The sequence below is a fragment of the Thiocapsa sp. genome (assembly GCF_011390875.1).
Taxonomy (GTDB): domain Bacteria; phylum Pseudomonadota; class Gammaproteobacteria; order Chromatiales; family Chromatiaceae; genus Thiocapsa.
On the sequence record NZ_JAABRP010000007.1, the window covers coordinates 1 to 57,671 of the forward strand.

44 protein-coding genes and 1 pseudogene (1 of these 45 running past the window's edge) are annotated in these 57,671 nt (G+C 62.8%); 23 read left to right on the forward strand and 22 right to left on the reverse strand.

Annotated features, from left to right (window positions below; genetic code table 11):
- The 3 genes from GPT33_RS00720 to GPT33_RS00730 form a co-directional block, all read right to left on the reverse strand.
- The coding region (locus GPT33_RS00720) for a substrate-binding domain-containing protein (protein ID WP_296804900.1) at positions 1-240 on the reverse strand (240 nt) is incomplete at its 3' end.
- 145 nt (positions 241-385) lie between these two features.
- The gene (locus GPT33_RS00725) at positions 386-1,546 is read right to left on the reverse strand and encodes a YibE/F family protein (RefSeq protein ID WP_296804902.1); all 1,161 of its coding nucleotides are present in this window, start codon (positions 1,544-1,546) and stop codon (positions 386-388) included.
- Positions 1,547-1,642: 96 nt separating this feature from the next.
- A complete protein-coding gene (locus GPT33_RS00730; protein ID WP_296804904.1) occupies positions 1,643-3,211 on the reverse strand; it encodes an alkaline phosphatase in 1,569 nt (522 codons plus the stop codon).
- A gap of 140 nt (positions 3,212-3,351) precedes the next feature.
- On the opposite strand from GPT33_RS00730, the gene GPT33_RS00735 reads away from it, so the two are divergent.
- Positions 3,352-7,494 carry a hypothetical protein gene (locus tag GPT33_RS00735; protein WP_296804906.1) on the forward strand — a complete coding sequence of 1,381 codons (4,143 nt, stop codon included), beginning with the start codon at positions 3,352-3,354 and terminating at the stop codon, positions 7,492-7,494.
- A 237-nt stretch (positions 7,495-7,731) separates the two neighbouring features.
- Here GPT33_RS00735 and GPT33_RS00740 read toward each other — a convergent pair whose 3' ends face one another.
- Positions 7,732-9,525, reverse strand: coding sequence for an AAA family ATPase (locus tag GPT33_RS00740; RefSeq protein WP_296804908.1), 1,794 nt, complete (start codon positions 9,523-9,525; stop codon positions 7,732-7,734).
- Between the two features lie 137 nt (positions 9,526-9,662).
- Between GPT33_RS00740 and GPT33_RS00745 the strand changes: the two genes are divergently transcribed.
- Positions 9,663-10,421: an aminodeoxychorismate lyase gene (locus GPT33_RS00745; RefSeq protein ID WP_296804910.1), complete on the forward strand. Its 759-nt coding sequence runs from the start codon at positions 9,663-9,665 to the stop codon at positions 10,419-10,421.
- Positions 10,422-10,599: 178 nt separating this feature from the next.
- On the opposite strand, the gene fabA is transcribed toward GPT33_RS00745, so the two are convergent.
- Both fabA and GPT33_RS00755 read right to left on the reverse strand, forming a co-directional pair.
- Positions 10,600-11,115 carry a 3-hydroxyacyl-[acyl-carrier-protein] dehydratase FabA gene (gene fabA, locus GPT33_RS00750; protein WP_296804913.1) on the reverse strand — a complete coding sequence of 172 codons (516 nt, stop codon included), beginning with the start codon at positions 11,113-11,115 and terminating at the stop codon, positions 10,600-10,602.
- A 202-nt stretch (positions 11,116-11,317) separates the two neighbouring features.
- Positions 11,318-13,039 (reverse strand): proline--tRNA ligase, encoded by a 1,722-nt coding sequence (locus GPT33_RS00755; RefSeq protein WP_296804995.1) that lies wholly within the window; start codon positions 13,037-13,039, stop codon positions 11,318-11,320.
- A gap of 233 nt (positions 13,040-13,272) precedes the next feature.
- Here GPT33_RS00755 and GPT33_RS00760 point away from each other — a divergent pair, with 233 nt between their 5' ends.
- From GPT33_RS00760 to ilvC, 4 genes are all read left to right on the forward strand, one after another.
- Positions 13,273-14,328, forward strand: a complete 1,056-nt coding sequence (locus GPT33_RS00760) for a PilZ domain-containing protein (protein ID WP_296804916.1) — start codon at positions 13,273-13,275, stop codon at positions 14,326-14,328.
- A gap of 146 nt (positions 14,329-14,474) precedes the next feature.
- On the forward strand, positions 14,475-16,256 hold the full coding sequence (locus GPT33_RS00765; protein WP_296804997.1) for an acetolactate synthase 3 large subunit: 1,782 nt from the start codon (positions 14,475-14,477) through the stop codon (positions 16,254-16,256).
- A gap of 31 nt (positions 16,257-16,287) precedes the next feature.
- Complete coding sequence (gene ilvN, locus GPT33_RS00770; RefSeq protein ID WP_232407831.1) at positions 16,288-16,779, forward strand: acetolactate synthase small subunit; 492 nt, start codon at positions 16,288-16,290, stop codon at positions 16,777-16,779.
- A 226-nt stretch (positions 16,780-17,005) separates the two neighbouring features.
- Entirely contained in the window at positions 17,006-18,022 is a 1,017-nt protein-coding gene (gene ilvC, locus GPT33_RS00775) for a ketol-acid reductoisomerase (protein ID WP_232410640.1), read from the forward strand.
- 611 nt (positions 18,023-18,633) lie between these two features.
- Here ilvC and GPT33_RS00780 read toward each other — a convergent pair.
- From GPT33_RS00780 to GPT33_RS00805, 6 genes are all read right to left on the reverse strand, one after another.
- Positions 18,634-18,837 (reverse strand): hypothetical protein, encoded by a 204-nt coding sequence (locus GPT33_RS00780; protein ID WP_296804921.1) that lies wholly within the window; start codon positions 18,835-18,837, stop codon positions 18,634-18,636.
- A gap of 358 nt (positions 18,838-19,195) precedes the next feature.
- Positions 19,196-19,525, reverse strand: coding sequence for a P-II family nitrogen regulator (locus GPT33_RS00785; protein ID WP_296804923.1), 330 nt, complete (start codon positions 19,523-19,525; stop codon positions 19,196-19,198).
- The gene (locus tag GPT33_RS00790; protein ID WP_296804925.1) at positions 19,522-22,326 is read right to left on the reverse strand and encodes a DUF2309 domain-containing protein; all 2,805 of its coding nucleotides are present in this window, start codon (positions 22,324-22,326) and stop codon (positions 19,522-19,524) included. Before GPT33_RS00790 ends, GPT33_RS00785 begins: the two co-directional genes overlap by 4 nt.
- Positions 22,323-22,841 (reverse strand): putative inorganic carbon transporter subunit DabA, encoded by a 519-nt coding sequence (locus GPT33_RS00795; protein ID WP_296804927.1) that lies wholly within the window; start codon positions 22,839-22,841, stop codon positions 22,323-22,325. The genes GPT33_RS00790 and GPT33_RS00795 overlap by 4 nt, the downstream gene beginning before the upstream one ends.
- Positions 22,838-23,647: a hypothetical protein gene (locus tag GPT33_RS00800; RefSeq protein WP_296804929.1), complete on the reverse strand. Its 810-nt coding sequence runs from the start codon at positions 23,645-23,647 to the stop codon at positions 22,838-22,840. Before GPT33_RS00800 ends, GPT33_RS00795 begins: the two co-directional genes overlap by 4 nt.
- A gap of 1 nt (position 23,648) precedes the next feature.
- Positions 23,649-25,331: a proton-conducting transporter membrane subunit gene (locus GPT33_RS00805; protein WP_296804931.1), complete on the reverse strand. Its 1,683-nt coding sequence runs from the start codon at positions 25,329-25,331 to the stop codon at positions 23,649-23,651.
- 583 nt (positions 25,332-25,914) lie between these two features.
- Between GPT33_RS00805 and moaA the strand changes: the two genes are divergently transcribed.
- Positions 25,915-26,952, forward strand: a complete 1,038-nt coding sequence (gene moaA / locus GPT33_RS00810; protein WP_296804933.1) for a GTP 3',8-cyclase MoaA — start codon at positions 25,915-25,917, stop codon at positions 26,950-26,952.
- A 118-nt stretch (positions 26,953-27,070) separates the two neighbouring features.
- Here moaA and moaD read toward each other — a convergent pair whose 3' ends face one another.
- The 9 genes and pseudogenes from moaD to GPT33_RS00855 all read right to left on the reverse strand — a co-directional run bounded on the left by moaD (position 27,071) and on the right by GPT33_RS00855 (position 37,609).
- The gene (gene moaD / locus GPT33_RS00815) at positions 27,071-27,325 is read right to left on the reverse strand and encodes a molybdopterin converting factor subunit 1 (protein WP_296804935.1); all 255 of its coding nucleotides are present in this window, start codon (positions 27,323-27,325) and stop codon (positions 27,071-27,073) included.
- A 200-nt stretch (positions 27,326-27,525) separates the two neighbouring features.
- Positions 27,526-28,776, reverse strand: a complete 1,251-nt coding sequence (gene glp / locus GPT33_RS00820; protein ID WP_296804937.1) for a gephyrin-like molybdotransferase Glp — start codon at positions 28,774-28,776, stop codon at positions 27,526-27,528.
- Between the two features lie 2 nt (positions 28,777-28,778).
- A complete protein-coding gene (gene moaB / locus GPT33_RS00825) occupies positions 28,779-29,309 on the reverse strand; it encodes a molybdenum cofactor biosynthesis protein B (protein ID WP_296805001.1) in 531 nt (176 codons plus the stop codon).
- Positions 29,310-29,474: 165 nt separating this feature from the next.
- A pseudogene (locus GPT33_RS00830) lies at positions 29,475-30,236 on the reverse strand (ATP-binding protein); the annotation flags it as partial.
- Positions 30,237-30,376: 140 nt separating this feature from the next.
- Complete coding sequence (locus GPT33_RS00835; RefSeq protein ID WP_296804939.1) at positions 30,377-31,798, reverse strand: sigma-54 dependent transcriptional regulator; 1,422 nt, start codon at positions 31,796-31,798, stop codon at positions 30,377-30,379.
- Between the two features lie 447 nt (positions 31,799-32,245).
- Positions 32,246-33,094, reverse strand: a complete 849-nt coding sequence (locus GPT33_RS00840) for an iron-sulfur cluster assembly protein (protein ID WP_296804941.1) — start codon at positions 33,092-33,094, stop codon at positions 32,246-32,248.
- 318 nt (positions 33,095-33,412) lie between these two features.
- Positions 33,413-34,132: a phosphoadenylyl-sulfate reductase gene (locus GPT33_RS00845; protein ID WP_296804943.1), complete on the reverse strand. Its 720-nt coding sequence runs from the start codon at positions 34,130-34,132 to the stop codon at positions 33,413-33,415.
- Positions 34,125-35,810, reverse strand: a complete 1,686-nt coding sequence (gene cysI / locus GPT33_RS00850; RefSeq protein WP_296804945.1) for an assimilatory sulfite reductase (NADPH) hemoprotein subunit — start codon at positions 35,808-35,810, stop codon at positions 34,125-34,127. Before cysI ends, GPT33_RS00845 begins: the two co-directional genes overlap by 8 nt.
- The gene (locus tag GPT33_RS00855; RefSeq protein WP_296804947.1) at positions 35,807-37,609 is read right to left on the reverse strand and encodes an assimilatory sulfite reductase (NADPH) flavoprotein subunit; all 1,803 of its coding nucleotides are present in this window, start codon (positions 37,607-37,609) and stop codon (positions 35,807-35,809) included. The genes cysI and GPT33_RS00855 overlap by 4 nt, the downstream gene beginning before the upstream one ends.
- Before the next feature lie 154 nt (positions 37,610-37,763).
- Here GPT33_RS00855 and GPT33_RS00860 point away from each other — a divergent pair, with 154 nt between their 5' ends.
- The 13 genes from GPT33_RS00860 (at position 37,764) to GPT33_RS00920 (ending at position 54,857) form a co-directional block, all read left to right on the forward strand.
- Complete coding sequence (locus tag GPT33_RS00860) at positions 37,764-38,735, forward strand: LysR family transcriptional regulator (protein ID WP_296804949.1); 972 nt, start codon at positions 37,764-37,766, stop codon at positions 38,733-38,735.
- A gap of 555 nt (positions 38,736-39,290) precedes the next feature.
- A complete protein-coding gene (locus GPT33_RS00865; protein WP_296804951.1) occupies positions 39,291-39,758 on the forward strand; it encodes a hypothetical protein in 468 nt (155 codons plus the stop codon).
- Between the two features lie 104 nt (positions 39,759-39,862).
- Positions 39,863-41,230: an MFS transporter gene (locus GPT33_RS00870; RefSeq protein ID WP_296804953.1), complete on the forward strand. Its 1,368-nt coding sequence runs from the start codon at positions 39,863-39,865 to the stop codon at positions 41,228-41,230.
- 12 nt (positions 41,231-41,242) lie between these two features.
- Positions 41,243-41,713, forward strand: coding sequence for a universal stress protein (locus GPT33_RS00875; protein ID WP_296804955.1), 471 nt, complete (start codon positions 41,243-41,245; stop codon positions 41,711-41,713).
- A gap of 88 nt (positions 41,714-41,801) precedes the next feature.
- A complete protein-coding gene (locus GPT33_RS00880) occupies positions 41,802-42,275 on the forward strand; it encodes a universal stress protein (protein ID WP_296804956.1) in 474 nt (157 codons plus the stop codon).
- Between the two features lie 387 nt (positions 42,276-42,662).
- Positions 42,663-42,857, forward strand: coding sequence for a hypothetical protein (locus GPT33_RS00885; protein WP_296804958.1), 195 nt, complete (start codon positions 42,663-42,665; stop codon positions 42,855-42,857).
- A 135-nt stretch (positions 42,858-42,992) separates the two neighbouring features.
- Complete coding sequence (locus tag GPT33_RS00890) at positions 42,993-43,853, forward strand: GNAT family N-acetyltransferase (protein WP_296804960.1); 861 nt, start codon at positions 42,993-42,995, stop codon at positions 43,851-43,853.
- 1,089 nt (positions 43,854-44,942) lie between these two features.
- Complete coding sequence (locus GPT33_RS00895; RefSeq protein WP_296804962.1) at positions 44,943-45,809, forward strand: hypothetical protein; 867 nt, start codon at positions 44,943-44,945, stop codon at positions 45,807-45,809.
- Positions 45,806-49,585 carry a nitrate reductase subunit alpha gene (locus tag GPT33_RS00900; RefSeq protein WP_296804964.1) on the forward strand — a complete coding sequence of 1,260 codons (3,780 nt, stop codon included), beginning with the start codon at positions 45,806-45,808 and terminating at the stop codon, positions 49,583-49,585. The genes GPT33_RS00895 and GPT33_RS00900 overlap by 4 nt, the downstream gene beginning before the upstream one ends.
- A 3-nt stretch (positions 49,586-49,588) precedes the next feature.
- Positions 49,589-51,136 carry a nitrate reductase subunit beta gene (gene narH, locus GPT33_RS00905; RefSeq protein WP_296804966.1) on the forward strand — a complete coding sequence of 516 codons (1,548 nt, stop codon included), beginning with the start codon at positions 49,589-49,591 and terminating at the stop codon, positions 51,134-51,136.
- 2 nt (positions 51,137-51,138) lie between these two features.
- Entirely contained in the window at positions 51,139-51,888 is a 750-nt protein-coding gene (locus GPT33_RS00910) for a molecular chaperone TorD family protein (RefSeq protein WP_296804968.1), read from the forward strand.
- Positions 51,885-53,420, forward strand: a complete 1,536-nt coding sequence (locus tag GPT33_RS00915) for a respiratory nitrate reductase subunit gamma (protein ID WP_296804970.1) — start codon at positions 51,885-51,887, stop codon at positions 53,418-53,420. The genes GPT33_RS00910 and GPT33_RS00915 overlap by 4 nt, the downstream gene beginning before the upstream one ends.
- Before the next feature lie 348 nt (positions 53,421-53,768).
- Positions 53,769-54,857, forward strand: coding sequence for a tellurite resistance/C4-dicarboxylate transporter family protein (locus tag GPT33_RS00920; RefSeq protein WP_296804972.1), 1,089 nt, complete (start codon positions 53,769-53,771; stop codon positions 54,855-54,857).
- A gap of 68 nt (positions 54,858-54,925) precedes the next feature.
- On the opposite strand, the gene GPT33_RS00925 is transcribed toward GPT33_RS00920, so the two are convergent.
- Positions 54,926-55,567, reverse strand: coding sequence for a CBS domain-containing protein (locus GPT33_RS00925; protein WP_296804974.1), 642 nt, complete (start codon positions 55,565-55,567; stop codon positions 54,926-54,928).
- A gap of 576 nt (positions 55,568-56,143) precedes the next feature.
- On the opposite strand from GPT33_RS00925, the gene GPT33_RS00930 reads away from it, so the two are divergent.
- The 3 genes in view from GPT33_RS00930 to GPT33_RS00940 are tightly spaced (at most 41 nt apart) and all read left to right on the forward strand, a layout consistent with a single transcriptional unit that may run on beyond the window.
- Positions 56,144-56,725: an HPP family protein gene (locus GPT33_RS00930; protein WP_296804976.1), complete on the forward strand. Its 582-nt coding sequence runs from the start codon at positions 56,144-56,146 to the stop codon at positions 56,723-56,725.
- On the forward strand, positions 56,722-57,432 hold the full coding sequence (locus GPT33_RS00935; protein ID WP_296804978.1) for a c-type cytochrome: 711 nt from the start codon (positions 56,722-56,724) through the stop codon (positions 57,430-57,432). Before GPT33_RS00930 ends, GPT33_RS00935 begins: the two co-directional genes overlap by 4 nt.
- A gap of 41 nt (positions 57,433-57,473) precedes the next feature.
- A protein-coding gene (locus GPT33_RS00940; RefSeq protein ID WP_296804981.1) for a nitrous oxide-stimulated promoter family protein crosses the window boundary here: on the forward strand, positions 57,474-57,671 show its 5' portion. Its footprint extends 183 nt past the window's final position; only the first 198 of its 381 coding nucleotides appear in the window; its start codon is at positions 57,474-57,476; the stop codon falls past the right edge of the window.

Sequence of the window (57,671 nt, forward strand, 5' to 3'; positions counted from 1 at the left end):
GAAGTCGACGACCTGGTTGACGAAATCCTGGATGCCCGCGCCGCTGCCCTTGGACTGATAGTCGACCCGCACGCCCTTGTTCGCGGCGCTGAAGTCCTTGAACCATTTGGCGTAGATGGGCGCGGGAAAGCTCGCGCCCGAGCCCATGAGCTTGACGTCCGCGAACGCAGCGGGCGAGAAGGCGACCGCCGAGAGGCCGCCTGCGATAGCGACTGTTTTCAAGAGCGATGAGATGCGCATGAGTCAAGAGCCTCCGGGACGGATCGTGTGGGATGTAATGGAGCAGCCGAGCGCGATTGTCCCGAAAGTGTCTGCCAAATCCGTGACGCCGACGTGATGATTGCGTGACGGTTTTGCGGCAATTCGAATTGCCCTGCGGGTTCGATCAGGCCGTTTCGTTTCGGGAGAGCAGCCGGATCCAGCTCGGCCGCCCGACGTTCGCCCGATACAGAAAGCCGGCGACCACGGCGGTGAAGGGTGCGACCGTGATGAGCCCGAAGCTCCCGACCAGGATGTTGAGGGTCTCGGCAGCAACGAAAGGCGCGTTGAGAATGTTCTCGGCCGGGAGGCCCTTGGCCATGAAGAGAAGGAACATGCAGATATGACTGCTCGAATAGGCGAGCAGCAGCGTGGTCGTCATGGTGCCGATGACCGCACGACCGACGCGGAGCCCCGAGGCGATATGCTCCAGGACGCCGATGTCCGGCTTACTCAGCTTGATCTCGTCCATGCTTGCGGCGATGTCCATCGCCAGATCCATGACCGCGCCCGAGGAGGCGATGAAGACACTGGCGATGAAGATGTCGGTCAGTCGCAGCTCGTAATAGCCCGAGTAGAGGAGCGCCTCTGCGAAGGGTCGGATGGCGCCGTGCAGATTGAAGGCTTGTGCGAACCAGACGGCGAGTCCGCAGGTCAGCAAGACGCCGAGCATGGATCCCGAGAAGGTCGCAATACCGCGTCTGGACAGTCCGCCGACCGAGAAGGTGACGACGCCGGTCAGGACGGCGACCACCGCGAGACCGGCCGGGATCGGCGGATAGCCGAGGAGCAGAAGCGGGAAATAGAGCTTCCAGAGCACCAGTGCGGCAAAGACGAAGGAGAGTGCGGCCTTCAGTCCGGTGACCCCGGCAACCCCGATCAGCAGGGCCACGAAGCAGCCGATGAGCAGCAATTGCATCTGTAGTCGATAGTAACCGCGGGCCATGCCGTGGGCCGGCTGCCCGTCGAGGAGGTCGTACTCGACCAGGATGACCGAGCCCGTTTCGTAGAATTCGTCGAGCTCCAGCTTGCCGGTGAGCATGTTGGTGACGGCGATCTCCTCGCCCTTGGCCGGGCCGTCGAGCAATCGGACGGACAAGACCTGGGCCTCGGTCTTGATGATGAGGTTGGTGCGGACGCGACTGTTGTCGACGTCGACGATCAACCCGCGCGCATGCAGTCCGCGCTCGGCCGGCGGGCCGGGCGGTGCTAAATCGAGGTTGAGCAGGAGGATGCAGACGACGGCGATGACCGCGGCAAAAAGCCATTCGCGACCTATTCTCGACACGGAGCGATACCTCGGATCTGGACATTCGGAAAAGGAAAAAGGCGCCGCGAAGGCGGCGCCGAGAGCAGGCGGGTTCGATCTGACCCGTCGTCGCGATTACGGACAGGCCTTCGTGACCGGTAGCTCGGGCAAGCGCATGATCTTGGCGAGGCGCTTGGCGATATCCGTGTTGTCGTAGAAGCCCGCCAACCGAGCGGAAGCCCATCCTTGTGCATACAGGGGCACAGGAACGCCGGTGTGGGAGTAAGAGGTCCAGCCAATGCTGGCGCGCTCGTTGAGCAGATGGGTGATGGTGACGATGACCGGCTCGTAGCCGCCGTAGAGGAGCTTGTTCTCGTCCGTGCTGTTGTCGTTGGCGTCGCACATGGACTCGTCGTAGGCGTCTTCGAGCTTCTCCTTCTGGTAGACGTTGAGGTCTGCCCAATCCATGCCGAAGACATCATTGATGAGTCCGAGCATGACCGTATCCCGCTCGAGATTGTCGGGAGCCTTCCAGGCGTCGCCTGCACAGAGTGTCTCGCTGTTGGCGGCCTTATGCTCGGCCCATTGGTTCGCTTGAAAGTGCTCGTAGCTGTTCTTCTGACCGAGCAAACGATCGTAGTAGGCCGTATAGGCGGTTGTCGCATGGCCGATGGTCATGCCGCCGGTCTCGTGATCGCCCGTGACGACGATGAGTGTTTCGTTCGGATGCCGGCTGGCGAACTCGATGGCGACCCCGACCGCGGCGTCGAAATCCAAGATGTCGCCGATATTGGCGACCGCGTCGTTCGCATGCCCGGCCCAGTCGATCTTGCCGCCTTCGACCATCAGGAAGAAGCCTTTGCGAGCCGAGCCCCGTTCCTTGTCCCAGCGCTTCTTCGGGCGATCTTCGAGATTGGCGATCGCGACCTCGACCATCTCCTTCAGCGAGAGATTGCCCTCCGGGCGGTCGATGGCGTAGGGCATGGCCGAGCTGCCATCGAGTGTGGGGTTGATCGCGACCACCTTCTCCATCGGTTGGGTCTTGAGAGACAAGATGGACGTGCGGTCGTTGAGAACCGTATAGCCGTTGGCGCTCAGCAGATCCCAAATGTTGTTGTCGGTATCGCCCGAGCGCGCTTGTCCCTCCGGTGCGACCAAACCGCCGCCGCCGAAGAACTCGTACCCGCTCTCGGTCAGCTGAGTCGCGATGTTGTTCATCAAGCCGCGATTTGTCACGCTGGCGTAATAGGTGGCCGGTGTTGCGTGATTCAGAGAGACGCTGCTGATCACCCCGACCTTCCTGCCGCTTTCGTGGGCGAGCTCGGCGATGCTCTTGTAACAGACCGATTGCGTCTCGGGGTCCATGTTGATCACGCCGCTCTTGGTCTTGAGCCCACTCGCGAAGGCCGTAGCCGAGGATGCCGAGTCCGTCATCAAGGCGTAGGCATCATAGGTCGTCTGCATGCCCGCAACGGGCATTTTGGTCATGTTGAGCCGGTTCTCGGGGCGCATGAGGTCTTCCGCGACCGTCGCTTTCCCGCCGTTGATGGTCGTCAAATAGGCCTCGGTGGCTTGGATTTGGGTGTTCGACATGCCGTCGCCGAGGAAGAAGAACACATATTTCGGCAGCGCTGCGCTTGCCGATGTCGCTGCTGCAAGCAACGCCGTGGCGGACAGACTGAGGATCAATTGTCGGTGTTTCACTTGCCTTCTCTCTACATCTCGTCATAGTTGGCCCTGGATGGACGGGGCCGGCGGACCGTTCGAGGGGCGACCGAGGTGTCGGGCGCTTCCCGATCGGCACGGCGCAATCTACAGAAAGACCCTTGCTTTCTTGTGACAATATGGCGAAGTTTCCACGACGTCTGCTGCTGCTTCTCCTAGTCCTGTCGGCGCCTTTGCACGCGCAGATCGATACCGTTCCGGACGGCGCCGGGGCACTCGGCTCCGAAACAGGTGCCGCACCGAACGTCCCCTCGGCCTTGCAGCCTTGGATCCCTTGGGTGCTGGAAGGCGGTCGCGAGGGGCAGGATCAACGTGCCTGTCCGATCGATCCGGCAGACGGCACACGACTCTGCGCCTGGCCCGGGCGTCTGGCGTTGGAGCTGAGCGGGGCGGGCGGAACATTTGCTCAGGCCTGGCAGGTCCTTGCAGAGTCCGCGGTGCCGCTGCCGGGCGACGCGGATGCCTGGCCGCTCGAGGTCGAGGCGGACGGGGTCGCACTGCCGGTGGTCCAGCGTGACGGCCGGCCGACGGTGACGCTTGCGGCCGGGGTCCACCGGGTGACCGGGCGCTTCGTCTGGGACCGTCCGCCGGACGCTCTTCTCATCCCGCCCATGATCGGGTTGGTCGCCTTAGTGCGCGATGGCCAAGCGGTGCCGACGCCGCGACTCGATCGGACCAACCGTCTTTGGCTTGGCGACCCCGCCGGGTCCGAGATCGAGCGCTCGGGGGATCGGCTCAGCCTCGAGGTCTACCGACGCATTCAAGACAGTCTGCCTCTCGAGGTCCTGACCCGGCTTCGAGTGGAAGTGTCCGGAGGCGCGCGCGAGGTGCGGCTTGGTCCCGTGCTCTTGTCCGGCGGGATCCCCTTGCGGATCGACAGCCCTTTGCCGGCGCGGCTCGAAGAGGACGGGATGCTGCGGGTGCAGGTGCGCCCCGGACGCTGGGCGCTGGATGTCGTGGCGCATCACCAGGGCGACGTGTCCGAGCTGTCGCGTCGCGAGACCGCCGCGCCCTGGCCGGAGCGCGAGATCTGGGCCTTTGCCGCTGAGCCGGTGTTGCGGCGGGTCGAGCCGTCCGGCCTCGATGCGGTGGATCCGCGCCAGACCGGGATCCCCGAGGAGTGGTCGCGTCTGCCGGTCTATCGGGCCGAGCCCGGCGCCGTCCTGCGTCTGACCGAGCAGGCACGGGGCGATCCGGATCCCGGGCCGGACCGTCTACGCCTGGATCGCGAGCTTTGGCTCGACTTCGACGGCAAGGGCTACAGCGTGCAGGATCGCATCCGAGGCCAGCTTTCGCGCGGGTGGCGTCTGGACGCCGGTCCGGCACTCGCGCTGGGTGCGGTGACCGTCGACGGCCGTCCGGTGCTCATCACGCGTCTGAACGACGCCGCGTCGCCGGGGGTCGAGGTCAGACGGGGCAGCCTGGATGTGGTCGCCGATGCACGGCTCGAGTCCGCACCCGGACGGGTTCCGGCCTCCGGCTGGGCGACCGAATTCGAGAACGTCGACGCGCGTCTCTATCTGCCGCCGGGTTGGGATCTCCTGACGGTCCAAGGCGTCGACAACCTGCCGAGCACCTGGGTCGGCCGCTGGAGCCTGTTGGATCTCTTTCTGGTGCTGATCACGACGCTCGGTATCGGCCGGATTTGGGGCTGGGGTTGGGCGTTGCTTGCCCTGGTCACGCTGGGTCTGACCTGGCAGGCGCCCGGTGCGCCGCGTCTGATCTGGCTGAATCTGCTCGCCGCCGCGGCCCTGCTGCGGTTGATCCCGGACGCGCCCATGCGCACCGGTTTGCGACGTCTGCGGAGCCTGGCGACAGTCTATTTTCGACTGGCCTTGTTCGGGCTCTTGGTGATCGGACTGCCGTTCCTGGTGACCGAGGTCCGCGACGGGCTCTTCCCTCATCTGGAGCGCCCCTGGATGGCGTTAGGGGAGGCGGGATCAGGCACTCAGACCGCGGCTCCCGCACCCGCATTCGAGCTGCGCAGCACCACGGACATGGAGGCAACGTCGAAACGCGAGCGTCTCTCCGATGCCTTGTCCGAACCCGCTGCTCCGATCCCCGAGCCCATCGATCTCATGGATCCCGATGCGCGCCTCCAGACCGGAGCCGGTATCCCGGACTGGCGGTGGAACAGCGTCGATCTGCGTTGGAGCGGATCCGTCGGCGAGGATGAATCGGCACGACTTTGGTTGCTGACACCGACCTTTACTCTGGCGCTTTCGCTCCTCGGCTCCGTTCTCTTGGTGCTGCTCGGTCTGCGGTTGGCCGGGCTCCTCGGCAGTCGCGGGACCCGGGGTGCGGGTCTCGCCCTGCTGGTCGCCTTGGGGCTGGGGACGGCGGTCGGTACCGAGCCGGCCTCTGCCGAGGACCTCCCGAGCCCCGAGCTGCTTCAGGAGCTTCGCAGCCGTCTGCTCGCCCCGCCGGACTGTTTGCCGCACTGTGTCGATCTGTCCCTGATGGTCCTCGCGGCGGATCCGGATCGGCTGGTGCTCGATCTGACCCTGGATGCCGCGGTCGCGGTCGCGGCACCCGTTCCGGGCGGGGCAGGGGGCTGGCTGCCGACCGAGATCCGCGTGGACGGCGAGCCCTCGGACGGACTGCGCCAAGACGCGGCCGGTCGGCTCCTGCTCCTGCTCCCTGCCGGCCGACATGAGGTCAGGCTCGTCGGCCCGCTGGCGAGCCGCGATCAGGTCGAGATCCCGCTCCCGATGCCGCCTCGGCTGATCCGGGCCACCGTCGAGGGCTGGAACCTCGAAGGGCTGGATGCGGACAGGCGTGCCGGTGCCCAGATTCGCTTGGTCCGCGTCTCCGAGACCGGCGCCCCGCAGGAGGTGTCGCTCGCTCAGGGTGCTTTACCGCCACTGCTGCGCGTCGAGCGGACCCTGCGGATGGGGATCGACTGGCGTGTGGAGACCCGTGTGCAGCGTTTGTCGCCGAGCGCGTTTCCGGTCTTGATTCCGGTGCCGCTGCTTCCGGGCGAGTCGGTGCAAACACCCGGGGTCCAGGTCGAGGGCGCAGCGGTTCTCGCGGACCTGCCCGCGGGGCGATCGGAGGTGACCTGGGCTTCGCGCCTGGAGCCGACCCGCGAGTTGAGCCTGGTCGCTCCCTTGGATCCGCGCCTGAGCGAAGACTGGCGTCTCGACGTGGGACCGCTCTGGCATCTGGAGTACGCTGGCATCGCTCCGATCCATCGGCTGGGTCCGGACGATCGCCGGCTGCCCAACTGGCGACCCCTCCCGGGCGAGGCATTGGTCCTGACCCTCACCCGACCGCCGGGCGTCCCGGGACCGACCTTGACCATCGATCGCGTCGACGCGCGCGTTGAGCCCGGCCAGCGCGGAACCCTTTCGACCCTGACCCTGGCGATCCGCAGCAGCCAAGGCGGCAGCCATGTCGTTCGGCTGCCGGACGCCGCCGAGCCGATCGCCTTCAGCCTGGACGGCCGCAGCCTTCCGCTGCCCGACACGGCGCCGGAGGTCGAGCTTCCGCTCACACCCGGCTCCACTCGGGTCGAGCTGACCTGGCGCGAGGCGCAGCCGCTGACCTTCGGCTACCGCCCGAGCGTGCCGGATCTACGCAGCCCGGCAGTCAGCCTGAATCTCGCGCTGAGCCTGCCGGATGATCGCTGGGTGCTCTGGACTTGGGGGCCGCGGATCGGACCTGCCGTGCTCTTCTGGGGGATCCTCCTGGTGTTGGTCGGGCTGGCCGCGGGGCTGGGTCGCAGCCGCTTGACACCCTTGCGCGTCCACGATTGGCTCCTGCTCGGCATCGGCCTCATCCTGGCTCAGGTCTGGGTGGTGTTGCTGGTCATCGGATGGCTCTTCGCGCTCGGTCTTCGGCATCGCCTGGACCCGCTTGCCCGTCCGGCCTGGCGTTTCAACCTGATTCAGGTCGGGCTCGTGGTCCTGACGCTCGTCGCCCTGGCGGGCCTCCTCGGCGCCGTTCAACAGGGTCTGCTCGGCACGCCCGAGATGCAGATCATGGGGAACGGCTCGACCGCGACCATGCTGAACTGGTATCAAGACCGCGGTGGACCGATGTTGCCGGAGGTGTGGGTGCTCTCCGTCCCCATGTGGGTCTACCGTGCACTCATGCTCGCTTGGGCACTCTGGCTTGCGATGCGGCTGCTGGACTGGTTGCGCTGGGGCTGGGAGGGACTTTCCAAGCCTCTGATCTGGCGCGAGCTACCCGCTGCCGAGCGGAAGCGGTCAAAGGCGAAACGCACGCCAGATGCGGAGGAGATGCGGCTGGATCTTTGAGCCTAAACCGCGTCCAGAGTGAAACGCGTCGTTTTCATGTTGTGTCGGGCTCAAGGATAATTCCGGCCTTGGCGGTGACGCGGTTTAGAATTTAATATTTTTTATTAGGTTAAACTGCGCAAGCTCCGACAGTTGTCGGAGCTTGCGCAGCCAAGCCAACAAACAACGCATGCGGTACCAGGCGCGGTTTAATTAAAGAACAGTTGAACCGCAAAGTTTGCGTTTCCGCATGCCAATTCAGGTCGACCCGGGCTCGTCAACCATCGTGGCGTCGACCGCCCGCCAAACGAGGCGTTCGTGCCCGATGCCGACGATGGCGAAGGCATGCAGATCCGTCAAGGCATAGCGTTCTCGCAATGCGGCACCATAGCGTCGGGCTTGCACCTCGGCCTCGTCGAGCTTGGCGGCGACCGCGGGCAGGGCGGCGAGCGTCTCGCGCGAGTGAGTGCGGACCTGCTCGCCGCTGAGCCCCAACGCTTTGAGTCCGAGGTATTTGAGCTCCAGCAGCAGATCCAGCGCCCGGACGCGGCGCATGTCGGGGCGCACGATCAGGGCGAGATCCACATATCCGCGCTCGGTCTCCAGCTCCGAAACCATCATGTACAGCCGGTCGTTGAACAGGAGCGTGAGGAAGGCGGTCTTCAGCAGCAGCTCGTTGCTCCAGCGGTAGTCGCGGTTGGAGAGGATCTTGAAATAGCGTTGTTCGATGAAGTCGCAGATCGGTGCAAGGTCGGCCTGCAGATAGACCGTTTCGGATCGCCGCTGGATGGTTTCGCGGTCGTCGTAGGTAGGGAGCCACAGCTCCTGGAGACGCTCGACATAGAGCGCGCGCGCGACCAGATTGGGGATCGCCAGGCGCAGTTTCCCCAGCACGCCCTCGCCGGCCAGGGTCATGATGCCGAAATAATAGAGCAGCGAGGCCATGAAGGGCTGATCCTTCACCGCATGGAGCATGTCGGCCACGCCGAAGCGCCGCGCCAGTTGCGGGATGGTCACGCCCTCGGCGTTGCTCAGGGCCTCGATCAATAGGGCCTCGCCATGCGGCAGTCGCGCGATATAGACGAGCTTCGCGCGGTCCATCGCCAGATTCTCGTCGAGCATCCGGCGCGGATAGCGTCCGCGTTTGTCGAGATGTTCGAGGAAGTAGAGGCTCAGAGTCGGATTGTAGATCCGAGCCTCGGCATCTTCGCTGAAGCGATAACCGTTGTAGAAGGTGCGCATGGTATCCAGCGCCTCGGCGTGCGACCAGTCGGCGCCGTCGCTTGCCAGAAGGGTCAGGACGGATGCGATCTCCGGCTCGGTGAAGCCGCACAGGTCGTTGAGCTCGGGCTCCAGATAGATATTCTTGGCGACGTTGTAGCCGCTGGTCATGTCGCTCAGGACGACCGGCGAGACGCCCGTGATGAAGACTCGATCGAGCCCTTGGCCACCGGCACCGGCCTTGACCGCCTTGAAGACGGTCTTCAACAGACCTTCGCCGTAGAGCAGCGCTTCGTATTGCTCGCGCCTCGCCATCAAGACCTCGTTGGCGAAGTTGTCGTATTCGTCGATCAGCAGATAGAGCTTGTGCGGGGTCTGCGAGACCACTGTCAAGGCCGACTCGAAGGTTGAGATGGCGTTATCGGCGTGCAAGACGATGGGCGTCGTCAGCTGGTCTGCATAGTCTTGCTGGAATCGGAGGATACGGTCGTTGATGTGTTGGTGCAGTGCCGCCTCGATGTCCCGAACCTCGCCCTGCGCCTTGACCAGTGAGAAATCCCACCGCATCACGAAATAGCGGCTGTGAGACGGCGTGGGGTCGCGACCGATGGCGAGCGATCCGAACAAGGCGTCGAACTGCTCGGCCCGGCCGAGATCGTAGTAGCATTCCAGCATCGACAGCAGCAGGCTTTTGCCGAAGCGTCGCGGGCGGATGAAGAGCAGTTGATCGCCCGAGGCTTCCAGCAACGGGATGCGGTCGGTGCGGTCCTGGTAGAAATAGCCTTCTCGGATCAGCTTGCCGAAGTCGCTCAATCCATAAGGGAATCTCATGGCGCACCTGCTCCGGGTGGGTGGATCGTGCGTCGAACATAGCACGCTTCGATGCGGTGTTGGAGGCGCTCGGGGCACCTGTCCGAAAGAGCGACTCGGGTGATCGGCGTGTCGTTTCAATCGCAATGAGGATGATCGTGAGTCGTTTGGTCGTGTTCAGCTTCTTCCGCTATTCGGGGTTGCGTGTCCCCGATGCCTTCCTGCGGATGGGCTTTCAGCGCTTTCTGATGGATCGCCGTCTGCTGGCCGGCCGGATCCGCCTGATGGGCTGCGGCGGCGGCGATGGATTTTCCGTGGTGCCGGATCTCGGTGCTTACTGCCTGATGCGGGTCTTCGCGGATCCCGGCGACGAGGCGCGTCTGCGGCGGTCCCGCTTCTACCGAGCCGTCGCCGACGCGAGCTCCGAGCAGCTTCACTTTACGCTGAACCCGGTGTCGGGGCGAGGAACCTGGGGCGGCGAGGCGCTCTTCGAGTATCGAGGCGGACAGCAGCCGGACCGGCCGCTCGTCGTCCTTACCCGTGCGCGGGTCGCCCCGACACGGGCGCGCGCCTTCTGGAACAGCGTCCCGGAGATCCGCCGCCAGCTCCGCGAGACGCCGGGTTGCCCCTACCACGTCGGATTCGGAGAGCACCCGCTCTTGACGCTCGCGACCTTCAGCGTCTGGGAAGATCTCTCCCGGATGCAGGCGTTCGCGTATCGGACCACCCCGCATCATCGGGCCGGCCGCGCGTCCAGCCAGGAGGATTGGCTCAGCGAGTCGATGTTCGTTCGCTTCGCGATCGAGCGGATCGAGGGCGATCTCGAGCGTTATCCTCGCCTCGCTGCGCTCATGGAATCGCTAGAGCGAAGCGCGAAACCCATCTTTTCGGCGGCGCCACCCCGATTGGGCGTCTGAGCGGGGTGGATGGGTTTCGCTGCGCTCTACCCATCCTACCGGTTTCGGTTTCCTTTAAGCGTTTCCCAGGAAAAATGTGTTTCAAATCCTAAACCGCGTCCACCTCCGACCTCGAGGGGTTCAGCCTTCCTCGATCTCCAACCGAAAGATCGAAAATCGCTCGGGACGCGGTTTAGTCTTAGAAACCCTCGGTCGAGGTAAAGAGCCCCACCCGAAGATCCTTGGCCGTATAAATGGTGCGTCCGTCCACCTGCACCACGCCGTCGCCGATACCAAGCGCCAGCTTGCGTGAGATGACACGCTTCATGTCGATGTGATAGGTGACCTTGCTCGCGGTCGGGAGCACCTGTCCGGTGAACTTGACCTCGCCCACCCCGAGTGCACGCCCGTGCCCCGGATTGCCGATCCAGGCCAGATAGAAGCCGACGAGCTGCCAAAGTGCATCGAGCCCGAGACAGCCGGGCATGACCGGGTCGCCGGGAAAATGGCACTGAAAGAACCAGAGCTCGGGCTTGATATCCAGTTCGGCCAGGATCTCGCCCTTGCCGTTGGCGCCGCCGAAATCGGCGATGCGCAGCACGCGATCCATCATCAACATGTTCGGCACGGGCAGTTGGGCATTGCCCGGACCGAACATCTCGCCGTATCCGCAGGCGAGGAGCGCGTCGCGGTCGAAGGAGGCTTCTTTAGTCATTTGGGGTGAGGTCCTGTGTGTCTTGCGGTTCCAGGGTTTCGAGAGCCTCCAGCCTCCAGCCGCCTGCCTCCGGCTTCGTTCGAGGCGGCGGGGCGGTATGGATTGCACGCGAGGCGTTCGGTGTTGCGTTGCCCGTGCGAGAGCGCGAGGATCGCTGGCGGCTGGCGGCTGGCGGCTGGCGGCTGGCGGCTGGCGGTTGAAATCAGCCCGCCCGAAGCCGCGCCGACACCCAGCCGACGATCTCCTCGATCGGGATGACCTGCGTCTCGCTATCGTTGCGGCCCTTGTACTCGACTTGACCGTCGTCCAGCGACTTGTCGCCGACCACGATGCGGTGCGGGATGCCGATCAGCTCCATGTCGGCGAACATCACGCCGGGGCGGGCGTCGCGATCGTCGAGCAGGACATCGACCCCGGCCTGCTTGAGATCCTCGTAAAGCTGATCCGTCGCCTCGCGGACGCGATAGGATTTGCCGAGCTTCATCGGCAGGAGTGCGACCTGGAAGGGCGCGATCGGCGCCGGCCAAGAGATGCCGCGCTCGTCGTGATGCTGTTCGATCGCCGCGGCGACCACGCGCGACACCCCGATGCCGTAACAGCCCATGGTCAGGGTCGTCGCACGGCCGTCCTCGCCGAGCACGTTAGCCTTCATGGCTTGGCTGTATTTGCGCCCGAGCTGGAAGATGTGTCCGACCTCGATGCCGCGCGCGATGCGCAGATGGCCCGAGCCATCCGGGCTCGGGTCGCCGTCGATCACGTTGCGCAGATCCGCGATCTCGGGAAGCGGCAGATCCCGGCCCCAGTTCAGCCCGAACCAATGCTTGCCGTCCTGATTCGCGCCGGCGCTGAAATCGCCGGTGACCGAGACGGTGCGATCCACGATGCAGGGGATCGGCAGATCCTTTGGGCCGAGTGATCCGGGACCGGCGCCGATGACCTCGCGGATCTCGGCCTCGGTTGCCATGCGCAGCGGCGCGGCGACCCCGGGCAGCTTCTCGGCCTTGATGGCGTTGAGCTCGTGATCGCCGCGCACCAGCAGGGCGACCAGAGCGGACGTGCTCTCGGCGGAGGCGGCGACGACAAGGGTTTTGACCGTGCGCTCGATCGGCTGAGCGAACTGCTCGACCAGATCCGCAATGGTGCGAGCGTTCGGGGTGTCGATCAGGCGCGCGGTCTCCTGCGGCGCCGGGGCGGCTTCAGCCAAGGCGAGAGCCTCGGCCAGCTCGACGTTGGCCGCGTAGTCGCTGCTGTCGGAGAAGGCGATGGCGTCTTCGCCGGAGTCCGCCAGCACATGGAACTCGTGCGAGGCGTTGCCGCCGATGCTGCCGGTGTCGGCCTGGACCGGGCGGAAATCGAGCCCGCACCGACTGAAGATGCGGCTGTAGGCCGCGTGCATCTGCCGGTAGGTGTCTTCGAGCGAGGCGTCGTCGAGATGGAAGGAGTAGGCATCCTTCATCAGGAACTCGCGCGCGCGCATCACGCCGAAGCGCGGCCGGATCTCGTCGCGGAACTTGGTCTGGATCTGATAGAAGTTGATCGGCAGCTGCTTGTAGCTCTTCAGCTCGTTGCGGGCGAGATCGGTGATGATCTCCTCGTGTGTCGGGCCGAAGCAGAAGTCGCGCTGATGGCGGTCGCGCAGACGCAGCAACTCCGGGCCGTACTGGTCCCAACGACCGGATTCCTTCCACAGCTCGGCGGGCTGCACCGCAGGCATGGAAACCTCCAAGGCGCCGGCGCGGTCCATTTCATCGCGGACAATGCCTTCGACTTTGCGCAGGACGCGCAGCCCCATCGGCAGCCAAGTGTAGAGCCCGGCCGCGAGCTTACGGATCATGCCGGCACGCAGCATCAAGCGGTGACTGGCGATCTCCGCGTCGGACGGGGTCTCTTTGAGGGTCTGGATCGGAAACTGGGAGGTGCGCATCGGCAGTGCTATCGGCGGCGTAAAGGCGGGAAGTGTATTGTTCAACCAGTGTCGAAACAACCGCGTCATGCCGAGCGCCGAAGGGACCTCGGAGCAAATCCAGTCGATAAGCAGGCTCGCGGGATGTCGGATGCCCGATATACTTGCCGAATGCGCTGTAGGCTCGACAAGCATCACCTCAATTCCGTCGCAAATCCGAATCGGGTTTGCGACGCGCGGGAGCCGATCGCGAGATGACAACGGGATTGGATGATTCGGGTCGCACGCAGACGACGCCTTTGGAAAACCGGCGCACCCAACGACGCATCGCCGTGCGCATTCCGATTCAGGTCTATCTGCCCGGCATGGATCGACCCATCACAGCCATGAACCAGGATATCTCCTGGGGAGGTGCACAGTTCGTCGCGGTCGCGCCGTTCGATGCGTTGTCCGGCACGCTGCGCCTGGTTTTTCCCTGGCGAGGGCGCGACAGGGTTGCCATCGAAGCCCGCGTTGTGCGGGCGCAGCGCCTGGAAGCCGGCCACTATCAGGTTGCGGTTCGTTTTGCGAGCCTCACGCCGAGAAGCCAGTCCAGGCTGGAGAAACTGCTGACGATGCTCGACGTGGCGGACGGGGCTGGCGAATCGCCCGCAGCCCCGCTGGTGCGCGAGCTCGAGGTTGCGGTCGACGATGCCGGTGCCATGCGCGAAATGCTTGAGCAGATCGCGTCCGGACAGCTGAGAATCACCGTTTTCGAGGCATACAAGGCCGGTCAAAGCATTCGCTTGGCGATCCGTGGCGCCGAGGACCTGCCGGGTGTTCGTCTGAGGGCACGCGTGCTCGAGGTCTCGCGGGTAAAGGTCGACGGATTCGCCCAATCGGAGCTCTTCAGCCTCGAGCTCGGATTCGAGCATCCGCAGTCTGCGATCACGGCGTTTGTGGAGCTTTTGATCGCACAGCTCCCGCCGGTCCGAAATGATCCGGAATCCAGTCTCGCAGGTGCACCGGATTGGCTGCGCGCGATGCATCTGGCCAGACCGACGGAGGATCTGTCGCACCGCGATCGAAGCGATATCTCGGTCTTGGAGTCGCGCTATCCAGACGCGTTGAGGAGCCTCGTGGTGGCTTGGGGAGACCCCGAGTTGTTCGACTTGGCGTTCCAAGACCTGACGCTGGGCAGTCGGGCCGAGCCGGGAGGTTGGCCTGCGGATGCGTGGGAAGAGCTGGGCCTTCTCCAGGATGTTCACGACAGCGCCTACGGACTGCCTACGAACCGACTGAGTCCGCTCCGTCCGACGCGTTGTCGTTGAGTCGGCGTATTGGCCGGGTGCCGCGGGTGCGGTCCAAGACGCAGGCCGCTTCGGCTCGGCGGCTTGCTTGACCGGTCGCGTCGATCGCGGTACCTTCGACCGCTTTTGAACCCTTTTGGGACTGATCGGAGGTCACCGAGGTGGCACTGTCTGAAGCGCAATCCGTAGGGGCTGACCCGGAGCGGCCGGAGCGGAGTGGTGTCGAGCTGAGCGGGGCCGAAATCGTCATTCAGGCGCTCGCCGACGAGGGCGTCGAGTTCGTCTTCGGCTATCCAGGCGGCGCTGTGCTGCACATCTACGACGCCCTGTTCCGGCAGGAGTCCGTCAAACACATCCTGGTGCGCCACGAGCAGGGGGCCTCGCACGCGGCGGATGGTTACGCGCGTGCGACCGGCAAGTGCGGCGTCTGTTTGGTGACGTCGGGTCCGGGTGCGACCAATGCGGTCACCGGTATCGCGACGGCTTACATGGACTCCATCCCGATGGTGATCCTGACGGGTCAGGTGCCGACACCGGTCATCGGCAGCGACGCCTTCCAAGAGGTCGACACGGTCGGTATCACGCGGCCCTGCGTGAAGCACAACTTCTTGGTCAAGGACGTGCGCGACCTCGCGGTGACCATCCGCAAGGCATTCTATATCGCGATGAGCGGTCGGCCGGGACCCGTGGTGGTCGATATCCCGAAGGACGTGACGGATCCGAACATCAAGATCCCGTACGATTATCCGCGCGATGTGAAGATGCGTTCCTACAACCCGGTGCTGAAAGGGCATCCGGGGCAGATCCGCAAGGCCGTCGATCTGATCCTCCAAGCCAAGCGGCCGGTCTTCTACACCGGCGGCGGCGTGGTGCTCGGCGAGGCATCGGCGCAGTTGACGGATTTCGTCCGCACGACCGGCTTCCCCGTCACCAGCACCCTGATGGGGCTCGGCGCCTATCCCATGACCGATCCGCAGTTCATCGGCATGCTCGGGATGCACGGGACCTACGAGGCGAACATGGCGATGCACGAGACCGACGTCTTGATCGCCATCGGCGCGCGCTTCGACGATCGGGTCACCGGCAAGATCGAGCACTTCTGCCCGCATGCGAAGATCATCCATGTCGACGTGGATCCGTCCTCGATCTCGAAGAACGTGAAGGTCCATGTCCCGATCGTGGGGCAGGTGGCCAACGTGCTCGCCGATATGCTCAAGCTCTATCGCGAGCTGGCCCCGCGCTCCGACGAGCAGCCGGTCGCCGCTTGGTGGACGAAGATCGCAGAGTGGCGCGGCGTGGATTGTCTGCAGTACGACCGCAACAGCGCCGCCATCAAGCCGCAGTTCGCGGTGGAGACACTCTACAAGGTGACCGACGGGGATCTCTATCTGACCTCGGACGTCGGCCAGCATCAGATGTTTGCCGCCCAGTTCTATCCGTTCGATAAGCCGCGGCGTTGGATCAACTCGGGCGGCCTCGGGACCATGGGCTTCGGCCTCCCGGCCGCGATGGGGGTGCAGTTGGCGTTTCCGGATGCGCAGGTCGCGTGCATCTCCGGGGAGGCGAGCATCCTCATGTGCATCCAGGAGCTGGCCACCTGCCTTCAGTACGGGCTGCCCGTGAAGGTGATCCTGCTCAACAACGGCTACATGGGCATGGTGCGTCAGTGGCAGGAGTTCTTCTACGAGAGCCGCTACTCGAACTCCTATGTCGATGCCCTGCCGGATTTCGTGAAGCTTGCCGAGAGCTTCGGGCATGTCGGCATGCGTGTCGACCGGCCGGCCGATTTGGAGGCCGCGATGACCGAGGCATTCGCGATGAAGAACCGCCTCGTGTTCATGGATGTCATCGTCGATCCGACCGAAAACGTCTATCCGATGATCGCCGCCGGCAAGGGCCACCACGAGATGCACCTGGCACCGAGTCTGTCGGATCGCGAGCTGGCCTAGACCGCGTCCCGAGCGAAAGAGATCTTAAGACATGAGACACATTATTGCCGTGCTGCTGGAGAACGAGGCGGGCGCGCTCTCGCGCGTCGCCGGACTCTTCTCGGCCCGTGGCTACAACATCGAATCCCTGACCGTCGCTCCGACCGACGATCCGACCCTCTCGCGGATGACCCTGGTCACCACGGGCAACGACGACGTGGTCGAGCAGATCAAGAAGCAGTTGAACAAACTGATCGACACCGTGAAGCTGCTCGACCTCTCCGAGGGTCCGCACATCGAGCGCGAGATGATGATGATCAAGGTGCGCGCCGAGCGGCAGGACCGCGAGGAGCTCAAGCGTCTGACCGAGATCTTCCGCGCGAAGATCATCGATGTGACCGATACGAGCTATGTCATCGAGTTGACGGGGGCGTCCAAGAAATTGGACGCCTTCATCGGTGCCGTGCCGGAAGGGCTGATCGTCGAGGTCGTCCGCTCGGGGCCCACCGGCATCTCGCGCGGCGACAAGGGCTTGACCATTTAAACCGCGTCCGTGTACGACATGAGCCGTTTTCCTGTGAGTTCGGATTGGCGCCTGTCTGTTGTCTCTGCGGCGGACGCGGTTTAAGTGCTCAACAAGGGTCTTGGATCGAGCGGCTTGTGCGGTTGCGGTTCACAGTTCCGGATCGGACCCGAGTGAGCGCCCGAGGGCTGTTCGCCTCCCGATCCGCCTCCCAACATTTCCAGCTGAAGGATTCACCTCAATGACCATCAACGTGTATTACGACAAAGACGCCGACCTCTCGCTCATCCAGGGCAAGCAGGTCGCGATCATCGGTTACGGCTCGCAGGGCCACGCCCATGCCAATAACCTGAAGGATTCCGGCGTGTCGGTCGTGGTCGGCTTGCGGCCCGGTTCAGCCTCCGCGGCCAAGGCGGCCAATGCCGGGCTCGAGGTTCGCTCCATTGAAGAAGCCGTGAAGGGTGCGGACGTGGTGATGATCCTGGCGCCCGACGAGCACCAGGCCGCCCTGTATCGCGAGCAGGTCGCGCCCAACATCAAGCAGGGTGCCGCGCTCGCCTTCGCCCATGGCTTCAACGTCCATTTCGGTCAGATCACGCCGCGCGAAGATCTCGACGTCATCATGATCGCGCCCAAGGGGCCGGGCCATCTGGTGCGCTCGACCTATACCCAGGGCGGCGGCGTGCCTAGCCTGATCGCGGTCCATCAGGATGCAACCGGGCAGGCCCGCGACATTGCGCTGGCCTATGCTTCGGCCAACGGCGGCGGGCGTGCCGGCATCATCGAGACCAACTTCCGCGAGGAATGCGAGACGGATCTGTTCGGCGAGCAGGTCGTGCTTTGCGGCGGGTTGACCTCGCTGATCAAGGCCGGTTTCGAGACACTGGTCGAGGCCGGGTACGCGCCGGAAATGGCCTACTTCGAGTGTCTGCACGAGGTCAAGCTGATCGTCGACCTCATCTACGAGGGCGGCATCGCCAACATGCGTTATTCAATCTCCAACACGGCCGAGTACGGTGACCTGACCCGCGGTCCGCGGATCATCACCGACGAGACCAAGGCCGAGATGAAACGCATCCTCGGCGAGATCCAAAACGGTCAGTTCGCCAAGGAGTTCATCCTCGAGAACCAGGCCGGCGCGGCGTCCATGAAAGCGATGCGTCGACTCGGCGAAGAGCATCAGATCGAAGAAGTCGGCGAGCGTCTGCGCGACATGATGCCCTGGATCCGGGAGAAGAAGCTGGTCGACAAGTCCCGCAACTGATCAACTGCAACCCGCTTTCTCTCGGGATCCGATCGTTCGGATCCCGAGAGGCACGAAAGGCCATGCACCCGAGATGCATGGCCTTTTTTATTCAGCTCGCTATTGTTGTACTGCGCATGTCGAGAGTCCGCCTATTGCGGTGCCCGTCGCAGGCACTGGCTTTGCTCGGCGAATGAAGCAACCCTATGTTTTCTCTGTAAGCATCGGTGCGCGGCTTCGACCACTCATCAGCAATGCATCATCGCTGCCGACGGAATCCATTCGTGTTTGTCTCGGGAGATAGGTCGCGGGCGACGCCATTCCGAGCATGCATCCATAGAGAAACGACCAACCCGTCATCGCACCGAACAACTGATACGTATACGTCATGACACTGCTCCTATCGAGCGACGCGATCGCAAGGACGCCCTTTCCGGCTCTTGCTCTCGGTCGCGATCGGCAGGTCGAGCGGTGGGAGGTGTCCCGGTTGACGGGGCGATCGACTCCGACTCCGCTGTTCCTGTCCCCTGTGACTAAAGCCTATGTCAGCAAGAGGAATGCAGACGCGACGTGGGTCTCGTTCCCGAGGGAGACTTGCGGAAATCCCGAGCGGGTTCTATCCGATCGGACCGTCAGCGTTGCTCGGGGGGCAGCGCCATCTTTCCTCTGGCCGAGAGGTCTGAGCGGCGGACCTTGGCGATCTTTCGAACCTGTCCGACCATCGGTTTCAACTCTTGCGCTGCGGCCCAGGCTTCTTCGACCGTGGCGGCCTTGCGTGCTTGATTCGGCGCGGATTTGAATTGAGGCTTATGAGGTTCATGCAGGATATCGGTCATTGGAAGGATCCCCGTTGTGATTGTGCACCAGAATACTCTGTTTTTGTAGCGGCGATCTATTCCGATCGCCGATGGTCGGTATCGGCTTCGGGAATGCTTGGCTCCCTTTCCCATCCAACGCAAAGCCGGGAAGAGGCCGACGCGATCATCTGCCGGAGCTCGGCGCCCCGATCACGTAAAAAAAGCCCGGCTGGCGCCGGGCTATAAAACGTCTCGCTTGAGTCGAGACAGGGAGGACACGCAGTAAAAAGGGGTCGTCGAGGCTGTTGAGGCAGGCGCTCGGAGATGTTGTCTCCGACGCGGTGCGGATCGAACCTCCGCTCTGCCTCGTGCCATCGCACGCCGCCCGTTGGGCAGTTCAATCGGTTGGCATCTTCACCATTCGGCTGACCTGGATATCGGAGGTGAAGACGACACCCATGTGTTTATTGAAAAAGGGCGTCAATCCTTCCAGGATCGGACCGACAAGCTCCTCGGGAACGGCGGTAACGATCATGACGAGCACCGAGTCGTCATTGAACATCAGATGTCCCTGGTGCACGCCGTGAGTGCCTTTTCCGGAGAGATTGTGAAGGATCGTATAACCGCCCGCGCCCGCGCGATCGAGTAGGTCGACCACGAAACCTCGTTGCTCGCCTTCGACGATGATCTCGAGCTTCTTCATCGCAGTGACCGAGAGTGCGTTCATGGCGATGCCTCCAGCGTTGCAGCGCGTTTTCGACGTCTCCGAGCTGCTTCGGCGCCGACGGGTCGGTCCGCCCCAGTTCTTCGGTCCGCCCGGGTTCTATGGTTCGGTCCGGGCGGCCAGGGCTGTGCGCTCCAGCGACCATGCTCGAAGACAGAGACGCGGTCGGTCACGGGATCGAGGACCAAGAGACGAACCCAGCCGTTCTGCACCAGCTCGCGCACTTTGAAGACCTTGGCCAAAGCTCCCTCTACGCAGGAAAGGGGCGCCTCGATCAGGGTGATCAATCGCATGGGTTGATGATAGGGGCGCTCGCCCTTCAGCACGGTTTGTGCCGGAAGACCCGTGCGCAGGTCGCCGACGTTGCCTGTCATCACACCGAAGCGGCCGACCACGTTGTGGTAGATCTTGCTGCCGCTTCCGTAGACATCGTTGTCGACCGCCGAGAAGTAGTGCTCCAGGTTGATCCATTGGGCGACGATCAGAGGGCCGGAGAGGATGCCGACCAGCAGCTCGCCTGAAGGGTCATGGAGGTGGTCATAGGAGTGCAGAAAGGCGCGACCCTCGAGATCGAGTGCACGCGTGAGGTTGCGGCTGCCGATGATGAAGGAGGCGTTCTTCGATAGACCCCATTCCGGGCGCACCTGTGTCCAATCCAGGGCGTGGCGCTTGACCCGGCTCGCGGCCGTTTCGGGAGAATCCACCCCGATCTCCTCCAGCTCGGCGCAACGTTCCTGAGCGCAGAGTCGGCCGGCGGCGGATAGGTCCTCCTGGATGCGGGTAAGCTGCGTCAACCTGCCGGGCGGCAGCTGCTCGATGTCGTAAAGAGACGTTTCGTCGGTGGTCGTGTCGTGCAGGGCAGGGATGAACCAGGTCTCCTCCGGAATCCGGATGCCCCGCTCGGCGAGCTGTTCGCGCACCTCGCGCCGATTGGCCATCGCCGCGAAGATGCGGGCATTCACCAACCCCCGGTCGCCGCCGCAGGCCCCGCAGTCCAATGCCGATTCGTAAGGGTTGTTCTGCGAGCTGCTGCCATGACCGACCACCAGAACGATCTTCGCGAAGCCCTCGACCAGGCCGATCGTCTTGAGGAGGTTGCCGACCAACAGGGCTTGGAGCTCGATCCGAAACCCGATCCGCGCCAGATGCTCCAGCTGAATCTTGGCCTGCTCCGGATTCAGACCGTATTCCAGACGCAGACTGGTCAGGAATAGGGTCTCGGCAGCGGCGTCGAGATCGAACCGTCGGGCGAAGTCGCTCCGTCCGCAGGTGTTCCCGAGCGCAATCTCGCGCAGCTCGCGGATCATGCCGGTCGTGACGGCCTCGCGCTTCACCCCGAAATGTCGATCGACCGCACGCACGACCATCTCCTCCTGAAGCGTCGCGATGAGATCGAGTGCGTCGTCTCTGGGGATCTTGTCGATCATCAGTCGGGTCGGCTGTTTGCCGTTGTCGAGCGTCTTGCGCCAGCTGTTGTAGGCGGCAGGCGCCAGGGTCTTGCCGACCATGTCGAAGCCGAACAGCAATCCGACCGCCTCGACCGTGATATAGGGCGCGAGCACGGTGCTCTTGAGATCGTGCACGACCTCGGTGGCGAGGTGAAACAGCGAATGCCCATCATGCTCGTGCCCGCCATGCCGGTGCGGCATCTCCAGCGCGACATTGTTCGGCGTGACGATGGCCGGACAGAGCGCGGCCTCGTGGCCCTTGCCGAGCTCAATGAAGTTCACGGGAACCCCGAAGAAGCCGGCCACACCGTAGGTCTCGTAATGACCGAGCTGCTCGAGCCGGCGCCGCAGCCGCTCGGAACGCACATCGATGCAGAAGAGTGCCTGGATCTCGGAGCCGTCGCGGCGCGGCTCGTTCGAGACCGGCTGCACCGATGGATCCGCCGTCCTCGCGCGATGTTCGGCCAGCTTGGCGAGCAGGGCGCGGGCGTAGGTGCGTTCCAGCGCCTGCATCCAGACAAAGCCTTCCTGCGACCTGAAGGCGTAGACCGCGTCGATCATCTGGCGCAGCGCAGCGGAGCGCTTCCCGGCCAGCTCAGCGCGCGGGATGCCCGCACGCCCGCAGAGCTCCTGCAGGCGCAGCGCACGCGTGGCCGCCTCGCGCGCGGTCTTCTCGCGCTCGTAGTCCTGAGAGAGTGTCTTGATTCGGGCGGCGTCGCCGCTGTCGAGCGCGACCTCGACCCGATGGGCATAGTCCGGGAGGATGGCGCCGGAATGCAGCTCATGGCGCAACAGGCATTCGTGCGGGCGCTCCTCGAGGCACCGGACCCAGGCCGGGTAGCGGAAGTCACGCTGGTGTTGTTTGGCCGCCTCTTCGATCAAGGGTAGCGAGAGGACGAGTCGAATGGCGATGAAGTCGACCAGGTCCGCCGGATTGCGGTCCTGCCAGTAGTAATCTCGTGCTTGAGCACGCCAACGCACAAAGCCGGCCCAGCCATGGAGCTTTGAGAGTTCGAGGGCGAAATAATCCATCCAGAGTCGCTCGGGAATCTGCAGGCCGGTCATGACCAGATGGATCGCCGCCTCGGGTTGATCCACCTGCGCGAGGATTCCGCCGACATCGAGCCCGTGCAGACGCAGACGACGGTTGCGTTTGGCGATATGGCTCCAGGCGCGGAACATCCCTTGCCGGCGGCCCGGCATGCGCCAGACGGATTGCCCTTCGTCCAGGAAATCCATGCAGCCCTTGATCTGCAACTCGTTCAGGGTCGCGTTGATCCGGGCGCCGTAGAGTCGGTCGACGAGATCGTAAAGCGTCCACCGAACCCCGATCAGAGCCGTGTCGAGCATCTTCATGGCTGGTCCGCCGACGGGCGAAGCCGGGCCAGGATCGCTTCCGTGCTCGGATAGGCGTTGCCGACACTCGGTTGATCCATCCGTGTCATCAGCGTCACCAGGATACGGCCGAGGTCGAGCCCTTCACCGTCGTCCTCCGAGGCATCATGACGGGGCACCCAATCCTTCAGAAACTCCGAGACTAGGTCTTCGATGATGTCCGGATCGATGCGGCCTTCGCGCATCAACGCTTGATAGTCGGTTCGGCGCAGATAGCCCCGTGCGTGGAAGAGTCGGGTCGCCAGCTCGACCGCCTCTTCGAACGGAAGGTGCTCGAACCCGTTCAGTGGATTGTGATGGATGAAGTTGCGCATCGGCCACATGAAGGGCAGGAATTCTCCGGCGACCGTGACCATAGAGCGGATCTTGAGCGTGCGCCCTAAATCGGGTCCTGTCGGGGTCACTGTCGTACGTTGTGTCGTATCGAGGGTCGTTGGATTGATTGAAGGCGCGGCCTCGCCGTTCGTTCTCGTCACAGTGAAACCTCCACCAGTAGGATTCCGAAGATCCCGAGTGCAACCATGCCGCTCCCGACCCCGATGCCCCATTGCGGATCCAGGTCGCGATAGACCAGATCGTCCCGCGGAACGCCCCAGACGATCCCCGTGAGCAGGTTGACACCGGCCCAGGTCCACAACAGCCAAGATAGACAGATGGGCAGCAAGACCACGACCTCGTCGGCGGCGACCCCGCCGAACGCAAGCGCCGCGATGGCGAAAAAAGACGGCGAGAAGGGAACCGCGATAGCCGTCAGCACGGCGAGCACGAAGAGGTGCGAGAACCAAGGCATGCGGCAGCAGAGTCCCGGATAGAGCCCGCTGCGCGCGATCCCGAAGCGCTGGGTCAACTGGTCCAGCATAAAGACAAGCGGCAAGAGCGAGACCGAGAGTCCGATTGCGGGGAGCAGGGGATCCACGCCGTAGGCGATGCCGATCCAGATGAGCGCGAGCGTCGAGGTGAAGAGGTGGGAGATCCAAATCTCCCCGTCCTTCGCGCTCAGGAGACGAAAGGCGTAGAGCAGGGAGGTCATGCCGCCCCAGACGCCGAAGAGGGTCAGAACGCGAGGATCCGGAGCACCGAGGCGCATCGCGAGCGTGGCCAATCCCACCCCGATCATCGGAAAGACCAACAGCAGCCCGGTCTTGAATCCGGGAACGCGACGCCATTGCGGGCCCTGGCCGACCTCGGCGTTCAACCGGCTCTGCAAGAGCGAATTGGGCAATACGCTCAGGGGGTAGAGCGGCAGGAAGAGCCCGGCGAGGAGGAGCAGCGCCAGCGTCATCTCACACCCAGCGCATCAGTGCATTGAGGCGGCGCGAGCGCGCCAGCATGGACCCGGCCAGGCGTCCGTAAAGGTCTGCGATATAGAACTCGCGTGACATCAAGGCGTAGATCGCCAGATAGAGGTCACGATAGCGACGCGTGAGCGGCTCCTGCCTAGCGGTCGACCAGAACACCAGCAACCAGCCCGCCGCAATCAGGGTGACCAGAACGAGCATCAGGACCGTGAACATCGGTGCCGGCAGCGATGCCGCCCGATAGAGCGCCTCGCGGAAGGCCGGATCCGGATAGAGCAAGGTGTCGATCGTATGCCCGACCAGGACATAGGTCAGGATGACCAGGGCAAACGACAGGATGACATAGCCCAACAACTTGAAGGGTTGCTCACCGCCGATCTTATAGACGAAGAATAGGGTTTGAGCGCCCGTGATCCAGCCGAAGAGCAGGAGGATGATGGCCCCTTGGTGCGCAAGGAAACCCTCGTCGACGACTTGATGTGCGGCGACCACGATAAGCAGCGGAGCCGCGATGGTGATCCCGGCGAAGACGACCCACGACAGGGGCGGTTTGGGTACCTTGCGCTCGACCATGAACTTGTAGATCTCACCTTCGGGCAGATTCGGATCCTTGCGGGCACGCGCGATCAGACTGCCCGAATCCAGGAACAAGGTCGCCTTGAAGACCCCATGGGCGATCAGATGAAAGATCGCCAGCGAGAAGGCGCCGAGACCGCATTCCATGACCATATAGCCCATCTGACCCATGGTGGAATAGCCGAGGGCCTTCTTGATGTCGCTCTGCATCAGCATCATCACCGAGCCCATGATGGCCGTCGTCAGCCCGACCAGCAGAGCGATCTGTAAGACCGAATCGGTCTGTACGAAGACCGGAGCGAAGCGATTGATCAAGAAACCGCCCGAGTTGACGATGCCGGCGTGCATCAACGCCGACACCGGTGTCGGGCCTTCCATCGTGTAGGGCAGCCAGGTGTGGAAGGGAAACTGGGCCGATTTGGCAAAGGCCGCGAGCAGGACCAGCACCCCGACGGTCTCGCTGATGGGGAGTCCGAAGACGCTGGTGCGTGCGGGATCGGCTGCGATCGCATCGAAGAGGACGGGAATACTCAGGGTGCCGTAGCTGTAATAGAGCAAAGCCGCTGCCGCCATCAAGGGAAGGTCGCCGATGCGGTGCGTGATGAGTGTCCAGAAGGCGTAGCGATTCGCGGCTTCGCGGCGGGTATCGTGGTTGAGCAGAAAATAGAGAATGATGCCGATGGAATGCCAGGCGAGCAGCAAGGTCAGCAGATCGCCGGCCAAAACCATGAGCATGATCATGGCGTTGATGGTGTCCAGCAGAACGAAAAAGCGTGTATAGGCGGGATCATCCCGCATATAGCGTCTGGAATAGAGATGGACGATCAGACTGATCGTGCTCACGGCCAGCGCCATCAATGCCGCGAGCGAGTCGAAATACAGCGAGAAGAGGCTGATACCGAGGGTCGCGAGCTGGCCATGGCCCAGTGCGATCTGCTCGATGAACAATCCGAGCGCAAGGACGAAGATCGCCAGGCTGAAGCCAACGCTAATCCCCGAGACGCGCTCGCTCAGTCGCTTGGCGGAAACCAAAACGATAAAGGCAGAGACCAATCCCAGGATCGGGAGCAGATAGGCGGCGTATGCGATCACGTCGTTTCAGCTCTCCAGGTCGTCCGATGGATCGCGTGAGGATCGGCTGGTGAGGTGTCGATCGTCATGCCGAGCGCCGCATGCGCCGGCGTGCGCGGGCGGCAATCCGTTTTTGCAGTGACCTTTTCATCTGCGGTATCGGCAGCACTTATCATGCCTAGGGCGGATTGCACGGCGGTGTGAAGCCGTGACGATCGCAAGGATGACGCGATCGGCCGACCGAGCGGCCGTGTGACTCCACCAATGGCGACAAGTGATTTCGGGCTCGATCGGTTCTACGGGTCCCCGTCGGAAAGACGGAGTGCATCGCCGAAACAGCACGTGGTCTAAACCTTTCGCGTTTCGGCCGAGTGAGGCTCGGCGGTATCACGCTCGGGACAGAACGGCCCATTGCGCAGTGTCGATCGCGACACATTGTCCCGGTCCGGAGGCGGGTAGTTGCGCGGGACGGCGCACATGAGGGCGGCATATTAAGTGCAGAGACGAGGCGACGTCGTTTGCGCATCGGCGCAACGACCTGCACGCCGCTCGGAGTCGACGAGCGTTCCCCAATCGGAAACCTCAATCGAAAAAAGGACAGCGCGTGAACCTAGAAACCGCCTTTCAATCCGAAGACCGGACGGTCGAGCAGGAACCGGGCTTAATCGATCGGTTCGGCCGCCGGATCACCTATGTGCGTCTCTCCGTGACGGATCGATGCGATCTGCGCTGCGTCTATTGCATGTCGGAGAAGATGACCTTTCTGCCGCGCAGCCAGCTTTTGACGTTGGAAGAGACGGCACGCCTCGGCCGATGTTTCAGCCAGCTGGGTGTGACCAAGTTGAGAATCACGGGCGGCGAGCCGCTGGTGCGCCCGAACGTGATCTGGTTGTTCGAGCAATTAGGTGCGCTCGGAACCCTTCGTGACCTGACGCTCACGACCAACGCGACTCAGCTCGGGCGTTATGCGCAGGCACTGAAGGATGCCGGTGTCACTCGCATCAATATCAGCCTGGATACCCTGGATCCGGAGCGCTTCGGAAAGATCACCCGAGTGGGGCAGATCGAGAAGACCCTGAGCGGACTCGAGGCCGCCTTGCGAGTCGGCTTTCGGAGGGTCAAGTTGAATACCGTAGTGCTCAAAAACCGCAATCACGACGAGGTCGCCGATCTGGTGCGCTTCGCCATCGATCGCGGGATCGATATCAGTTTCATCGAGGAGATGCCGTTGGGCGTGATCGGCGATCACGACCGGGCCGAGGCTTATTACTCCAGCGATGCCATTCGACAGGATCTCGAGGCGCATTTCCAGCTTCTGCCGACGATCGAGGCGACCGGCGGACCGTCCAAATACTATCGGGTCGCAGGCGAAGAGACGCGCGTCGGTTTCATCTCGCCGCACAGTCACAACTTCTGCGGCGACTGCAATCGCGTGCGGGTGACCGCAGAGGGGCGTCTGCTGCTCTGTTTGGGTCAGGAACACTCGGTGGATTTGCGCCGCGCGCTGCGCGGAAATCCCACCGAGGACGAGCGGGTCAAGAAAGCCATCATCGCGGCAATGGATATCAAGCCCCGTGGGCATGACTTCGATCTACAGGCGAAGCCGATCATCTTCCGTCATATGAATATGACGGGGGGGTGAAGTCCGTCACCCCGGCCATCGCGGCACGTGACGCAGAGCGCCACGGGGCATGCGTGACACGGCGGAGCGGGTGTCACGAGCGTCTTGAGTTTCGGGTGGCCGGCCTCAAGAGGGTGCCCTATCCGCCGGTGACCGGCGGGAAGAGTGCGATCTCGTCGCCGTTTTTGATCCTCGTGTCCAGCCGGGCAATCTCTTGATTTACGGCCGCCAGGACGGGTTCGCCTTCGCCCAACGTCGTTGACCAGGGCTCGCCGCGAATACGCAGGTGCGCGAGGAGATCCGCGATGGAGTCGATGTTTTGCGAGACATCCAATTGCTCCCGCGCCAGTCCAAGACTCTCTCTGAGCCGAGCGAAATACAGGATATCGATCATACATCTGTCCCCTACTCTATGCCGCCGCCTATCGGGCGATACTCTCTTTCGGCCCAAACAACTGCAAATACAAGTTCACACCGCCATCAGGAATGACCCGCCCAGCGCAACCCTATTCACCTAAACCGCGTCCCCCGAGTTTATTGATCCGGGGGAGAAGGATCCGACCTCCGTCCTATCCATGTCCCGCCGAACGCGGTTCAGCCGAAGAGGCCGTAGAATGGGATGAAGTCCACGAGGTCGCCTTTGCGGATGACCTGATTCTCGGGAATCTCCACTAGGCCATTCGCCCAGGCGACGGAGGAGAGAACGGCGGACGAGCGGCTCGGGAAAACGGCCAGCTCCGGCGCGCCGTCGTCGCCGGTTTGAACGCGCGCCCGGTGAAACTCCCGACGTTTGTCGGGTCGTGGCCAGTCGAAACCCGCACGGATCCGAAGCGTCAGGGGACGAAGATCCCCGCCGACACCCTGCTGGCGTCTGATCACCGGGATGCCGAACAGACAAAAGGTCACGAACAGCGAGACAGGGTTACCCGGATTGCCGATGAAGGGCGTCACGCCGATGCGGCCGAAGGCCAACGGCTTGCCGGGGCGGATCGCAACGCTCCACAACTCCAGTGCACCCACCCGTTCGAGCGCGGCCTTGATGTGATCCTCTTCACCGACCGAGACACCGCCGCTGCCGACGATCAGGTCGGCCTGAGCTGCGCCACGCATCAACGCCTGCTCGGTGGCTGCCGGGGTGTCCTCGACAATCCCCAGATCCACCACTTCGCAGCCGAGTCTCTCCAACAGCCCGAAGAGCATGAAGCGGTTGGAGTTGTAGATTTGTCCGGGGCCGAGCGGCTCCCCCGGCATCACCAGCTCGTCGCCGCTGGAGAAGACGGCGACGCGTAGCCGCCGATAGACACGGACCCGCGCGGCGCCGATCGATGCTGCGAGCCCTAGATGCTGCGGGGCGAGACGGGTGCCCGCGGCGATGACCTCGGCGCCGGCGCGGATGTCTTCGCCGATGCGGCGAATGTTCGCGCCGGTCTTGCAGTCGAGCGGGACTTGGACCCAGTCCTCGGCGGCCTCGCAGATCTCCTGGATGACCACCGTGTCGCAGCCTTCGGGGACTGGCGCACCGGTGAAGATGCGCGCCGCCGTGCCGGGGGCCAGGGCGCTTCCGGCTGAGCCGGCGGGGATCCGTTGAGCCACGCGCAGTCGCCCCCCGAAGGGCGCCAGATCCGTATGCCGGATCGCATAGCCGTCCATCGCGCTGTTGTCCCAGGCGGGAACGTCGATCGTGCTTAAGACCGGTTCGGACAGGACGCGTCCGAGTGCCCCGACGATCGAGACCGTTTCGGTCTCGCCGATGGGGTCGACGCGCTTGAGCAGGCGCTCCAGCGCTTGCTCCTTGGTCAGCGCCGCACGCCCGGAGGCGTCACAGCCGTAAGGATCGGTCGTCATTCTCAACGCTCCAGCAAGCGCGGAATGAGTTGCGCGAAGTTGCACGGCCGCGTGCGGCTGTCCAGTTGGGCCAGCAGGATGCGGTCCCAGGCGGTGCGGCAGGCCCCGCTGGAGCCCGGCAGACAAAAGATGAAGGTCCCATTGGCGAGACCCCCGAGCGCGCGCGACTGCAAGGTGGAGGTGCCGATTTCCTCGAGCGAGAAGCTCCGGAACAGCTCTCCGAAGCCTTCCAGCGGTTTGTCGAGCAACGGGGCAACGGCCTCCGGCGTGCTGTCCCGGCCGGTGACACCGGTGCCTCCGGTGCTCAGGACGACTTGGATCTCGGGGTCGGCGATCCAGGTCGAGAAGACGGCGCGCATTCGATAGATGTCGTCCGGCACGATCTGCTTGGCGACGACCTGGTGTCCGGCTGCCTCGGCGCGTTCTACCAGCAGTCGGCCCGAGGTATCTTGGTCTTCGCTGCGGCTGTCGGAGACCGTGAGGACGGCGATCTTCAAGGGCAGAAAACCGTGGTCGTTGAAGTGCTCGGGCATGGTGTTGTCCTGTTCTGCGGCGTGTCGCGGGTGTCGCTGTGTAGTCAGTGCCGTTCCATTGTATGCGTGTCCAGGTCGCGGTCGCGATTCCAGGCTCGAGACCAGTGTTTGCGCAAGCCAGGTGTCTTCATCGTCGAAGACCGGCTCGGCAAGCACCCGGACACGAAACTCCGTTCCCGCCTCGGAGGTCGTCTCCAGGCTCAGGGTGCCACCGTAGCGCCGGATCAGCCCGGTGCTCACCGCAAGGCCGAGCCCCGTCCCTTTGCCTGCCCCTTTGGTCGTGAAGAAGGGCCTGAAGATCTTCTCGGTCAGGTGTGCCGGAACGCCCGGCCCGGTATCTCTGACGCTGATGAGGATACCGCCCCCTTCCCGGTCCCGCGAACCGACCTCGATCAGACCGCCATTGGCCTCGACGGCATGGAATGCATTCACGAGGAGGTTGACGATGACCTGCTGAAGGTCTTGCCGGCCGATGCGCACGGGGCACGTGGCTTGAAGATCGAGACAGACCTTCGGGTTGTCGCGTGGTGCCTGGTCGAGCACGAGACCGAGGGCGTCCTGGATCAGGGTCGCCATCTCCTCCGGCGAGAGGAGCTCGACATCGTCCATCGGACGGGCGATATCGAGCAGGCTGTCGATGATCTTACGAACGCGCTCGATCTGTTGAACGATGAGATCGACCTCCATGCGCACGGACCAGGCGGTCGGACCCAACTCCTGCGTCACGAGGTTGACGTAGCCGAGCATCACCGCAAGCGGGTTGTTGATCTCATGGGCGACACCCGCGATCAACTCGCCGACTGCGGCAAGCTTTTCGTTTTGAACCAATTGCTTATGGCGCGCTTCCCGCAACAGGGCGAGCACGGCCTCAAGGTCGTGATCATGGTCGGTCGGTCGAATCTCGATCGGGCCGCGTGGTTCGTCCATCTCGTTCGTGTCGGCCTGCGCCTGGGGTGAATCGGAACCGATCCGCAGCCGACCCGAAAGACATCTCTCCCGATCGAGGTCGAAACGGAGCGGTGATCTCGTTCGGCTCGGATCCTATCGGCGAGAAGGCCCGGGCGCAATCAGTGCGCCGTCTCCGCAGAACCTTCATCCGACCATTCCTTCAACTTTCGTTCCACGGTCTTTCGCGAAACGCCCAAGGCGCGTGCCGCGACCGTCTTGTTTCCGCCCGCCACGGCGAGAGCGTTCATGATGTGCGAGCGCTGCATGGCCTCCAGCGAGGAGTCCGGCGATCCGGCTGTGGACTCCTCTGCGGGATGCAGGGTCGATTCGCAGAGAAACTGAGCCACGGGGTTTCCGAGCAGCAAGGATCGCTCGATCACGTTGCGCAACTCTCGGCAATTGCCGGGCCAATCATAGCGGGTGAGTTGCTGCAGATCCCATGACGTGAGCTCGGGTGTGGGAACACCCAACTCGGCGGACAGGACCTTGAGAAAATAACGGGCGAGGTGCTCGATGTCACCCTTGCGCTCGCGCAACGGCGGTAACTTCAGATCGACCACGTTGATGCGGTAGTAGAGATCCTTGCGGAAGCGGCCGGCGAGAACCTCCGCGGCCAGATCGCGATTGGTCGCCGTGATCACGCGTGCGTTGACCGGAATCTCTTGGCTACCGCCCACCGGACGATAACGCCGCTCCTCCAACACCCGCAGGAGCTTCGCCTGCAAGGCGAGTGGCATCTCGCCGATCTCGTCCAGGAAGAGGGTCCCGCCGTCGGCGTGACTGAAGAGACCGTTGCGCGCCTGATGCGCGCCTGTGAAGGCGCCTTTGAGATGTCCGAAGAGCTCGCCTTCGATCAGGTCGGCCGAGATGGCCCCGCAGTTGACCGGCACATAGCTCCCGCGCCGCCCGCTCAGATCGTGGAGCGCCCGTGCGACCAGTTCCTTGCCCGTGCCGGTCTCGCCCTTGATCAGCACCGTCGAGGGCATTGGGGCAATGCGGTGGATGGTGCGCCAAATGTCCTTCAACGACTCGCTTTCACCGACGATACGCTTCGCGGATGGACGTTGCTCGAATTCGCGGTTCCGCAGAAACTGCTCGCGAGCCGCTCGCCGCCGATCCTGCGCGCGCTTGATGACCGCGAGCAGTTGCTCGGCGTGAAAGGGCTTGCGCAGCACGTCCGCGGAGGTGTCGCGCAGCGCATCGACTTCGTCGTAGACGTCCGAATAGCCGGTGATGAAGATCACGTCCAGATCGACTTGGTAGCGATCGCGGATCTCGCGGGCTAGCTCCAGCCCGCTGGCCGCGCCCGGAAGACGAATATCCGCGATCATGAGATCGAAACGGGTCTTCCTGGCCAAGGCCCGAGCCTCGTCGGCGTCGGCGGCGGTCTCGACGTGGGCGAACTTGGATGCAAGCGTTCGCTCGATGAAGGTCCGCATTCCGGGCTCGTCGTCCAGAACCAGGATGGCCTCCACCGCATTCGGGGCGGATGGGACCTCTTCGACGCCTACATCACTGCGATCTGCAAAGGAAATCGACATAGTGGTGTCCTCCGGTTCGTCGGTCGCGTCCGATGGGCTCGGACCGTCCGCCGACGTCTTCTTTATTGATCAGCTTGTATTGACCATCGACCGCCGATCTTCGATTTAATCGCGCGATTCGGGATCATGCCGCCGAGCGTTCGGAAATCGTCTCGGTGGATATCACGCAATACAAAGCCAGACCCGTCAATATTGCGTAAAAGGATATCTGCTGAGCTTATGCCAATACAAACGAAATTTATCGGATTTTAATATCGGAAATGTCGATAACACTCCCGATGCAATCATTGTTTAAGCAGTTTATGAAACACGAATAGATGCGATATCGCTGAAGGCAGGCGACTTGTCGAGAGGGCAGGCGGGATTCAGGCGGAAATCGGCTCAACGATTCGGATGGAATGCAGGGGAGGCGGGTCTCTCCCGCCTCCTCAAGTGGGCGAGGCCGGGCTAGGCCGCGTCCAGCGCGAGCTCGCTTGTTTCACCGCTGTAGGCCCGCCGGAAGGCCTCGACGAAGGGGCGAAAATCCTTCACGGTTCCGTAGATCGCCACGACGCCTCCGCGTCTACGATCGTAGACGAGGTTGACGCCCTCCGTGCGTCCGGCGGGATTCGGTCGGGCCTTGCCGTCGTAATAGATCCAATGCCGCGCATGAACAGAAGCATAGACCAGATCTTCCTCGGCGTGAATCGACCAGAGAACGACATAGTTCCAACTGCCGATGCTGAGCTTGACCTTGCCTTGGCCCTCATGGGCATCGGGATCCTCCGGGTTGATTTGCCATTGAAAGACCGGCACAGGTCCATTGTAGGTGGGATCGGCGTTGCCTTGAGGGCCGTCGACGATGGGCGGGTCGAAGGCATCCGGGATCTCGGAGGTCGGCGGCGTCGTCGGTGGCGGCTTGCGCTCCTTGCCCTCGCCGCCGGCCAGGAGGTCTTTGAGATGCGGCGCCCCGCCGTGGCTCGGATCGGGGATGGGGTCCAGGCCGTATTCCTTCAGATCCACCTGGAGCGGATTCATCGAGGCACCGCCGAGCAGCATGGAGTCGTCGTCGTAGGGCGGCTCGGTATGGATCTCGATGGTCTCGAACCCGAGTCCCTGCAACAGTGCACGGGTCTCGTTCTCCATGGCCGTGACCTTCTCGGCGTTGATCGAGTCCGGCGTGAATTCCACCTCGATGTTCGTCCCCTGAAGCGCGATACTCTTGACGAACCCGAGCGACACGACATCGCGTGATCGACCGGGAAAGCGGATTTGCCGCAGCAGCTCCTTCACCTCTTCGGGTTTTATCGGCGCCATTTCATTCCTCCTCGGGGTTTTTGGGGCGAGGACGCCGTATTTACGCGCGACCGGTTTCCGGTCAGGCGTGAAGGCGTCGCCGCATCTCGTTTCAGGACTCGACGGAGACCTGGTCGCGTCCAATGCATCGGCTTTGGACTCCGAAAAACCCAGCAAAGTGCTTGCCAAACATCGCGAGGCTGGAACGGTGGCGTCTGGATTCCCCGATCGACGAGAGGAGACCTTTGCCACAGTTGTCGTTGTCGTCGGTCGTTCTCGATTACGACAACGACAACGATTAGCTTCGGTGCTCAACTGATTTCTGACACGTTCCCGGGGCTACCGATGCAGCCCGCACTCGCGTTTCAGACCGAAGAATCGCGTCTCTTCCTCCAACATCCCAGGCAGCAACGGTGCCGTGGTATGGACATCTCCGACGGAGACATAGCCTTGATCCTGCAGCGGGTGATCCGGTAGGTCATGGCGGCGCAGATAGCGGTGCACGTCGAGGTTGTGCCAGTCGACGATCGGGTGGACCTTGAGGCGTCCGTCCTGAAGCCGCAGCACCGGCAGCTCGGCGCGGGAGCTCGCCTGTTGACGGCGCAGCCCGGCGAACCAGGTGCCGGCGCCCAGCTCGCGGAGTGCGCGTTCCATCGGCTCGACCTTGTTGAGCCGGTTGTAGCGCTCGATGCCGTCGGCTCCCTGCTCCCACAGACGCCCGAGCCGCGCCTCCTGCCAGGCGGGGGAGAGTGACGGGCGATAGACCTGAAGGTTCAGCCCGAGCCGATCCGTAAGCTCGTCGACGAGGCGATAGGTCTCGGGGAAGAGATATCCGGTGTCGACCAGAATCACGGGGATCTCGGGCATCAGGCGGCTGACCAAATGCAGCATCACGGCCGATTGGGTCCCGAAGCTGGAGGAGAGGACAGGCTGCTGCGGCAGATGCTCCAAGGCCCAACGCACACGGTCCTCGGCCGGCATGGATTCCAAGCGGCGGTTGGCTGCGTGCAACGCGGCCTGATCGCCGTGGATGAGGGCGTCGAGATCGGGCTTACTCATGGAAGTCCTCCGCAGGATTCACGACGGGACGGACGATCCCGTCACGGATCAGATAGTCGCCGAAACGCTCGCCGGGTTGGCGACCCTCGGCGTAGCGTCCGAGTAGGATGTCGATCTCGCTCAGGATGGCGGCCTCGTCGAGGTTCTCCCGGTAGAGCCGATTGAGCCGCGTGCCGATCCCGTCGCCACCGAGCATCAGGTTGTAGCGACCCGGCCCCTTGCCGACGAGTGCCAGCTCGGCGAGATAGGGCCGCGCGCAGCCGTTGGGGCAGCCGGTGATCCGGGTCACGATCTCCTGATCCGCGACGCCGTGCTCGATCGTCAGGCGCTCGACTTGCGCGAGGAAATCCGGGAAGTAGCGCTCCGCCTCGGCCATCGCCAAGGGACAGGTCGGCAGCGCGACGCAGGAGATGCCGTTCAGACGGAGCAGCGAGTGTCTCTCGGCAAGTAGGCCATGTTCGCGCGCCAAGGCGTCGATCTGTGCCTTACGGGCCTCGGGCACGCGCGCGACGATCAGGTTCTGGTTCGGCGTGATTCGGAAATCACCTTGATGGATTCGGGCAATCTCGCGCAGACCCGTCATTGGGCTGTGGCCCGGACCGTCGATCAGGCGTCCGCTCTCGATATAGAGCGTCAGGTGCCATAGGTCGTCCTGGCCTTTGACCCAACCGTAGCGGTCTCCTTGATCGGTGAAACGGACGAGCCGTGCGGGTGCGAAGCGGATCCCCGCACGTCGCTCGACCTCGGCCCGAAAGGTCTCGAGCCCCATGCGCTCGATGGTGTACTTGAGCCGGGCCTGACTGCGGTTGAACCGATCCCCGAAATCGCGTTGGGTGGTGACCACGGCCTCGGTGACCGCGAGTGTCCGGTCCGGCTCCACGAACCCGAGGACGTCGGCGAGTCTCGGGAAGGTCGCGGTGTCCCCGTGGGTCGCGCCCATCCCGCCGCCGGCCGAGACGTTGAAACCGATCAGGTCTCCGCCGTCGGCGATGGCCACGAAGCCCAGGTCGTTGGCATAGACGTCGACATCGTTGTGCGGCGGCACCGCTACGGCAGTCTTGAACTTGCGCGGCAGATAGGTCGGGCCGTAGATGGGCTCGACATCCTCGCCGCCGCCCACCTGCTCGCCGTCGAGCCAGATCTCGTGATAGGCGCGGGTGTGCGGCAGCAGGTGCTCGCTGATCCGCTTGGCCCAGTCGTAGACCTCTCGATGCAGCGCAGACTCGACCGGATTTGGGTTGCAGAGGACGTTGCGGTTCACATCGCCGCAGCCGCCGATCGAGTCGATCATGACCTTGTTGATCCCGCGGATCACCGACTTGATGTCGCGTTTGAGGATCCCGTGGTACTGGAAGCTCTGCCGCGTGGTCAGGCGCAGACTGCCGCCGGCGAGCTCGCGGCCGATGCCGTCGATTGCCAGCCATTGCGCCGGGGTGCAGACGCCGCCCGGCAGGCGTGCACGCAGCATGAAACCGAAATAGGGCTCGAGATACTGCTCGCGTCGTTCTTGGCGGCGGTCGCGATGGTCCTGTTGATAGAAGCCGTGAAACTTGCTGATCTGGGTGTCGTCCGGGCTGATGGCGCCCGTCAGCGCGTCGGCCAGGCTCTCCGCAAGCGTGCCGCGGAGATAGTTGCTGCGGGCCTTGATCCGCTCGTTCTCGTGGAGGGGTGCGCTCATGCGTAGAGGTCTCTGTGGTAGCGCGCCTCGCGGCGCAGGGTGTCGACGCAGGCTTGCGCGGCGTCGGGGTCGAGTCCGGCCTCGGTGGTGAAGATGTCCACGAGGGCGCGATCCACAGCCTGTCCCATGACGGTCGCGCCGCAGACATAGAGGTGCGCACCGGCGTCGATCCAGCGCAGGATCTCCATGCCCTCTTCGCGCAGCCGCTGCTGCACGTAGAGCTTTTGCGCACCGTCGCGCGAGAACGCCAGGCTGACCCGATCGAGTCGGCCGGCCTTGCGGTGTGCTTGCCAGTCGAGCTGATAAAGAAAATCGCGGTGGAAGTGCCGGTTGCCGAAGATCAGCCAGTTGCGGCCACCGTCGCCGTTGGCCGCACGCTGTTGAAGGAAGGCTCGATAGGGCGCAACGCCCGTGCCGGAGCCGATCATGATCAACGGTGTGTTCCCGTCGTCCGGCAGACGAAAGGCGTCGTTCTCGGCCAGGTAGACGCGGACCGCTTCGTTGCGCCCGAGCCGCTCGCTCAGGAACCCGGATGCCGCGCCTAGATGATCCCGGCCATGCGCCTGATAGCGGACCACGGAGACCGTGAGATGGACCTCGTCCTCGTACTCGGCCTGGCTCGAGGCGATCGAGTAGAGCCGCGGCTGGAGCGGGCGCAGCAGCGCGACCAGTGCGGGCGCATCGATGGGGGCCGGATGGTCCGAGACCAGATCGATGAGCTGGCGCTCGCCCGAGTAGGCCCGCAGCGTCGCGGCGTCGGTTGCCAGTGCCTTCAGCTCCGGCGTGCACGACCGCTCGGACCAGGCGCGTACTGTCGTCGGATGCAGCTGCGTCAGCTCGAGCCGCTCGATTAAGGCGCGGCGCAGATCGATCTCCTCGTCGCCCAGACGGATGCGGGTCTCACCCTCGAGTCCGACACCGGCCAGGATCGCGTCGGCGAGCGCCGGATCGTTCTTGACCCAGACGCCCAGGGCATCGCCCGGCCGGTAGTGCAGGGCGCCGGGGTCGATCGCAAGGGCCAGATGACGGACGTCCGCGACTGCGTCCGGCGTCGTAATCCGGCGGTTCTCGAGCAGGGTTGCGGGGTAGGGGTTGTCCTTGTCGTAGGGGCGGGCCTGGTTTTGGCTCTGCTCTTGATGGGAGCGCAGACCCGGCATCGCCACGACATTGCCGGCGCGGCGCGGTGCAATTGCGTTCAGCCGGTTCAAGGCATCCGTCGACCAGCGCTCGGTGTCCGGTCGGTAGTCCAGATCGCAGCATTGCAGCGGCAGGATGCGCTGTGCGCCCAGCTCCGCAAGTCGGCGATCGAAGTCCACGGCGGTCCGGCAGAAGTGCTCGTAGCTCGAGTCGCCCAGGCCCAGGACAGCGTATCGCAGTTGCTCCAGCCGCACTGCGCCCTGATCCTGGACGAAGGCGTGCAGTGCAAAGGCGCTTTCCGGCGGCTCGCCCTCGCCGTGGGTGCTGACAACAAGCAGGACCCACCGCTCTTTGGTCAGCTTGCGCGGACTGAAGTCGCCCATGGAGATAACCCGGACGTCCATCCCCTGACCGAGCGCCTGCGATCCGAGCTGTTCGGCCACCGCTTTGGCGTTGCCGGTCTGGGAGCCGTAGAGGATGGTGATGGTCTCCACCGCCTTCGGCTCGGCGGGCGCTGTTGGACCTCTGCCGCCGATCCCCGCGAGGTAGCCGCTGACCCAGGCGATCTGCGTGGGCGACATATCCTTCAACGCCACCTGCAGGGCGCGAAGCTGATGATCGTCGACCGGACTGGTCAAAGCGTTTAACTGTGAAAGGGCCATCGGTCGAAATCCCCTGGCATATGTCGTGCTTTCTGTCAGTCCGGTTCGGGATCTGACTCGCTTGGACCTGCAGGTCCGGTTCGGCACGGAGTTTAGGCAGGCGGCAAAGGCGATTTGAAATGATCATTCATGCGTCGTTATCACGAGGAATGATATGGAGCTACGCCAACTACGTTCTCTCGTGACCCTGGTCGAGGTTCGGTTCAACGTGAGCCGAACCGCGGAGCGCCTGCACCTGGTGCAGTCGGCCGTGACCCAGCATCTCAAGCAGCTCGAGGCGGAGCTCGGCACGCGGCTGTTCGTGCGCCACGGCAAACGTCTTGTCGGGTTGACCGAGGTCGGCGAGCAGGTCTTTCGGCACGCCTGCGAGGCGTTGCGCCAGACCGGGAACATCCTCGCGGTGGGTCGCGATCATCTGGAGGAAGATCGGGGCGTGCTGCGCTTGGGCGCCACCCACACGCAGGCCCGCTATGTGCTGCCGCCGGTGATCCGGCGCTTCGCCGCCGCCTACCCGGCCGTGGAGCTTCAGATCCATCAAGGCACGCCCGGCCAACTGGTCGACATGGCCCTGCGCGACCTGGTGGATCTGGCGATCTGCACCGAGGCCCTGGGCGACGAGATCGCGCTGCAGACCATCCCCTGCTATCGGTGGAACCGCTGCTTGATCGCGCCGCGGTCGCATCCCTCGCTCGATCTGGCTCCCATGACCCTGGCTGCGCTCTGCGAGCACCCGATTATCACTTACGTTTTCGGGTTCACCGGGCGCGGCGGCTTCAGTGACACCTTTGCGAAAGCCGGATTGCATCCCAAGGTGGTCCTGAGCGCAGCGGACACCGACGTGATCAAGACCTACGTCCGCGAGGGACTCGGTGTCGGGATCATCGCCGCTCTGGCCTATCAGCCCGACGAAGATGCGGACCTCGGGATCCGCGATCTCGCCGACCTCTTCCCTTGGGAGGTCACCAAGATCGCCTACGCCCGGGACAAATATCTGCGCCGCTACCATCAGCACTTCGTCGACATCTTCAAGCGTTGTACCGGCGACATATCGTGCGAGCACGTCGGGTCAAGCATCCGTGCGCAATCGGCAACGCGCGCGCTGCATGATCCGGCGATCGCGGATTGACCTCGTTGTCGCACCCGTGGGCCTACGTTTGGGCGGATGCTCGGAAGGCTTGCGTCGTTCGACTTAAATTAAACCGCAGCGCCGTCTCGGGAATCGAAATGGGACAAAGTGTCTCGTCGCCCGGGTGCTTGAAGGCCATTTTGTCCGTGCCGCGACCGGTTTCACGGCAACGATTCCGTCGTTGTCGGTACGCCGTGGTCCGTTCGATGGGGTCCGGGCGCAGCCACGAACACCGCGACGTGCCCGATTCATTACACGCGCGATCGCGGCACGATTCTCCTTCAACCGCTGAGCCGGCGCGGTTTTTGCCGGTTTATACGAAAGCGCCCTCTATCCATCCCTCGTCGTCGTTGCCCATGGTCCGGCATGCGATCCGACGATCCGAGAAACGAAGAGCCGGTCGATGGCCTAATTCGTGCACTTCTCGCTATCGACGCGTCGTGAATTGTGAAGCGACTTGCATCCGTGTCGGCTGCGCACGGGAGGTTTGAATCGTTTCGTTTAATACAAAATATTCGATGCGTGCTTGTCTCTCATTCCATTCTGGAGGCGGTTATGCCCGATTCTGCAGTCAGTCTTCACTCCGGCCGTGAGCCATGGCGTCCGAACCTCGTTCCGCTTGTGACCTTGATGGTCTGCACATGCGTACTCACAACCTATTTCTTGGTTGATACCTATCTCATTCGGCAGCCATCGGTGAAATATGCCGAGAACGGCACGGCGTTCGTTCTCAGGCTTCGAGAACCGCTCGATACGTCTTCCCAGATCAAGGCCGACGGCGCACGGCTCATTCAAGCGATTGCAGAGGTCAAGCAGCAATCGGACGACCTCAAGTCCGAGATCGCCGAGCGCTTGACCAAAGACCAGGCATACCAGGTGGAGCTCGCGGCCTTTATGACGCAGTTGGAGGATGCCGAGAAGGTGATCGCCACCCTGAAGGAGGAGGTCATCGGGCTGCAGCAAGACTATGCCCGGGCGAGCGGCACAGATGCGAAGACCGCCCAACGGGTCAAAGAGGACTGATCGGGCACCCTCCCGAGATCGCCGAGCAGACACCCAAGCGCACGTCGACGGGGGCAGACAGTCCCTCGCTTCCACCAGACTCTTGACCTCACGAGGAGACGTCCATGGCAACCTCTAGCGCGGATGCACTTGCGAGCGGCGGGTCGGCCGCCGATTCTTATCTGGAAACCAAGCCCAGCCGCTGGATCACCAACTGGAACCCCGAGAACGAAGGGCAGTGGAATACGGTCGGAAAAAAGATCGCGCGTCGCAATCTGACCTGGTCCATGTTCGCCGAGTTTCTCGGCTTTGCGATGATGGGACTCTGGGGCATCGTCGTCCCGCAACTGCCCGCCGCGGGCTTCAACTTTACCGCGGACGAGCGCTTCTGGCTGATCGCCGCGCCGGGTCTCACCGGTGCCTTGATGCGGTTCCTCTACACCTTCACGGTCCCGATGGTCGGAGGGCGGAACTGGACCATCGCCTCAGCGTTGTTGCTGATGATCCCCGCGGCAGGACTTGCCTACGCAGTCAGCGATCCGACAACCCCTTTTTGGCTTCTGATCATCATCGCGAGCTTGGCGGGCCTAGGGGCCGGTAATTTCACCTCGTCGATGGTCAACATCTCCTTCTTCTATCCGGAGAAGGTGAAGGGTGCCGCACTCGGACTGAACGCATCCGGCGGCAATCTGGGTGTCGCTTGGGTTCAGTTCACGGTTCCGATCGTGATCATCACGGCCGGCGGCTTGGCGCTCGACCGTGCCGGTTTGATCTTCATCCCGCTCTGCATCATCGCGGCGATGGGCGCCTACTTCTACATGAACAACCTGACCTGCGCTCGGGCCGATATCAAGAGCTTCGGGCTGGCGCTCGCGGACAGAAACACCTTTATCATCTCGTGGCTCTATATCGGGACCTTCGGCTCCTATATCGGGTATGCGAATACCTTCGCGACGCTATTGCGCTCCGAGTTTCCCGAAGTTTCGATGAAAATCGTCTTCGTCGGCGCCTTGACGGGTGCATTGGTGCGACCGATCGGTGGATGGCTCGCCGACCGTTATGGCGGGGCACGGATGACGATGATCGTCTTCAGTTTGATGTGCGCGGGAAGTCTCGGGCTGGTGATGACCTTGGAGCAATTGAACTTCCCGCTGTTCTTCGGGCTCTTCATGCTGCTGTTTATTGCGGCAGGAATGGGCAACGGAACCGTTTATCGCATGATTCCGGCAGCGTTTCGAGCCACGGCTCTCGATCCGCAGACGGGCAGCCTCGATCCGACCAAGCTGGCCTCGGCACGCCGTCTGGCGGGTGGCTGTATCGGTGTCGCCGGGGCTATCGGCTCGCTCGGCGCCTTCTTTATTCCACGCAGCTTTGCGATGTTCGGCATCGTCGGTGGTTTCACGCTTTTCCTCGGCTGCTATATCACGATGCTCTTCATGACGTGGTACTTCTATCTGCGCCGCAGCTCGCCCTTGTCGATCGCCAATGTCTAAGGGGGAATGATCATGTTCAAGCATATCCTGGTTCCGACCGACGGTACGCCGCTTTCTCAAGACACCTCGCACGCCGCGGTCGCCTTGGCGAAGGCCCTCGGCGCTCGAATCACCGCCTACCATGCAAAGTCGCAGATCGCGTCGACCACCTTCTCGGCGGCGATCTTCGACGGCGATCTTGTGGACGAGGCGACGCGCGCGCAGTTCGAGAAGGCGGCCGAAGCCTCCGCCCGCAGCAGCTTGGACTTCGTCGAACGTTCCTGTGGCGAGGCCGGCGTGCCGTGCGAGACGATGACGACGCCGACGGATACGCCCGCGGAGGCGATCCTCGAGGCCGCATCGCAATGCGGTGCCGACCTCATCTTCATGGCGTCACACGGGCGCAAGGGATTCAAGTCCCAATTGATCGGAAGCGAGACGCAGAAGGTCCTGACCCACTCGAAGATCCCGGTACTCGTCTATCGCTGGGGCGACGTGGCTTGATCTTGGGGCCGGCTCGGGGAGGGCGGATGCGTCCACCGTGTCCTGCCGGCCGGGCGCCGTCGTGCCGAGTCCACCTGCTGGAATACACATGTACAAGCATATCTTTGTCCCGACCGACGGCTCCGATCTCTCGGAGGCAACCGCCCGCCAAGCGGTCGCCTTCGCCAAGCAGATCGGTGCCCGTATCACCGCATTCCATGCCAAACCGAACCTCTCCGCGACGCATTTCTTCGGCGAAGACAAGACAGCGGCACCGAGCTCGTTGGATCAGATCGACGAGCAGATCGAGAAAGACGTTCAAAAGAGCCTCGGGTTCGTCGAAAAACTCTGCAGCCAGGCCGACGTGCAATGTGATGTGATCTCCTCGCCGAGCAATACCCCTTACGAGGCCATCGTCGATGCCGCGACCCGATCCGGCGCCGATCTCATCTTCATGGCCTCGCATGGCCGCAAAGGAATCAAGGCAAAGATCCTCGGGAGCGAAACCCTGCGCACCCTGACGCATTCCCCCATTCCCGTGCTCGTCCACAGCTACGGCGAGCGCGAACCCCCGAGTGCTTAAGGAACGATTCAAAAACAACCGAAACCCGTAGGATGGGTAGAGCGAAGCGAAACCCATCCAGCCCGCGCCAAGCGCCTCGGACCGAAACCCGGTAACGCAACGGTTTGGAGGATGGGTTTCGCTGACGATCTACCCATCCTTCGCGTTCATCAAGGTGTTCACCTTGTTTCTGAATCGTCACTAGGCGATTTCCGGGAATGAATATGCCGCCTTGCAGACGATTCGGCCGGAAGTGACGTCAGGTCGTCGCGAAGCGGCGACATCTCCCGCTCGTTCCAGCGGGTGGACTCGTGACACCCGCTCCGCGGTGTCACGCACGCCCCGTGGCGCTCTGCGCCACGTCTCAAGATGGCCAGAGCCACGAACAAAACCTCGGATGACACCGCCATGATCAGCACCGGAACCCTGATGCTCTGCAAGGCGCTCCTGACCGCGGGCGCCATCATGGGGTTCCTGCTCCGCGAGCTGTGGTTGCTGCGTCGGATGAAACGGGAAGACGAGGCGCGCAAGGCCGAGGCGGCGGGCGCGGTCGACCCGCAGAAGTCCCGCAACGAGGACGCGACCGGCACAACCGCCAGTTGAGCGGAGAGCGATCACCATGGCGTCATCTTCCGACCCCGAAAACACGTCGGACGATCTCCGCGAAATCCTTCGAGTCTCCCTGGCCAATTGGCCTTTCCTACGGCCTGTCAAGACCCTTGCCCCGAAGATCGCCGATTGTGGCGCGCCTGCGAGCTTGCGAGCTTCGCCGAACATCGTCTCGGCGGCATCCCGGACCCACGGTCGCTGACGGACGCGGCGATCGAGAACTGGAGCCGCTTGAGCCTGACGACGGGCGAAGCGATCGGGGATCCAGCCGAACTAGGCGATTATCTCCCCTACTGGATCATGCTCGATGGCCACTGCCTGGGTACCCTTGCCGTCGCGCTTCGCGACCCGGGGTGGGGCGAGCACTTCATGTGGATCGCCAGCCTCTATCTGTTCAGGGAGGAGCGGCGCCAAGGCCACGCCGACCGGGTCATGGACGCGTTGGACGGCACCGCACGGCGTTTGGGTCTGGGCGGCATCCGGCTCAAGACCGATTGGACCTGGCAGGGCGCGCTGCGCTTCCATCTGCACCGGGGCTTCTGGGTCGCCAACTGGAAGCGCTCGCTGAGCCTGGTGCGCTATCTTGCAGACCCCGTCTACGAGATCCGCGAGCGCGCGCAAGGACTAGATTTCCTGCTGCATCGCGACGACTCGATCAGGGCCGCGCCTGCGTGTTTGATATCCGCCGGGCGCGACGGTGACCGTCTGATCTGGGAGGACCGACGCGAATCCGCATCTGCCGACGACGCGTTCGTCGAACCCCGTGGCAGCGTCGCATCGACCTTCGCCCTCGGCCTTGCAGTCCGGGGATGGCCGCTGATCCGCGGTCCGAACGAATGGGAGCAGCGCCATCGCTGGTGCGATGTCGGCATGCCCGAGGGGTTGGCCGACAAGATCACCATCTTCGAAGCCTATACCCGCCACTGCTGCTTCCGCGTCGAAACACCGCGGATTCCCGGGTTGATCTATCCGGGATGGGACGTGCTGTGAACCCCCGTCACCGCGTCGAGGCGTGATCCAACGAGACCGAAAGCTGTCCGTAGACCGTGGGTCCGTCCGTCGTCGTGTCCGTGTCCGCAACGGGACCAGGGCGGTTGGTCGAGCAGGCGCAAAGCGCGAGCGCGAAAACGAGCAGGATAAGTGGAGGAAGGGTCTTCATGGGTGAGTCGTCTCAAGCGCGTTCGAATGGTAAGGCGCCGATCCTCGTCGATCAGTGGGGCGACCACAAGGTAAGGATCATCAGCGACACGGACAGCCCTCCCAACCCCGGAGAATCGCCGCTTTCACATTGGTGATCGGAGTCGGTGGGAATCTTCATTCCTGATCTTGTTGCCGCGTTGCCTTCGGTCCGATTCGATACCTCGTCCGCAGAAGGCCCCGGCGGCTCCCTCCCGCGCGACCTCTCGGCCGCCTACCGCCGTCGACAACGCCGCCCGTACATCGGGCTACCAGGATCACGTGCCCCTTCGTTACATTTGGTGTGTCATCGACAAGGGAGTTCCATATGACCAACCTGATCTCTGTCCATCGGGAATCCTCTTGGCCAAAGTCAAACCCCTGCTGCCTCGGCTGCAAGGCGGGCGCTGCATCCTACTCTGCAAGCCTGGCTGCGATCGCCTTCAGCACGCACTTGCGGCCAGCCAGATCGTCGATAATCGCGTCCAAACCATGCTCGTCTTGTTCGTGCCGTCGAGACACATTGGCCCGAACCCAATTGCCCGCCGGGACAATCTGTCTCGCCGCCCCGTGCTTCCTCTGAATCGAGGCCGACCGATCGGGATGCCTTGGGTCTCCTGACGTTCTTCCAAAACGCCTTCCGCTGGTCTCGACCGCCATCCGTTCATGCCTGCTTTCACGAGCGCAATCAGTAAGATCTGCTCCACTCAAACCCCTCTCTAGGAACGCCGCTCCGATCCCGCACGCAGCCCCCACGCGCCCCGATTTCCCTCTGGCATACCCGTTGCTGAATGGCTCTGCGTACGAGCCCCTCAACCCGAGCAAAATGCTCGGAGACAACAGCAGAGACCGCAGCATCAAGACGCGCGGCCCTGACAACGGAGGATGAGGAGTGAAAAGAACATGATCAACGAGGAGTCGCAGCACGTGCGGGAGTTGCTCCGGGAGGTCAAGTATCCCGGCTTCTCGCGGGACATCGTTGCCTCGGGGTTTGTCGGGGACATCCTCGCCATCGGGCCGATGGTGGAAGTCGAGTTCAAGCCCGACACCCGCGACGAGACCAAGGTGGCGACCATGGAGCGGCAGATTCGGGATGTGCTGCAACGCGCGGATTTTGCGGACGTGCAGATTCGTCGGATCGCGCCCTTCGTCCCGGATGTTCCGTTGCGCAGTGCCGAGGACCTCGCCAAGGAGCTTCGGAAGAAGCCCGAAGGCCCGAGCGCCGTGATGAGCCGGCTCATGACGCCGCTCCAGGCCGAGTACCTCGAGGAGGGAGAGCTGCCGGAGCCGGATCTGCTCGCCATTGCGCTCGGTCGCCATGATGTCGCGCCCGCGGCCGGCTATCGGCCGGGCGGTCCGAACCCGCTCAGCGGGCCGCGCGAATCCATCGACTACGACATCGGTATCCCCGTTCTGCAATGGGATATCGATCCGCACGACCCGCAAGCCAGGACCAGTCAACACGAGATCAAGGTGGGCGATTGGGATTACCGCGTCTGGTGGCAGGCCCATCGCGACGGCGGGCTTCTCTATGTCTCCATGCAGGCGATGAAGGAGGACTGGGTCGACCACGACAACAATGCGGTCCCCCATCCGATCGGTCGATCCGAGGCGGTGAATCTCGTCTATGACGAGCGGCGCAACGCGGTGGTGGCCATCTACGGCACGGTCCGTGACTTCCGCCCGTTTGTTAAGGCTTTCGGGCTGGCACATGCCAGCGAAACCGGTGCGCAAAGCGGATCGGAAACCCAAGAGGCAGAACAGCAATGAGCAAGACCAAAGACGACGGCAACGGCAACGGTGGCTCCCGCTGGTTCCGCGAGCTCGACGAGCCGCGCAAATGGGAAGACTTCTATCGCCGCCGCTGGCAATACGACAAGTCGGTGCGCACGAGCCATAGCGTCAACTGCTCCGGCTCCTGCTCGTGGGAGGTCTTCGTCAAGAACGGCATGATCACCTGGGAGCTGCAGAAGACCGACTGGCCCCAGATCAACGACGAGACGCCGAACTACGAGCCGCGCGGCTGCCAGCGCGGGATCTCGGCGTCCTGGTATCCCTACAGCCCGGTCCGTCCGAAATATCCCTACGTCCGTGGTGTCCTGCTCGACTTTTGGAGGGCGGAGCGCGAAGCAGGCAAAGACCCGGTCGCCGCCTGGGCCGCCATCGTCGAAAATCCCGAGCGCTCCAAAGCCTATCGCAACGCCCGCGGCAAGGCCGGCTGGCGTCGCACGAGCTGGGACGAGGCGACCGAGATCATCGCCGCGGCCAAGGTCTACACCATCAAGGAGCACGGTGCCGACCACCTGGCCTCCTTCTCGCCGATCCCGGCCATGAGCATGGTGAGCTTCCTGTCCGGTCACCGCCTGTCGAACCTCCTCGGCGGGACCATGCTCAGCTTCTACGAGTGGTATCACGACCTGCCGCACATCATGCCGATGATCTGGGGCGACCAGACCGACGTGCATGAATCGGCCGACTGGTATCAGAGTGCCTATTGGATTGTGATGGGCTCGAACCTGCCGATGACCCGCACGGCGGATGCCCATTTTGCCTCCGAGCACAAATACAACGGCGGCAAACTGGTTAATCTCTCGCCGGATTACTCCGATGTGACCAAGTTCGCAGACCTCTGGGTGCCTGTGCGCCCTGGAACGGACGCGGCTTTCATCCTCTCCTGTATTCACGTCATCCTGCAGGAGTTCCACGTCAATCGTCGCGCCGAGTACTTCCACGAGTATGTGGCGCAATACACCAATCTGCCCTTCCTGGTGATTCTGGACCAGGAGGGTGACCATTATGCGAGCGGCAGATTCCTGCGGGCGAGCGATCTCGCGGCCTATGCGAACGAAGAGCTGGCCGATTGGAAGCTGCCTTGCTTCGACAAGCAGGGCGAGCTGCGTCTGCCGGGCGGGACGCTGGGCTTCCGCTGGGAGGAGAAGAACACCGGACGCTGGAATCTCAAAAACGAGGATGCGGTGACGGCCCAGCCGTTCGATCCGCTGCTCACACTCATGGACGGCGAGTTCGAGGAGGTCATTGTCGAGTACGCCGACTTCACGCATACCTTCAACGTGGAGTTCGGCACCACGGCATTGCGGGGGGAGAAGGCCCAACTGAGCCTCAGAGGCGTCCCGAGCCGTGTGCTGACCAAGGCCGACGGCACCAAGGTGCGTGTCGCGACGGCTTACGACCTCTTGTTGGCGCATTTCGGTGTCAATCGCGGTCTCTCGGGTCCCGGATACCCGAAAGACTATGACGACGCCACGCAGGCCTACACCCCGGCCTGGCAGGAGCAGGAGACCGGCGTGGATCGCAATCTCGCCATCCGTGTCGCTCGGGAATGGGCCGACACCGCGGAGAAGACGAAAGGCAAGTGCCTCTTCATCACCGGCTCGGGCATCCTGCACTGGTACCACGGCGGCTCGTTGACCTATCGCTCCGAGGCCGTCATGGGCATCCTGACAGGTTGCCAAGGTCGCAACGGCGGCGGCTTTGCGCACTATGTCGGCACCGAGAAGATCCGCAATGTCGCCGCCATCGGGACGATCGGCAATGCGGTGGATTGGGGCAATGTCGGGCGGCAGCAAAACTCCACATCCTACTTCTATTTCCATACGGATCAATGGCGCTACGACGGCATGAGCCTCGACCCCTTGTGGGCCCCGCGCGCCAAGGAGATGCCGGCGAAGGCCAACCATGCGGCCGATATGAACGCCGTTGCGGTCCGCAACGGTTGGCTGCCCTTCTTCCCGCAGTTCGACGAGCGCAACCCGCTGGATGTCATGAAGGATGCGCGCAAGGCCGGCTGCGAGAGCCTCGAGGAGGTGAAGACCTGGGTCGCGCAGCAGTTCAAGGAGCGCAAGCTCAAGTTCGCGCTGCCGAATGTCGACGCCCCGAAGAACCATCCCAAGGTGCTCTGGATCTATCGCGGAAACCTCATCGGCACCAGCATGCGCGGCCATGAGCTCAACCTCAAGCACATGCTGGGGACGCACCACAATGTGCTCGGCGGCGAGGGTCGCGCCAAGGACATGGTGAAGGAGATCGATTGGAGCGGCGATGCCCCGCTCGGGAAGCTGGATCTCATCTACAACGTCAACCTGCGAATGGACTCCTCCGCCAACTATTCGGACATCGTGCTGCCGACGGCGCACTGGTACGAGAAGTTCGACCTCACCTGCACGGATCTGCATTCCTTTTTGCATCCATTCACGCCGGCACACGATCCGGCCTACGAGTCCAAGCACGACTGGGAGGCCTTCAGGCTGGTCGCCGAGAAGATCAGCGAGTTGGCCAAGACCCACCTGCCGGATCCGGTCGAAGACCTGGTCATGACGGCGCTCAACACGGACACCCGCGACGAGCTGGCGCAGCCCATGGGCGAGCTGCGCGACTGGTGGACGGGGGAGAGCGAGCCGATCCCCGGCAAGACCTTCCCGAACGTCAGTGTCGTGAAGCGCGACTACACCAAGATCCACGACATGTACACCACCCTGGGGCCGGCGGTCACCAAACCGAACGGATACGGTGCCAAGGGGATCCGCGGCGATCTCGCCGAGGCCTACGAGCAAATGAAGGAGAGTTATCTGGTCGGGGAGAAGGACGGTCGGCCGAACATGGAGACGGCGGCGAAGGTCTGCGAGGTGATCTTGCGCATCTCGCCCGAAAGCGACGGCGAGCTGTCCTATCAGATGTTCAAGAAACTCGAGGAGCGTTGCGGCGTGCCGCTCGCGCATATCGTCGAGCACGAGCGGGAGACCGCCTACCACTATCCCGACCTCATCTCTCAGCCGAGGCGGGCTTTGACCTCGCCGCATTGGTCCGCGATCGAGACGAAGGGTCGAACCTATTCGCCCTGGACATTGAACATCGAGGCACTCAAACCCTTCCACACGCTGACCGGACGACAGGAGATCTATTACGACCATCGCATGTTCCGCGATCTGGGCGAGGACTTCCCGGTCTATAAGCCGCCGGTAGACATGGTGTCGATCGGAGACGTGGCCCAGAAGGACATCGAGATGAAGGGGGCAAAGCTGTTCCGCTTCATCACGCCGCACCAGAAATGGGGCATTCACAGCATGTTCGGCGATTCATGGCAGATGCAGAACATGTTCCGCGGCGGGCCGACGGTCTGGATCAACGACGACGACGCGCGCGATATCGGGGTCAAGGACAACGACTGGGTGGAGATCTTCAACGAGAACGGGATCCAGGTGGCCCGCGCTGTGGTGAGTCATACGGTGCCCCGCGATATGTCGATCGTCTATCACCAGACCGAGCGTCATGTGAACGTGCCCTTCTCGTCGTTGGCCAGGGAGCGTGGTTCCAGCGATCTGCGCGGCGGCAACAACAACGCCACCACCCGCATCATGATGAACCCCGCGACGATGGTGGGCGGTTATGCCAATTGGACCTATTGGCTCAATTACCAAGGGACCAGTCCGTCGGAGCGCGATTGTGTGGTGCTTATCCGCAAGAAACCGATGGAGTCGCGCGGTCGCAAGGTTATCTACCAAGAGTCACAGCTCAGCGTCGGGGCATAAATCATGCGTATCAAGCAACAGATGGGTATCGTCTTCAACCTGGATAAGTGTCTGGGTTGTCAAACCTGCACCATTGCGTGCAAGAACGTGTGGACCAACCGTGAAGGCGCGGAATACATGTTCTGGAACAACGTAGAGACCAAACCAGGCGCGGGCTATCCCAAGCAATGGGAGAACCAGGAGAAGTACCGCGGCGGTTGGAAGGAGGATCCGGGTGCGGACGCGCCCAAGCTGAATCAAGCCTCGCGGTTCTGGGAGATGATTAGTCTCTTCTACAACCCGGTCTTGCCCCAAATGGATGACTATTACGGCAAGGGGCCCTTTACCTTCACCTACGAGGATCTGCATTCGGAGCAGCCGACCAAGTATTCCCAACCGGTCGCACGCCCCAAGTCGCAGATCACGGGCGAAGAGGACATCGAGCTGACCTACGGCGTGAATTGGGAGGACAACGGCGCCGGCACTCATGAAGAGGGCACGGGCAAGCTCGACTACAACTTCATGGATATGACGCCGGCGGCGCGGCAGGCGCTGCTGAAGTTCGAAAACTCCTTCATGATGTATCTGCCGCGCATCTGCAATCACTGCCTGAATCCCGCGTGTGTCGGTTCCTGCCCGTCGGGAGCGAACTACAAGCGCGAAGAGGACGGTGTGGTCCTGATCGATCAGGATCGTTGCCGGGGTTGGCGCTATTGCGTCTCGGGTTGCCCTTACAAGAAGACCTATTACAACTGGCGCACCGGTAAGTCGGAGAAATGCATCCTCTGCTTCCCGCGTCTCGAAACCGGCCAGCCGCCCATGTGCTTCCAGGCGTGCGTGGGTCGTATCCGCTATCTCGGTCCGCTGCTCTACGATTTGGACCGCGTCGCCGAGACGGCGAATGCCCCCGAGCACGAGCTGGTGGATCGGCATCGCGACATCATCTTGGACCCCTTCGATCCGGAGATCATTGCCGAGGCCAAGCGTCAAGGCATCTCGGACAACTGGCTGGAGGCATGCCGCCGCTCGCCGGTCTACAAGATGGTGAAGGAATGGGAGATTGCACTGCCGCTGCATCCGGAGTTCCGTACGCTGCCGAGTCTCTTCTATATCCCGCCGGAGAGTCCCGTACAGACGGCCAAACCGAATGACCGGGGCACGCTGGATATGGTGGACGGCGGCACGGTATTGCCGGATCTGAAGGAGTTCCGGATCCCGATCGAGTATCTGGCGCGTCTGCTGGCCGCCGGGAATACGAAGCTCGTGGAGACGGCCCTGCTGCGTCAGCTTGCGTTGCGTGAGTTCCGTCGGCTGGAGCGTGTGGAGGGTCGCACCGACGATTCCGTCTTGAAGGCAGTGGGACTGACGATCGCACAAGCACGGCATATGCATCGCCTGCTTTCGCTCGCGCACTTCCACGAGCGGTTCGTCATCGCGACCTCGCGTACGGAGGACACGGACAACGCGCCCTATCTGGAACGCGGGTTCACCGGTTATGACCTGCTCGCGCCCGAGCAGAGTCCGAAGCGGCGCACGTCCTTCCACGGCAACAAGATGGGTGTGGGGAGCTGACCATGAGTGCAATCCAATCGACCGAAGCCTTCGTATCGGGTCCGGGTTCGTCCGGACAGGTCTCGACGGGGTCGGCCGGCTGGGATCTCGGGGCCATGTACGGGTTGATCGCAGAGCTTCTGCTCAACCCGGCCGTTCGGGACGCCGGACGGGTGGAGCGTGACCTCCAGGCCATCCCGGAGACGCCGATGCGCGAGTGCATCGAGCGATTCCTGGCATCCCCGGCCGCGCACAACGTCGATGAATACACTGCAACCCTGGAGCTGACGCCCCCCTGTCCGCTCTATCTGGGCGCGCACATGTACGAGGAGCCCAACTCGTGCCGGGGCGCCGGTGCCTGCGGGCGCAATCAATACATGATCGAGCTCAAGGCCACCTACGAACACTTCGGGTTCGACCTGGCCATTACCGAGCTGCCGGATTTTCTGCCGGTCATGATCGAGTTCCTGGCGGTGAGCAGCGCGCATCCGGAACGTGACGGTATCGGGCTGCGACGACGTTTCGTCGATCAGTACCTGCAGCCCGGCATCCCGGCGATGCGCAAGGCGCTGCAGAAATACGAGAGCGTCTACGACCTCCTGATGGAAGCACTTGAGTTTGTGGCAGAGGAGGACATGGAGCGTCTCGCCGACGATCCCGTCTGGCTTGCGCCGGAGGTTCAAGCGACGATCCCGGTGCGCAAGGGGACCTCCTCGACACCGGGCCTCTCGCCATCTCCTGATAACTCCACAGCCGGTTGGTACAGCCAATGAGCAACTTTCTCTTTTCGAGTTACGTCATTTGGGGTGTCTTCCCCTATGTGGCACTGACGCTGTTCTTCGTCGTGCCCTTCATTCGCATGGTCTATCGGCCGTTCGGAATGTCGACGCGGGCCAGCGGCATCTTCGTGGGCCGCGATATCCTCGGACTTGCGGTTCACTTGCTGCACTGGGGTATCTTCCTGGTCTTCTTCGGTCATCTCGCCGGATTGATCGGCGGGATGCTGGGGTGGGGGAGCTGGGTCGGCGCCTTTTTCTGGATGGCCACGCTCGGCGGTTTGGTCGCCATTGTCGGGTCGGTGATGGCGCTGATCCGGCGGACACTGGTTCCCGAAATGCGTGCAATGAGCCAGCCCGATGATTACATCGTGCACTTCTTTCTCATCGCGATCCTGGGCGTCGCCATCTATCAAGCGTTGGGGGATCGTATCTGGGGCGTTTCCTATACCGCAGCTCCCTGGTTTGCCAGTCTTTGGCGGCTCTCGCCCCAACCGGAACTGATGGCATCGGCGCCGTTGTTGTCGAAAATCCATATCCTGCTTGCATTCGCCTTCGCGGCTTATTTCCCTTTCACGAAGTTGATCCATGCCTGGACGCTTCCGGTCAATTATCTCGTGCGGCCCTATCAAGTCTTGCGCACGACAGCGAAGAAATTCCAGAACGGCTGGGTGTTGGGGTGTTGGGAATTCAAAGGCGTCACCGACAAATCCTATATGACCTATTTGACCGCCGGCGTTGTCGGGGTCTTGGTTCTCATCGCCTTCGTGCTGCCCAGCCCCAAAGGAGATGGCCTGGTTCAAACCGCCCATGCCGCGATCACGACGGAGTCGAAGGGTCCGGACTCGAGTCAGGCGCAGGAGGTGCTCGAAGGCTATCCGCTCTATGTCAGCCAATGTGCCCGCTGTCATGGACTGGAAGGTCAGGGTGACGGCCCCGGATCCAAATCGCCGACCTTTACCGCGCTTCCGAGAGATTTGACCGAGGGGCATTTCCAGTTCATCTCGACATCGAACGGTGTTGCGTCGAGCGAGGATCTTCGTCACGCCATCATTCATGGGCTCACCGGTTCGGGAATGCCGGGTTTCGCGGCGCTTTCCGATCGGCAAATCGAATCGCTGGTGCAAACCGTCGAACACTTCTGGAAAGATCGCCCGACACCCGGCGAGCCCATCGCTGTTCCTGCGAGGCCGGCTCCCACAGTGGCGATGATCAAGGAAGGCAAGGAGCTCTACTCCGGCATGTGCTCGGTCTGTCACGGACCGACCGGCGCCGGGGACGGCGTTCTGACGGCGCTCAGGACGGACGCGGCGGGTCGCCCCGTACCGACACGCAATCTGCGCACCGAGCCGCTCAAGGGTGGGTCGAGTGAAACGCAGCTCTACTACCGCATCGCCGCGGGACTGCCGAGAAACAAGGATGAATGGCTGATGCCCGCCTATGCAAACCTCGGCCCGGACAAGATCTGGTCGCTCATTACCTACCTGGAATCGGAGGTCTTTCCGCAACGGCAGGTTGCCCGACGCTGATCGGCCCGGACCGGACCGGACTCGCGGGGTCCAACTCCGGAGGGCGCACCTGGACCGAGCATGTGTGGGTTCAGACCCCTCCCCAGCCCTCCCACGCAAGAGCGGAGGGAGTATCTCGACAAGGAGTCCGAGACCCCTCACCTTGCGGGAGGGCTGGGGGGGGCTGAACTGCGACGTAGGTCTAAAGATCGCAACGAAAAGCAAGATGACGTGACGATCGGGTGTTTCAGTGCGTGGTCGAGTCACGCGGCTGCCCAACTCGACGGAGACCTTTTCGATCCTCTACGGCTTCGCGATTCCGATCCCCGAATTGAGCTTCAATGACCGACCCGAGGCATCAACGCAACGATGGGATCACCAACGCGCTCACAGACGGTCGCAACTGTGGCTCGATATTGGATCGAGAAGCTGCCGCCATCGTACTTTTCATTGGTGATGGCGACAGGGATCGTCTCCATCGCCTGTGATCTGGTCGGGCTCGACTGGATCGCCCATCCGCTTCTTTTCATCAACTTGATTGCTTTCGCCGCGCTTTTGTTTATGACCGGCCTTCGCGTGCTGGTCTATCCTACACACCTTGTCGATGATCTCAGGGCACATGCCTTAGGGCCGGGGTATTTTACGATCGTCGCCGGGACCTGCGTGATTGGGGTACAGATCTTCACGCTGACCGGCGACGCCGATCTTGCATTTGGATTGTGGGTGTTCGGCGCCTTTCTCTGGCTGCTGATTACCTACTCTTTCTTCACGGCGATCATCGTCCATCCGACCAAGCCCTCGTTGACGGACGGCATGAGCGGTGTCTGGCTCATTGCATCGGTTGCCACGCAATCCATTGCAGTACTCGGGACTATGGTTGCCTTTCGTTTTCCCGACGCTCAGCAGTTCATTCTCTTTATCAGCTTATTCTTCTATTTCATGGGCTGCATGCTTTATATCAATATCATCGCCCTGGTTTTCTATCGATTGACCTTCATGCATCTGGAGCCGGCGAGCTTTACCCCGCCATACTGGGTCAGCATGGGGGCGACGGCGATCGCGACACAAGCCGGAGCGACACTGATTCTCCACGCGGAAGAATCACAATTACTGGTCGAGCTGGTTCCTTTCCTCAAGGGTTTCACACTTTTCTTTTGGGCTGCGGGGACCTGGTGGATACCTCTCCTCATCGCCCTGGGGATCTGGACGCATTGGCTCAGACGCGTGCCGATCGTCTACACGCCACTATTCTGGGGTGCGGTGTTTCCCTTGGGCATGTACACGGCGAGCACCGCGTTGTTGGCGAACGCACTACAAATCGACGGCCTGACCTGGATCCCGGCGATAACCGTCTACATTGCGCTCGCGGCTTGGGGACTGACCTTTCTCGGTCTTCTTAGGCGTTTGTTTCGAGCGATCGAGGCGGTGGTCAGAGTCGCGGTTTCCGCGGGCGATTAAAGAAGGCAAGAGGTTTATCGTTTCTCGCCAGGTTCCGGAGAATCGCCTGATGGCGCGCCAAGCGCCCATCATCGGATCGACTGTACATCGAGTTGGCAGGCAGCGAGAAAATCCTTGCGCATCAGAAGGCCGGCCAGACGACCGCGGTCGTCGACGACCGGCATGCTGCGTCCGCCGTGGCTCCGGAAGGCGGACATGATCTGAGAAAAACCGGCGTGCTCGGTCACGGTGATTGCCGGAGATGTCATCATCGCGCTCGTCGCTGTTTCGTGACAGCAGTCGGCGAGACGGCTGCATTGTTCGAGCAATCGCGGAAGCAGCGCCAAAAAACTCTCCGCACCGAGCCGCTTGAGAATATCCGTCTCGGTCAGAATTCCGCTCACCAGTCCGCCGCCTACGACCACCGGAAGCGCTTTGACGCCTTGGCGCACGAATAGTGCGGCCGCGTGGTAAAGCGGTGTCGTTGGATGCAGCGGTTGGATCGGGGACCGCATGAGGTTTCTCGCACACATGCGGCTGTTCATGCGCTCGACGGCGTGGGCATGGGCGAGGTGATAAATGGTTCGGAAGTCCGTTGTCGTAATGTCGATATAGCCGGGAATCTCCCGCATCGCATCCAGGATGTCGGCGTCCGAAAGCTCAAGCTCCCGGATCTCGTCGATACTGGCGTGGTCCGGCTCCTGAAAGAGATGAAGATGGCTCTCTGTCATCTGATGACCCCCGTATGATCGGCTTCAACGCCGCTGGCGGGCTTATTAGGCGTGGATCACGGGCAAATAGCCTTGAGACAGGTCAAACCGGTGACTTCTTACGCGTTTCGAGGGCGGGACTTTGCGCGGTCTCGAACCGGGGAGCCTCCATCCCAAGCACCTGTCCGAGAGGCTTTCGCGAGCGTTCGGCGATCGATGTCTGTGAGAGCTGCCGCTCCGTAAGCAAAAGGTCTCGAGTGGCTCGACGATCCTGGTAGAGAATCTGCTCGGGTGTCGCACCGAAGGGCCGCTCCAGGTTGATTCGCGCGATCCGACCGAGATTCACGCCGCGACCGTCATCGAGCAGGATCAGGTGCGGTGCCAGATCCCGCACCGGATCCGGTCGAGGAAACTCCAGGATGTCGAACAGGATGTAGGGCTGTCCGGTCTGGCACGACCCAGCTGTGGTTTCGGTCGTCAGGTTTGATATGGGTCAAGGCCCTCATCACGCCCTGAGTTTCAAATTCGGTATAAGGATTCCACGCGGTTGAGGACCGGGTCGGTCGCGCCCCGGAACCGCACCGCAGTCGTATCGACATGTCCGGTACGCAAGCCAATTGGAGGCAAGCCTTGAGCCTGATGGCTTACGTCCGAAAGATGCGCGGGACCACACGGGGAAGTCCGCCACGGGTCAGCAATCAGGAGGTCTTCTGGTCGTGGATCGGTGCATTCCTCGGGATCGGTCTGGTCGGTTGGGTCAATCAGGCGTTCTTCTCGGAGATCGACCTCACGCTCACGATCGGCTCGCTCGGTGCATCCGCGGTCCTGCTCTACGGGGCGGCTCGCAGCCCATTGGCTCAGCCCCGTAACCTAGTCGGCGGTCACGTCATCTCGGCGCTGGTCGGCGTCACCAGTTGGAAGCTGCTGTCCGCGGATCCCTGGCTTGCACAAGCAGTCGCGGTGGCCACTGCGATTGCGTTCATGCATCTAAGTAAGACCCTGCATCCGCCGGGGGGCGCAACCGCTCTGATTGCGGTGATCGGCTCGGAGGAGATTCACGCGATGGGATATTACTACGTGCTGATTCCGGCGACCCTCGGGCCGCTGATCCTGCTGGCGGTGGCCCTTCTTGTGAACAACATCCCCGCGACACGTCGTTATCCGGAGAACTGGATATGAGTCGACCCGTGTTGCGTGTTGCTGTAGGCATCGCCCTGGGCTGCCTGCTTGTTGCGCCTTTTGCGCTGGCCGAAGAGGCCGAGGATCCGTTCGCCGATGCGGACTTGGAAAACGCAGCTGAGATCAACGAGGTCTGTGCCGGCTGCCACGGCGAATATGGCCAAGGCGGAAAGGACGGCGAATATCCACGCCTGGCAGGTCTCCCCGCCGCCTTCATCGCACGGCAGCTCGACCTGTTCAGGGCGCGCGAGCGCGAGAATCTCGCCATGGTGGAGCACACGGATCATCGGCAGATGCCGGATTCGGATATTCGCGATATCTCGGCCTTTCTCGCCGCGATCGAGCTGCCGAGTCGCCTCCCGCCGGTCGACGAGACAGCGGCGGATTTCAACGCCTACGAGCGGCTGATGGCCACCAAACGGATCGTTCAGATCCCGCGCGCGGAGGGTGATGCGGTTGTCGGCGAGCGCATCTACGACAAGGAGTGTGCCTCCTGCCACGGCCGCGACGGCCTGGGACGCGAGCGCGATGCCGTGCCCATGTTGGCCGGTCAGTACACCGGGTACATGCTGCGCCAGGTCGACAAATACATCGATAAGAGGCGTGTGCATGACCCGTCCGACCCGGATGCCGAGGAGTTGCTGGCGGCCTTCACCGCCGAAGAGCTGCGCGACATCTTTGCCTACCTCTCGATCCTGGACGATTGATCGTCGAGGACCCGCTCTGCATCCGTATCCGAGGACGTCTTATGCCGTTCGGCCGACGCATTACGCGCGAGAAAAAGACCATCACTGCCATGATGGCCATCTACTGCCGGGATCATCACCCAGGCTACGAGGAACTCTGCACCGAGTGCGTGTGCTTGCTCGAGTATGCGCATCGCCGCCTCGACACCTGTCCTTTCCAGGAAGAAAAACCGGCCTGCAATCTCTGCGAGGTGCACTGC

What these genes read in the sequence shown, in the direction of transcription:
- GPT33_RS00875 (WP_296804955.1), top strand. Translation starts at nt 41,243, where the DNA reads ATGTTCAAGCATATCCTGGTTCCGACCGACGGTACGCCGCTTTCTCAA.
- GPT33_RS00845 (WP_296804943.1), bottom strand. Translation starts at nt 34,132, where the DNA reads ATGAGTAAGCCCGATCTCGACGCCCTCATCCACGGCGATCAGGCCGCG.
- cysI (WP_296804945.1), bottom strand. Translation starts at nt 35,810, where the DNA reads ATGAGCGCACCCCTCCACGAGAACGAGCGGATCAAGGCCCGCAGCAAC.
- GPT33_RS00835 (WP_296804939.1), bottom strand. Translation starts at nt 31,798, where the DNA reads ATGTCGATTTCCTTTGCAGATCGCAGTGATGTAGGCGTCGAAGAGGTC.
- GPT33_RS00895 (WP_296804962.1), top strand. Translation starts at nt 44,943, where the DNA reads ATGATCAACGAGGAGTCGCAGCACGTGCGGGAGTTGCTCCGGGAGGTC.
- GPT33_RS00755 (WP_296804995.1), bottom strand. Translation starts at nt 13,039, where the DNA reads ATGCGCACCTCCCAGTTTCCGATCCAGACCCTCAAAGAGACCCCGTCC.
- GPT33_RS00780 (WP_296804921.1), bottom strand. Translation starts at nt 18,837, where the DNA reads ATGACCGATATCCTGCATGAACCTCATAAGCCTCAATTCAAATCCGCG.
- moaB (WP_296805001.1), bottom strand. Translation starts at nt 29,309, where the DNA reads ATGCCCGAGCACTTCAACGACCACGGTTTTCTGCCCTTGAAGATCGCC.
- ilvN (WP_232407831.1), top strand. Translation starts at nt 16,288, where the DNA reads ATGAGACACATTATTGCCGTGCTGCTGGAGAACGAGGCGGGCGCGCTC.
- GPT33_RS00740 (WP_296804908.1), bottom strand. Translation starts at nt 9,525, where the DNA reads ATGAGATTCCCTTATGGATTGAGCGACTTCGGCAAGCTGATCCGAGAA.
- GPT33_RS00855 (WP_296804947.1), bottom strand. Translation starts at nt 37,609, where the DNA reads ATGGCCCTTTCACAGTTAAACGCTTTGACCAGTCCGGTCGACGATCAT.
- GPT33_RS00785 (WP_296804923.1), bottom strand. Translation starts at nt 19,525, where the DNA reads ATGAACGCACTCTCGGTCACTGCGATGAAGAAGCTCGAGATCATCGTC.
- GPT33_RS00790 (WP_296804925.1), bottom strand. Translation starts at nt 22,326, where the DNA reads ATGAAGATGCTCGACACGGCTCTGATCGGGGTTCGGTGGACGCTTTAC.
- GPT33_RS00900 (WP_296804964.1), top strand. Translation starts at nt 45,806, where the DNA reads ATGAGCAAGACCAAAGACGACGGCAACGGCAACGGTGGCTCCCGCTGG.
- GPT33_RS00870 (WP_296804953.1), top strand. Translation starts at nt 39,863, where the DNA reads ATGGCAACCTCTAGCGCGGATGCACTTGCGAGCGGCGGGTCGGCCGCC.
- GPT33_RS00910 (WP_296804968.1), top strand. Translation starts at nt 51,139, where the DNA reads ATGAGTGCAATCCAATCGACCGAAGCCTTCGTATCGGGTCCGGGTTCG.
- GPT33_RS00760 (WP_296804916.1), top strand. Translation starts at nt 13,273, where the DNA reads ATGACAACGGGATTGGATGATTCGGGTCGCACGCAGACGACGCCTTTG.
- GPT33_RS00865 (WP_296804951.1), top strand. Translation starts at nt 39,291, where the DNA reads ATGCCCGATTCTGCAGTCAGTCTTCACTCCGGCCGTGAGCCATGGCGT.
- GPT33_RS00800 (WP_296804929.1), bottom strand. Translation starts at nt 23,647, where the DNA reads ATGACGCTGGCGCTGCTCCTCCTCGCCGGGCTCTTCCTGCCGCTCTAC.
- moaD (WP_296804935.1), bottom strand. Translation starts at nt 27,325, where the DNA reads ATGATCGATATCCTGTATTTCGCTCGGCTCAGAGAGAGTCTTGGACTG.
- GPT33_RS00925 (WP_296804974.1), bottom strand. Translation starts at nt 55,567, where the DNA reads ATGACAGAGAGCCATCTTCATCTCTTTCAGGAGCCGGACCACGCCAGT.
- GPT33_RS00885 (WP_296804958.1), top strand. Translation starts at nt 42,663, where the DNA reads ATGATCAGCACCGGAACCCTGATGCTCTGCAAGGCGCTCCTGACCGCG.
- GPT33_RS00860 (WP_296804949.1), top strand. Translation starts at nt 37,764, where the DNA reads ATGGAGCTACGCCAACTACGTTCTCTCGTGACCCTGGTCGAGGTTCGG.
- GPT33_RS00880 (WP_296804956.1), top strand. Translation starts at nt 41,802, where the DNA reads ATGTACAAGCATATCTTTGTCCCGACCGACGGCTCCGATCTCTCGGAG.
- GPT33_RS00735 (WP_296804906.1), top strand. Translation starts at nt 3,352, where the DNA reads ATGGCGAAGTTTCCACGACGTCTGCTGCTGCTTCTCCTAGTCCTGTCG.
- narH (WP_296804966.1), top strand. Translation starts at nt 49,589, where the DNA reads ATGCGTATCAAGCAACAGATGGGTATCGTCTTCAACCTGGATAAGTGT.
- fabA (WP_296804913.1), bottom strand. Translation starts at nt 11,115, where the DNA reads ATGACTAAAGAAGCCTCCTTCGACCGCGACGCGCTCCTCGCCTGCGGA.
- glp (WP_296804937.1), bottom strand. Translation starts at nt 28,776, where the DNA reads ATGACGACCGATCCTTACGGCTGTGACGCCTCCGGGCGTGCGGCGCTG.
- GPT33_RS00920 (WP_296804972.1), top strand. Translation starts at nt 53,769, where the DNA reads ATGGGATCACCAACGCGCTCACAGACGGTCGCAACTGTGGCTCGATAT.
- GPT33_RS00915 (WP_296804970.1), top strand. Translation starts at nt 51,885, where the DNA reads ATGAGCAACTTTCTCTTTTCGAGTTACGTCATTTGGGGTGTCTTCCCC.
- GPT33_RS00930 (WP_296804976.1), top strand. Translation starts at nt 56,144, where the DNA reads ATGTCCGGTACGCAAGCCAATTGGAGGCAAGCCTTGAGCCTGATGGCT.
- GPT33_RS00840 (WP_296804941.1), bottom strand. Translation starts at nt 33,094, where the DNA reads ATGGCGCCGATAAAACCCGAAGAGGTGAAGGAGCTGCTGCGGCAAATC.
- GPT33_RS00935 (WP_296804978.1), top strand. Translation starts at nt 56,722, where the DNA reads ATGAGTCGACCCGTGTTGCGTGTTGCTGTAGGCATCGCCCTGGGCTGC.